47 protein-coding genes are annotated in these 54,633 nt (G+C 69.4%); 28 read left to right on the top strand and 19 right to left on the bottom strand.

Translation table 11 applies throughout. From position 1 onward, the window contains the following. Positions 1-1,138: hypothetical protein (locus VGS97_RS13065; protein ID WP_326853676.1), on the top strand; the 1,138-nt coding region annotated here is incomplete at its 5' end. 116 nt (positions 1,139-1,254) lie between these two features. Here the strand turns inward: VGS97_RS13065 and VGS97_RS13060 are convergent. Continuing rightward, entirely contained in the window at positions 1,255-1,893 is a 639-nt protein-coding gene (locus tag VGS97_RS13060; RefSeq protein WP_326853675.1) for a TetR family transcriptional regulator, read from the bottom strand. A gap of 169 nt (positions 1,894-2,062) precedes the next feature. On the opposite strand from VGS97_RS13060, the gene VGS97_RS13055 reads away from it, so the two are divergent. Further along, positions 2,063-2,977: an oxidoreductase gene (locus VGS97_RS13055; protein ID WP_326853673.1), complete on the top strand. Its 915-nt coding sequence runs from the start codon at positions 2,063-2,065 to the stop codon at positions 2,975-2,977. 233 nt (positions 2,978-3,210) lie between these two features. On the opposite strand, the gene VGS97_RS13050 is transcribed toward VGS97_RS13055, so the two are convergent. The 3 genes from VGS97_RS13050 to VGS97_RS13040 form a co-directional block, all read right to left on the bottom strand. Next, on the bottom strand, positions 3,211-4,182 hold the full coding sequence (locus VGS97_RS13050; RefSeq protein ID WP_326853671.1) for an amidohydrolase family protein: 972 nt from the start codon (positions 4,180-4,182) through the stop codon (positions 3,211-3,213). Positions 4,183-4,322: 140 nt separating this feature from the next. After that, positions 4,323-6,752, bottom strand: coding sequence for a glycoside hydrolase family 3 N-terminal domain-containing protein (locus tag VGS97_RS13045; protein WP_326853670.1), 2,430 nt, complete (start codon positions 6,750-6,752; stop codon positions 4,323-4,325). A gap of 149 nt (positions 6,753-6,901) precedes the next feature. Then, positions 6,902-7,888, bottom strand: coding sequence for a LacI family DNA-binding transcriptional regulator (locus VGS97_RS13040; RefSeq protein ID WP_349262113.1), 987 nt, complete (start codon positions 7,886-7,888; stop codon positions 6,902-6,904). A gap of 152 nt (positions 7,889-8,040) precedes the next feature. Between VGS97_RS13040 and VGS97_RS13035 the strand changes: the two genes are divergently transcribed. The 4 genes from VGS97_RS13035 to VGS97_RS13020 all read left to right on the top strand — a co-directional run bounded on the left by VGS97_RS13035 (position 8,041) and on the right by VGS97_RS13020 (position 12,792). After that, positions 8,041-9,339 (top strand): extracellular solute-binding protein, encoded by a 1,299-nt coding sequence (locus tag VGS97_RS13035; protein WP_326853668.1) that lies wholly within the window; start codon positions 8,041-8,043, stop codon positions 9,337-9,339. 244 nt (positions 9,340-9,583) lie between these two features. Beyond that, positions 9,584-10,591: a sugar ABC transporter permease gene (locus VGS97_RS13030; RefSeq protein WP_326853667.1), complete on the top strand. Its 1,008-nt coding sequence runs from the start codon at positions 9,584-9,586 to the stop codon at positions 10,589-10,591. 7 nt (positions 10,592-10,598) lie between these two features. Further along, complete coding sequence (locus tag VGS97_RS13025) at positions 10,599-11,486, top strand: carbohydrate ABC transporter permease (RefSeq protein WP_326853666.1); 888 nt, start codon at positions 10,599-10,601, stop codon at positions 11,484-11,486. 97 nt (positions 11,487-11,583) lie between these two features. Beyond that, on the top strand, positions 11,584-12,792 hold the full coding sequence (locus tag VGS97_RS13020; RefSeq protein ID WP_326853665.1) for an acyl-CoA dehydrogenase family protein: 1,209 nt from the start codon (positions 11,584-11,586) through the stop codon (positions 12,790-12,792). A 238-nt stretch (positions 12,793-13,030) separates the two neighbouring features. Here the strand turns inward: VGS97_RS13020 and VGS97_RS13015 are convergent, their stop codons facing one another. Together VGS97_RS13015 and aroQ are read right to left on the bottom strand one after the other, a co-directional pair. Then, the gene (locus VGS97_RS13015; protein WP_326853677.1) at positions 13,031-14,278 is read right to left on the bottom strand and encodes an RNA polymerase sigma factor; all 1,248 of its coding nucleotides are present in this window, start codon (positions 14,276-14,278) and stop codon (positions 13,031-13,033) included. Continuing rightward, entirely contained in the window at positions 14,278-14,787 is a 510-nt protein-coding gene (gene aroQ, locus VGS97_RS13010; RefSeq protein ID WP_326853664.1) for a type II 3-dehydroquinate dehydratase, read from the bottom strand. The genes VGS97_RS13015 and aroQ overlap by 1 nt, the downstream gene beginning before the upstream one ends. A 163-nt stretch (positions 14,788-14,950) precedes the next feature. Here aroQ and VGS97_RS13005 point away from each other — a divergent pair, with 163 nt between their 5' ends. From VGS97_RS13005 to VGS97_RS12995, 3 genes are all read left to right on the top strand, one after another. Continuing rightward, positions 14,951-15,418, top strand: coding sequence for an SRPBCC domain-containing protein (locus VGS97_RS13005; RefSeq protein ID WP_326853663.1), 468 nt, complete (start codon positions 14,951-14,953; stop codon positions 15,416-15,418). 7 nt (positions 15,419-15,425) lie between these two features. Next, positions 15,426-15,830, top strand: a complete 405-nt coding sequence (locus VGS97_RS13000; RefSeq protein ID WP_326853662.1) for a metalloregulator ArsR/SmtB family transcription factor — start codon at positions 15,426-15,428, stop codon at positions 15,828-15,830. 119 nt (positions 15,831-15,949) lie between these two features. After that, positions 15,950-17,317 carry an amidase gene (locus tag VGS97_RS12995; RefSeq protein ID WP_326853661.1) on the top strand — a complete coding sequence of 456 codons (1,368 nt, stop codon included), beginning with the start codon at positions 15,950-15,952 and terminating at the stop codon, positions 17,315-17,317. Positions 17,318-17,335: 18 nt separating this feature from the next. On the opposite strand, the gene VGS97_RS12990 is transcribed toward VGS97_RS12995, so the two are convergent. Next, on the bottom strand, positions 17,336-18,043 hold the full coding sequence (locus tag VGS97_RS12990) for a PaeR7I family type II restriction endonuclease (protein ID WP_326853660.1): 708 nt from the start codon (positions 18,041-18,043) through the stop codon (positions 17,336-17,338). A 100-nt stretch (positions 18,044-18,143) separates the two neighbouring features. Continuing rightward, the gene (locus VGS97_RS12985; RefSeq protein WP_326853659.1) at positions 18,144-19,817 is read right to left on the bottom strand and encodes an Eco57I restriction-modification methylase domain-containing protein; all 1,674 of its coding nucleotides are present in this window, start codon (positions 19,815-19,817) and stop codon (positions 18,144-18,146) included. 319 nt (positions 19,818-20,136) lie between these two features. Between VGS97_RS12985 and VGS97_RS12980 the strand changes: the two genes are divergently transcribed. Next, complete coding sequence (locus tag VGS97_RS12980; RefSeq protein WP_349262110.1) at positions 20,137-21,054, top strand: DMT family transporter; 918 nt, start codon at positions 20,137-20,139, stop codon at positions 21,052-21,054. Between the two features lie 133 nt (positions 21,055-21,187). Here the strand turns inward: VGS97_RS12980 and ggt are convergent, their stop codons facing one another. After that, a complete protein-coding gene (gene ggt, locus VGS97_RS12975; RefSeq protein WP_326853657.1) occupies positions 21,188-23,059 on the bottom strand; it encodes a gamma-glutamyltransferase in 1,872 nt (623 codons plus the stop codon). Positions 23,060-23,154: 95 nt separating this feature from the next. Continuing rightward, a complete protein-coding gene (locus VGS97_RS12970; RefSeq protein WP_326853656.1) occupies positions 23,155-24,189 on the bottom strand; it encodes a threonine/serine dehydratase in 1,035 nt (344 codons plus the stop codon). A 412-nt stretch (positions 24,190-24,601) separates the two neighbouring features. Between VGS97_RS12970 and VGS97_RS12965 the strand changes: the two genes are divergently transcribed. The 3 genes from VGS97_RS12965 to VGS97_RS12955 are packed head-to-tail and all read left to right on the top strand — an operon-like array spanning position 24,602 to position 28,613. Next, a complete protein-coding gene (locus tag VGS97_RS12965) occupies positions 24,602-25,891 on the top strand; it encodes a hypothetical protein (protein ID WP_326853655.1) in 1,290 nt (429 codons plus the stop codon). Next, on the top strand, positions 25,888-27,141 hold the full coding sequence (locus VGS97_RS12960) for a glycosyltransferase (RefSeq protein ID WP_326853654.1): 1,254 nt from the start codon (positions 25,888-25,890) through the stop codon (positions 27,139-27,141). Before VGS97_RS12965 ends, VGS97_RS12960 begins: the two co-directional genes overlap by 4 nt. Beyond that, positions 27,138-28,613 (top strand): glycosyltransferase family 4 protein, encoded by a 1,476-nt coding sequence (locus VGS97_RS12955; protein WP_326853653.1) that lies wholly within the window; start codon positions 27,138-27,140, stop codon positions 28,611-28,613. The genes VGS97_RS12960 and VGS97_RS12955 overlap by 4 nt, the downstream gene beginning before the upstream one ends. A 47-nt stretch (positions 28,614-28,660) precedes the next feature. On the opposite strand, the gene wecB is transcribed toward VGS97_RS12955, so the two are convergent. Further along, positions 28,661-29,752, bottom strand: a complete 1,092-nt coding sequence (gene wecB / locus VGS97_RS12950; protein WP_326853652.1) for a non-hydrolyzing UDP-N-acetylglucosamine 2-epimerase — start codon at positions 29,750-29,752, stop codon at positions 28,661-28,663. Between the two features lie 135 nt (positions 29,753-29,887). Between wecB and VGS97_RS12945 the strand changes: the two genes are divergently transcribed. From VGS97_RS12945 to VGS97_RS12890, 12 genes are all read left to right on the top strand, one after another. Further along, the gene (locus tag VGS97_RS12945; RefSeq protein ID WP_326853651.1) at positions 29,888-31,324 is read left to right on the top strand and encodes a glycosyltransferase; all 1,437 of its coding nucleotides are present in this window, start codon (positions 29,888-29,890) and stop codon (positions 31,322-31,324) included. After that, positions 31,317-32,834, top strand: a complete 1,518-nt coding sequence (locus tag VGS97_RS12940) for a glycosyltransferase (protein ID WP_326853650.1) — start codon at positions 31,317-31,319, stop codon at positions 32,832-32,834. Before VGS97_RS12945 ends, VGS97_RS12940 begins: the two co-directional genes overlap by 8 nt. Beyond that, positions 32,831-33,298 (top strand): hypothetical protein, encoded by a 468-nt coding sequence (locus VGS97_RS12935; RefSeq protein WP_326853649.1) that lies wholly within the window; start codon positions 32,831-32,833, stop codon positions 33,296-33,298. The genes VGS97_RS12940 and VGS97_RS12935 overlap by 4 nt, the downstream gene beginning before the upstream one ends. 30 nt (positions 33,299-33,328) lie before the next feature. Continuing rightward, entirely contained in the window at positions 33,329-34,204 is an 876-nt protein-coding gene (locus VGS97_RS12930; RefSeq protein ID WP_326853648.1) for an ABC transporter permease, read from the top strand. Beyond that, a complete protein-coding gene (locus VGS97_RS12925) occupies positions 34,182-35,186 on the top strand; it encodes an ABC transporter ATP-binding protein (RefSeq protein ID WP_326853647.1) in 1,005 nt (334 codons plus the stop codon). Before VGS97_RS12930 ends, VGS97_RS12925 begins: the two co-directional genes overlap by 23 nt. Position 35,187: 1 nt before the next feature. After that, positions 35,188-36,375: a glycosyltransferase gene (locus tag VGS97_RS12920; protein ID WP_326853646.1), complete on the top strand. Its 1,188-nt coding sequence runs from the start codon at positions 35,188-35,190 to the stop codon at positions 36,373-36,375. A gap of 99 nt (positions 36,376-36,474) precedes the next feature. After that, positions 36,475-37,074: an acyltransferase gene (locus VGS97_RS12915; RefSeq protein ID WP_326853645.1), complete on the top strand. Its 600-nt coding sequence runs from the start codon at positions 36,475-36,477 to the stop codon at positions 37,072-37,074. Then, the gene (locus VGS97_RS12910) at positions 37,071-38,183 is read left to right on the top strand and encodes a DegT/DnrJ/EryC1/StrS family aminotransferase (RefSeq protein WP_326853644.1); all 1,113 of its coding nucleotides are present in this window, start codon (positions 37,071-37,073) and stop codon (positions 38,181-38,183) included. The genes VGS97_RS12915 and VGS97_RS12910 overlap by 4 nt, the downstream gene beginning before the upstream one ends. 13 nt (positions 38,184-38,196) lie before the next feature. Next, positions 38,197-39,207, top strand: a complete 1,011-nt coding sequence (locus VGS97_RS12905; RefSeq protein WP_326853643.1) for a Gfo/Idh/MocA family oxidoreductase — start codon at positions 38,197-38,199, stop codon at positions 39,205-39,207. A 52-nt stretch (positions 39,208-39,259) separates the two neighbouring features. Beyond that, positions 39,260-40,567: a nucleotide sugar dehydrogenase gene (locus tag VGS97_RS12900; protein ID WP_326853642.1), complete on the top strand. Its 1,308-nt coding sequence runs from the start codon at positions 39,260-39,262 to the stop codon at positions 40,565-40,567. Positions 40,568-40,597: 30 nt separating this feature from the next. After that, positions 40,598-40,804: a hypothetical protein gene (locus VGS97_RS12895; RefSeq protein ID WP_326853641.1), complete on the top strand. Its 207-nt coding sequence runs from the start codon at positions 40,598-40,600 to the stop codon at positions 40,802-40,804. Further along, positions 40,801-41,232, top strand: a complete 432-nt coding sequence (locus VGS97_RS12890) for a PIN domain-containing protein (protein ID WP_326853640.1) — start codon at positions 40,801-40,803, stop codon at positions 41,230-41,232. Before VGS97_RS12895 ends, VGS97_RS12890 begins: the two co-directional genes overlap by 4 nt. A gap of 21 nt (positions 41,233-41,253) precedes the next feature. Here VGS97_RS12890 and VGS97_RS12885 read toward each other — a convergent pair whose 3' ends face one another. From VGS97_RS12885 to VGS97_RS12865, 5 genes are all read right to left on the bottom strand, one after another. Further along, positions 41,254-42,489, bottom strand: a complete 1,236-nt coding sequence (locus VGS97_RS12885) for a mannosyltransferase family protein (RefSeq protein WP_326853639.1) — start codon at positions 42,487-42,489, stop codon at positions 41,254-41,256. A gap of 242 nt (positions 42,490-42,731) precedes the next feature. Further along, entirely contained in the window at positions 42,732-43,103 is a 372-nt protein-coding gene (locus VGS97_RS12880) for a VOC family protein (protein ID WP_326853638.1), read from the bottom strand. Positions 43,104-43,183: 80 nt separating this feature from the next. Continuing rightward, positions 43,184-44,398, bottom strand: a complete 1,215-nt coding sequence (locus VGS97_RS12875) for a glycosyltransferase (protein ID WP_326853637.1) — start codon at positions 44,396-44,398, stop codon at positions 43,184-43,186. A 32-nt stretch (positions 44,399-44,430) separates the two neighbouring features. After that, entirely contained in the window at positions 44,431-45,060 is a 630-nt protein-coding gene (locus VGS97_RS12870) for an acyltransferase (RefSeq protein ID WP_326853636.1), read from the bottom strand. Next, the gene (locus tag VGS97_RS12865) at positions 45,057-45,743 is read right to left on the bottom strand and encodes a hypothetical protein (protein ID WP_326853635.1); all 687 of its coding nucleotides are present in this window, start codon (positions 45,741-45,743) and stop codon (positions 45,057-45,059) included. Before VGS97_RS12865 ends, VGS97_RS12870 begins: the two co-directional genes overlap by 4 nt. Positions 45,744-45,956: 213 nt before the next feature. On the opposite strand from VGS97_RS12865, the gene VGS97_RS12860 reads away from it, so the two are divergent. Genes VGS97_RS12860 through VGS97_RS12850 form a run of 3 tightly spaced genes read left to right on the top strand, consistent with a single transcriptional unit; the run spans position 45,957 to position 50,823 of the window. Continuing rightward, positions 45,957-46,835: a hypothetical protein gene (locus VGS97_RS12860; protein WP_326853634.1), complete on the top strand. Its 879-nt coding sequence runs from the start codon at positions 45,957-45,959 to the stop codon at positions 46,833-46,835. Beyond that, a complete protein-coding gene (locus tag VGS97_RS12855) occupies positions 46,835-49,999 on the top strand; it encodes an oligosaccharide flippase family protein (protein WP_326853633.1) in 3,165 nt (1,054 codons plus the stop codon). Before VGS97_RS12860 ends, VGS97_RS12855 begins: the two co-directional genes overlap by 1 nt. Beyond that, positions 49,996-50,823, top strand: a complete 828-nt coding sequence (locus tag VGS97_RS12850) for a glycosyltransferase family 2 protein (RefSeq protein ID WP_326853632.1) — start codon at positions 49,996-49,998, stop codon at positions 50,821-50,823. The genes VGS97_RS12855 and VGS97_RS12850 overlap by 4 nt, the downstream gene beginning before the upstream one ends. Positions 50,824-51,392: 569 nt before the next feature. Here the strand turns inward: VGS97_RS12850 and VGS97_RS12845 are convergent. From VGS97_RS12845 to VGS97_RS12835, 3 genes are all read right to left on the bottom strand, one after another. Next, on the bottom strand, positions 51,393-51,941 hold the full coding sequence (locus VGS97_RS12845) for a GNAT family N-acetyltransferase (RefSeq protein ID WP_326853631.1): 549 nt from the start codon (positions 51,939-51,941) through the stop codon (positions 51,393-51,395). 17 nt (positions 51,942-51,958) lie between these two features. Then, a complete protein-coding gene (locus VGS97_RS12840) occupies positions 51,959-53,011 on the bottom strand; it encodes a glycosyltransferase family 2 protein (protein WP_326853630.1) in 1,053 nt (350 codons plus the stop codon). A gap of 128 nt (positions 53,012-53,139) precedes the next feature. Continuing rightward, positions 53,140-54,633 (bottom strand): DUF4082 domain-containing protein (locus VGS97_RS12835; RefSeq protein WP_326853629.1); only part of this gene is annotated, 1,494 nt, incomplete at its 5' end.

Raw genomic sequence — 54,633 nt, 5'->3', positions numbered from 1 at the left:
TTCGCTGAGGTCACCGGCCATATATACGTCAGCTTGGGCTTGGATCAGGGCGCATGCTCCCGAGATCCTGCTCTACCTCGTGGTGCGCCTCCTCGGCGTGTGCGTGCTCGCCGTCATGGCGCATCGCGTGAACGTGACCGGGTTGCTCGGCAAGTGGGACGGCGCCTGGTACATAGGCATCGCACAGCACGGTTACAACACCTCGCTGAGTTACCGCGCCGACGGCAGTCTGGTGAACACGAACGTTGTGTTCTTCCCGCTCTACCCGCTGCTCATCCGCGTGCTCGGCTGGCCGCTCGGCCTGCTGCACGCGGCGCTGGCCGTCAGTTGGTTGGCCGGTATCGGCGCAGCCGTGGCGATCCGTGCGGTCGGCGAGTACTTGTACGACCGGCGGACCGGCATCGTGCTCGCCGTGCTCTGGGGCATTCTGCCGACTGCGCTCGTCGAGTCGATGGCCTACACCGAGTCCCTTCTCACGCTGCTCATGGCGCTCGCATTGTTGTTTCTGCTGCGCCACCAATGGATCGCGGCCGGTGTCGCGAGCTTCTTCGCCGGATTGACGCATCCGACCGGACTGACGATTGCCGCCGCGATCGACGTGTGCGCGGCCGTGGCGATCGTGCGACGAACTGGCAGTTGGCGTGTATGGATCGGCGGGCTGCTCGCGCCGCTCGGTGCGGTGGGCTATCTGGCGTGGGTCGGTGCGGAACTCGGCCGCTGGGACGGCTGGTCGTTCATGCAGCGCCAGGGTTGGCACAACTCGCCGAGCGCGAGCGGGACCTGGCACGAGGTGCACCTCATCCTCACCAAACCCGTGCAGCTTGGATACTACGTCGCCCTCGCCGTCGTCTTGCTGGCGATCCTCTCCGCAGCCTTCCTGACGTGGGGGCGCACGCGTGGACCCCTCGCGGTGCTCGTCTTCACGTGGCTGTCGATCGCGGCGGCGTTGTCGTCCGGCTCGACCTATTTCCACTCGAAGGCGCGGTTCCTGCTGCCGGTGTTCACGCTCCTACTGCCGCTGGCGGCCCCGCTGGCGCGCCAACGGCTGCGTACCATCGCCACCTTGCTCGGCAGCGGCGCGCTGGCCTCCGCCTGGTACGGGGGCTACCTGCTCACCGTCTGGACCAGGTCACCCTGACGATGAACCCGGAACCCTGGAGCCGGATGCCGGATGCCGGATGCCGGATGCCGGATGCCTAAAGCCGGAGCCCTGAGGCCGGATGCCGGAACCCGGAAGCCCAAAGCCGGAATCCGTCAGCCGGGCTCGGTAGCGCGCCGACGTGCCGCCGCCCCGGGGTTGGTGCGCGAGAAGGCCTCGTCTATCAGCAAGTTGAGGTCGCCGTCACCGTTGTGCCGGGTCCACGCCTCGACGGCAACCTGAAACGCCGTCAGCGCGACGCCCGCGACCAGTGCCGGACCCAGGTCCTCGTCCACGTCGAGCCCCTCGCGCCGGGCCAGTTCGGCGGCCAATTCCTCCTGTAGCACGGACTGGTGTTCCAGGAAGCGCCGGTGCAGCGCCGGCGTGTCGAACATCAGCCGGGTCAGCGGCAGCGCCTTCTCGGGCTCCAGCGTCAACTGCTCGGCCGCCACCGCGAATGCGGCGCGCACCGCCGCCTCCGGCCCTTCGCCGGTCGGCCGGGCGGCCAGTTCCGCGCGGATCGCGGCGCCCAGGTCGCTGACCGACTCGACAACGATGTCCTCCTTCGACTTGAAGTACCGGAAGAAGGTACGCCGGGACACTCCCGCCGCGGCCACGATCTGGTCGACCGTCGTCTCTTCGTAGCCCTGACGGGCCACCAGGTGCAGCGCGACCTCGCCGAGTTGGTCGCGGACCAGCCGCCGCTTGCGTTCCGCCATGCTCAGCGGCGCGAGAGCTTCGGAACTGGTGTGCATTCGATCACTGTAGCACTTTGTGCGCCACCGTGCCAGAGCAGGCACTTCACAGCATACTTGACACCGAGTGCCATGGAAGGCATCCTGTAGCAAGAGGGCGACGCCAGAAGTGCGGCGGGCCCGAAGTGAGTGATCCTGGAGACAAGCCACTACAGGAACGGGAGCGGACATGGAACGCTGGACTGCGGACCGGATCACCGATCAGACCGGCCGGACCTTCATCGTGACCGGGGCGAACAGCGGCCTGGGATTCGAGACGGCACGTCAACTCGCCGCGCACGGTGGCAGGGTCGTGCTCACCGCGCGCAGCGAATCGAAGGGCGCAGATGCGGTGGGGCGCATTAAGACTGCCAATCCCGGGGCGATCGTGGAGTACCGCCTACTCGACCTCGCCGACCTGGACTCCGTGCACAGGTTCGCCGGGAGCGTGCAGGACGACGGGATCGCCGTGGACGTACTGGTGAACAACGCGGGGGTGATGATGCCGCCGCGGCAACTCTCGCCACAGGGCTCCGAGTCCCAGTTCGCGACCAACCACCTCGGTCACTTCGCCCTCAGCGGCCTGCTGTTCGGCACGATCGCGCAAGGCCGGGACCCACGCATCGTGACGGTCAGCTCGACCCTGCACAGGAACGGCTCGATCCACTTCGACGACCTGACCGGAGAGCGTTCGTATTCGCCCACCCGGTACTACTCGCAGTCCAAGTTCGCGAACGTGCTGTTCGGCCTGGAGCTCGATCGGAGGCTGCGGGCGATACGCAGCCCGGTGCGCTCGGTTCTGGCGCATCCGGGGTATTCGGACACGAACCTACAGACCTCCGGCCCGACCGGAGCGATGCGTCAGCTGCTCAAGCTGGGCAACCGGCTGTTCGCGCAGCAGGTCGAGATGGGCGCACTCAACCAGCTGTACGCGGCGGTCGCCCCTGGCGCGGAGAGCGGGAAGTTCTACGGACCCGACGGCTTCGCGGAGAACCGCGGCTACCCGAAGGAGGTGCAGCCGACCGCGTCGGCGAAGAGCGAGGAGACCGCCAAGCGTCTGTGGACACTCTCGGAAGAGCTCACCGGAGTCATATGGAAGCTGTGACGCTCCCACGTGGACGCCTGTGCCAGGCCAGGCCAGGCCAGGCCAGGGCGGGGCGGGGCGGGGCGGGCTAAAGCAGGCGTGGCCAGGCTAGGCTAGGCCATTGCCATTGCCATTGCCATTGCCATTGCCATTGCCATTGCCATTGCCATTGCCATCGCCATCGCCATCGCCATCGCCATCGCCATCGCCATCGCCATCGCCATCGCCATCGCCAGATATTAATACGGAAATGGTCAGATCCGCAGGCGGTAGGCATTGACGGCAGTGCCGCCGAAGATCTGGTCCTGCTCACCCGACGAGAGTTCACTGATCAACTGCGCGGCCGTCTCGGCGACCCGCGCGTAGGGCGCCGCGAGCAGGCAGACCGGCCAGTCGGAGCCGAACATGACGCGCGAGGGTCCGAAGGCTTCGAGCGCTACCTCGGCATACGGACGCAACGAGGCGACTGTCCACGAGGTATGGTCCGCCTCGGTCACCATCCCGGACAGCTTGCAGAACACGTTCGGCTCGGCGGCCAGTGCGCGCAGGCCCGAGGACCACGGCTCCAGTTGGCCCGAGGCGATGGGTGGCTTGGACAGGTGGTCGAGCACGAAGGTGAGCTGCGGCAGCGCGCGGACGGTCTCGACGGCGGCGGGCAACTGGTGCGGGAGGGTCAGCAGGTCGTAGCAGAGCCCTGCTTCGGCGATCGCCTGTAGGCCGCGGCGAACGTCCGGTCGGCACAGCCAGCGTGGATCGGCCTCGCCCTGCACAAGATGGCGGATCCCGACGAGCAGGTCGCCGCCGGGGCCGGCACGCAGCGCGGCGAGCTCGTCCGCAGCGTCCGGCGCGGTGAGATCGATCCAGCCCACCACGCCGACCAAGCTGGGCACGCTGACCGCCGTGTCGGACGTACTGGCCGTGCTCCCAGACGTACCGGCTGTCGCGTCCGACTCGGCGACGATCGTGTCCACCTTGCTGACAGTCGTGTCCGCCGTGGTGACAGTCGCGTGCGACTCGGCGGCCAGTGCGAGGAAGTCTCTCGTCTCGTCCGCATCGGCCAGCACTTGGACCAGGATGCTGCGATCGAACCCCGCCGCGGCGGCCTCGGGAGCGTAGTCGGCGATGGTAAAGGTCCGACGGATATCCGCCAGTTCGGCGGCGTCGAGCCATGACTGTTCGCGACGCTTCAGGTCCCAGAGATGGTGGTGCGCATCGACTCTGGTCACGGGCCGACCACCAGGCGAGTGAGAACCATGCGCAGGACTGTACCTGGTGGCAGTACCTGATGCGTGCCCAGTGTGCCCGAGAGGTCCGACCAGTACTGGATGGTTTAGGCCGCTGCGTACCTTCAGGTGTGGCAGCGTCCTCAGACCACGGTGACGTCTTCGGACGCTGCGACGCCGTTAGGCGCGGTAGGCCCAGTCACACCCTCCGTCACCGTGACGACGGGTTGCATGACCCGCTCGAAGCCGACTTCGCGCCGGTCACCGGTCATGGTCAACCGGACCGTCTCACGGATGTCGGTGCTCGACGCGCCGATCCGCAGCTCGACCTCGCCGGGGTCGACCTGGCGCAGCCCGGCACGGCCCGTGTACGAGGTCAGGTCCGCGTGCAGCTCCAGGGTCACCGTCCGGGTCTGGCCCGGCGCCAGGTCGACTCGGGGTGCGGCGATCAGCTTCTGCACCGGCCGTGCTACCTCGGCCACCGGGTCGTGCAGGTAGACCTGCACCACTTCGGACGTCGGCAGCTGCGAGTCGTTGCGCAGCGCGACGGACAGCGTGCATGCACCATCGGTCGGCCACTGCGAGGGAGTACGGCGGGTGATTTCGAGCCAGGTCGCCGGGGCGTACGACAGGCCGTGGCCGAACGGGAAGAGCGCGGTCGGATCGACGGTGCTCACCTCGCTGGCATGGCCGAGTGGCGCCGCAAGGTACGTCGAGGGCTGGCTCGAACCTGCCGCCGGGAAGCCGACCGGCAGCCGTCCGGACGGGTTGATCCGGCCGCTGAGCACGTCCGCCAGCGCGTGCGCGCCCTCCTCGCCGGGGAAGAAACCGCAGAGCACGGCGGCGAGCCGGTCGACCTGCCGGGACAGTTCATACGGACGGCCGACGAGCAGGACCAGGACGATCGGCGTGCCGGTAGCCAGCAGCGCTTCGAGCAGTTCCTCCTGGCGGCCGGGCAGCCGCAGGTCGGTCGCATCACAGCCTTCGCCTGACGTCCCGCCGCCGAACAGCCCCGCTTTATCGCCGAGCACCACGACGCAGACTTCCGCGTCGCTTGCCAGGCGCACAGCCTCGTCGATGCCCGCGTCGTCGCCGCCCAGTACCGGCACACCCTGTGCGTACGAGATCTGGTAGCCCGCCGGATCCTCGCTCAGTGCGTCGAGGAGAGTCGGCACGTCGATGCTCATCGGCACGTCCGGGTGGTGCACTCCGACGTGCATCGGGAAGGAGTAGCAGCCGAGCATCGCGCTGGACTCGTGCGCGCGCGGTCCGATGAGCGCTATTCGGCGGCCGGGGGCGAGCGGCAGCGCGCTGCGCTCGTTGCGCAGCAGCACGATCGAACGCTGGGCCAGCTCGCGGGCAAGTGCTCGCGACTCGGCGTCGTCGAGGCGCGCGTCCGCGTCCGCCTTTGTGTCCGCCTCTGTGCCTGTGCCTGTGCCTGCGTTCGCGTCCGCGTCGTCGAGGATCGGCGGCTCCGGCGACCAATCGGCGTCAAGCAGGCCCAGTTCGCACTTCTGAAGCAGCACTCGCTCCAGCGCGCGATCTACCGTCGCCAGGCTCATCTGGCCGGACTCGATCATGTCCAGCAGCGGCTGGCCGAAGTACTTCACCGTCGGCAGTTCGACGTCGATGCCCGCGTTCAGCGCCAACGTGGCCGCCTCGCCCGGCGATCCGGCCACGTTGTGCAGGATCTCCAGGAACGTCACCGCGAAGTAGTCCGAGACCACGGTTCCGGTGAAGCCGTATGTGCCGCGCAACAGGTCGGTGAAGAGGCCCGGGTCGGCGGCGGCCGGGACGCCGTCCAGATCGGCGTAGGAGTTCATCACCGAGCGCGCGCCGGCGCGCAGCGCCATCTCGAACGGCGGCAGCAGCACGTCGGCCAGTTCGCGCCGTCCGATCGACACCGGCGCGAGATTGCGTCCGCCCTTCGAGGCGGAGTAGCCGACGAAGTGCTTGAGCGTCGCGACCGCGCCCGTCGACTCGACGCCGCGCACGTATGCGCTGCCGATCGTGCCGACCAGGTAGGGGTCCTCGCCGATGGTCTCCTCGACCCGGCCCCACCGCAGATCCCGCGCCACGTCCAGCACCGGCGCGAGGCCCTGGTGCACCCCGAGCCTGCGCATCGTGCGGCCGATCCGCGCGCCCACCCGCTCGATCAGCGCCGGATCGAAGCTCGCACCCCAGCACAGCGGCGACGGATATATCGTCGCCTGCCAGGCGGCGAGGCCGGTCAGGATCTCCTCGTGCACGAACGCCGGGATGCCGAAGCGGCCGGCCGCCATGATCTGGCGCTGGGTACGGGCGAGTACTCGCGCGCCTGCGGCCGGCTCGACCGGCCGGGTGCCGAACGGACGGGTCAGCTGGCCGATCCCGTTGCCGATCAGCGCTTCCCAGTCCTCCGGCGGCGCGGCCAGCTCGTGCTGGTGCGGCGCCATCTCGCCATCCGTGGTGTTGATGCCGACCCACACGCCGTAGAGCTGAGCCACCTTCTCCCGCAGCGACATGCGGGAGAGCAGATCGGCGACCCGTTCGCCGGCCGGGATCGCTGGATCGCGCCAGACCTCAGCGGTCACTTGATTCTCGATAGACACGTAAGGTCCGTCCGTCCTTCACCGGGCACATGGCACTAGGGGCACTGGTCGCTGGTTGGGTCGCTGATGAAACCGGGGTTCTGCTCGTGGTGGCGGAGCTGGTGGAGCTGCTGGCGGGGTGGTGCTGAGCATCAGATCGCGCGGGTCGACTGGCGGACGACCAGCTTCGTCGCGAGCGTGACGTGTGTCTCGTCCGGGGTCTCGCCCCGGATCAGCCGGACCAGGATCTCGATCGCCCGCTGACCCATGGTGCGGATGGGCTGGTCCACCGTGGTCAGCGGGGGAGTGCAGAGCACCGACTCGGGAATGTTGTCGAAGCCGACGATCGACAGGTCGTCCGGCACTCGCAGGCCCAGCTCGCGCGCCACGTCGATGGTCGCGATCGCCGACAGGTCGTTCGCGGCGAACACCGCGGTGGGTCTGTCGGGTGAGCTGAGCAGCTCGCGGGCCGGTTTGACCGAGACCTCCGGGTCGTACGCGCCGACCTGGATCAGCCGCTCGTCCACCGGGACCCCCGCCGCGACCAGCGCCTCCCGGTAGCCCTGCTCGCGCAGCTGCGCCGACTGGAGGTCGGGCCGCCCGGACAACATCGCGATCCGCCGGTGTCCGAGACCGAGCAGGTGTTCGGTGGCCAGGCGCGCGCCGTGCAGGTTGTCCGAGTCGACGGTCGGCAGGTCGGTCGGCCCGGTGTGCGGGTCGACGGCGACCACCGGCGCGCCGTACTGCACGTCCACCACGGTCGGTGTGACCAGCACCGCGCCGTCGACCAGCGTCCCGCTCAGCCGCGACAGGTACCGGCGCTCCCAGCCGAGGTGCTCGCTGGTGCGGCCGCCGGCCGAGTAGACGACCAGCTCGAAGCCGGTGCCGCGGATCGCGTCGCCCGCGCCCTTGAGCAGCTCGGTGCTGAACGGCTCAAGATCGGCCACCAGGATGCCGATGACGTTGGTGCGGTGATTGCGCAGGCTCTGCGCGACCAGGCTGGCCTCGTAGCCGAGTTCGTTGATCACGGCCTGGACCCGCGCGAACGTGTCCGCCGACACGCCATAGCGCTGGTTGATGACCTTGGAGACGGTCGCCACCGACACGCCGGCCTGAGCGGCGACATCGCGGATGGTCACACGGGAGCTTGGCTGCACCGGCCCAGAATAGCGTTGTAAAACGTTATCGACAACGATTGACACGATCACCCGCAACGCGCAGACTCTTCGGCATCCTGGGCTCAAACCGCCCGGTCCAGTTCGGCCGACGCTGTCAGGAATGGACCAGTCTCATGCGTAGAATCCGCACATCAGGCGCCCTCGTCCTCACGGCGGCGCTAGCGTTAACCGCCGCCGCGTGCAGCAGCAGCGGCGGGGGAACGGCAGGCTCAACGAACACGAACGGCCCGGTGAACCTGACCTGGTGGCACAACGGCACCACGGACCCGGTCAGGAGCCTCTGGGCGCAGGCCGCGAGCACTTACCACGGCTCTCACCCCAACGTCAGCTTCACCGTCGACCCGATCCAGAACGAGCAGTTCACCACGAAGGTGCCTGCCGCGCTGGAGGGTGACACCCCGCCGGACATCTACCAGCAGTGGGGTGGCGGCCAGCTCTCCAGCCAGATCACCTCCGGCAAGCTCATGGACCTCACCTCGCTGGTGTCCAGCTGGATCAGCGAGATCGGCGCCACCGCTCAGGGGTGGCAGGCCAACGGCAAGCAGTACGGCGTCCCCTACGACCTGCACGTCGTCGGGTTCTGGTACCGCAAGGACCTGTTCGCGCAGGCCGGGATCACCGCCCCGCCGGCCACGATGGACGAGTTCAACGCCGACGTGACCAAGCTCAAGGCGAAGAACATCGTCCCGGTCGCCATCGGCAGCAAGGACCGCTGGCCCGACGCCTTCTACTGGGACTACTTCGCGGTGCGCGAGTGCTCCACCGACGTGCTGAAGACGGCCTCGGCCTCGCTCAAGCTCGACGACCCGTGCTGGACGAAGGCGGGCAACGACCTCAAGGCGTTCCTGGCCACCAACCCGTTCCAGTCAGGTTTCCTCGGCACTCCGGCCCAGCAGGGCGCGGGCAGCTCCGCGGGCATGATCGCCAACGGCAAGGCGGCGATGGAGCTCCAGGGCGACTGGGAGCTGTCCACCATGACCGGCCTGGTGCCCAACGGCGACTTCAAGTCGCAGCTGGGCTGGTTCCCCTTCCCGGCCGTGACCGGCGCAGCGGGTGACCCGAGCGTGGCCCTCGGCGGCGGCGACGGCTTCTCCTGCACCACCAAGGCGACGGCCGCCTGCGCCGACTTCCTCAAGTACCTGGCCAGCCCGGAGATCCAGCAGAAGGTCGCCTCCCAGGGCGTCGGCCTGCCGGTGAACCCCGCGGCCTCCTCGTCGCTGACCGACCCGACCCTACAGACCGTCTCGTCGTATGCGGCGAAGGCGTCGTACATCCAGATGTACTTCGACATCGCCTTCCCGACGAACGTCGGGCAGTCGCTCGACACCGCCGTGGCCAACTACTTCGCCGGCCAGGGCACCCCGCAGTCGATCGTGCAGAGCATCACGAACGCCTCGGCGGGCGGCAAGTAACCCGGTAGCAGTAGCAGCAGTACCAAGTACCGCAGCAGCCGCGCGTCGCGCGAGTCACGCGGGTGCGCATGGTGTGAGCCGTGCGCACCCGCGGGGCTCCGTGCGGGCGACGAGGCCGCATACGACGAGTGAAGCGCGGTGAAAGTCGTGCAAGTCATGCAATCGGCGGTTGGCGCTCCGACCGCCGGGGACGAGCGATGAGCAGCGGGCTGCGCAACCCCCCTAAGGTCACGAAAGGCGAGTCATGAGCAGCGACGCACGGGTCACGGACCGGGCCGTCGGCCCCGTTTCCGCCGTGGCGGGCTCCAAGGCGCTCGGCGGCCGCATCCGCCGGGCGCGCCAGGCCGGGCGGCCGGGCGGGCTGCGCAAGTGGCTGGAACTCAGCCTCCTGCTGACCCCGGCGCTGGTGCTCTTCCTCGGCTTCGTGCTGGCCCCGATCGGCGTAGCCGCGTACTACAGCTTCTACAACTGGAACGGCTTCGGGCCGCTGAACGACTTCATCGGCCTACAGAACTACCATGACGCGATCACCGGCCAGGTCTTCCAGGGCGCGGTCGTGCACAACCTGATCATCGCGGGCCTGTCGATCGTGGTCCAGCTGCCGCTGAGCATCGGGCTGGCCCTGCTGCTCAACCGCAACCTGCGCGGCCGGGCGTTCCTGCGCCTCATCGTGTTCGCACCGTACGTGCTGTCCGAGGCGATCACCGCGGTCGTCTGGCTGCTGCTGCTCCAGCCGGGCGGCGCCGTCGACCAGGCGCTACAGTCGGTCGGCCTCGGCTCGCTGGTGCACCAGTGGCTGGCCAACACGAGCATCGTGCTCTACACGCTGTTCGTGGTGATCACCTGGAAGTACATCGGTTTCGGCATCATCCTGCTGCTCGCGGGATTGCAGGGGGTCCCGCCGGAGCTGCGCGAAGTGGCCGCGATCGACGGGGCGACCCCGTGGCAGACCACCAGGCACATCGTGCTGCCGCTGCTCGGCCCGACCATCCGGATCTGGATCTTCCTGTCGGTGATCGGCTCGCTCCAGCTGTTCGACCTGGTGTGGATCATGACGCTCGGCGGCCCGGCCAACGCGTCGAGCACGATGGCGACCTACCTGATCGACCACGGCTTCCGCCGCTACGAGTTCGGCTACGGCAGCGCGGTGGCCGTGATCCTGTTCATGATCTGCTTTGCCTTCGCGCTGATCTACCAGCGCTTCGTGCTGCGCCGCGACACCGAGGGCGCACTGACCCGGATCGTGGGGTGACAGGGCCATGTCAGCGGCCGTGAATCCGATCGCGGACTCCCGCGTTCCCGCCGCCCCGCGGCGCCGCGGGGCCCCGGTGGCCAAGGGCACCCCGTTCGCCTATCTCGTGGCGATCATCGTCATCGGGGTCACCGTCGTCCCGCTGTTGTTCGTGTTCGTCGGCGGGTTCCGCACTACCCCGGCGCTCAACGCGGACCCGACCGCCACCTCGGGTCCGTGGGTCTGGTCGAACTACAGCAGCATCCTCGGTTCGTCGGTCTTCTGGCAGTTCCTGGAGAACAGCCTCCTGATCGCGGTGATCGCCACCAGCGTCGCGGTGGGGTTCGGCTCGATGGCCTCCTTCGCACTCTCGCGCTACAACTTCCGCCTGCGCGAGGGGTTCTACACGCTGTTCACCATCGGTCTGCTCTTCCCGATCGGCGTCGCGAGCCTGCCGGTCTATCTGCTGCTGCGTCAGATCCCGCCGCTGATGGAGAACCCGCTCGGCGTGGCGCTGCCCGAGGCGGCGTTCTCGCTGCCGGCCACGGTCGTGATCCTGCGGCCGTTCATGCGCGCCATTCCGGGCGAACTGGAGGACGCCGCGGTGCTCGACGGCGCGAGCCGGCTCGGTTTCTTCTGGCGGATCCTGTTGCCGCTGTCCGGGCCGGCGCTGACCACGGTCGCCATCCTCGCGTTCGTCACCAGCTGGAACGCCTACCTGCTGCCGCTGCTGGTGTTCAACGACCAGAACCATTTCACCCTGCCGCTGGGCGTCGCCACGTTCCAGTCGCAGTATTCGCAGGACACCGCGCGCGTGCTGGCCTTCACGGCGCTGTCGATGTTGCCGGCCCTGGCATTCCTGGCGATCGCCGAGCGGCGCATCGTCGGTGGCCTGACCGGAGCGGTCAAGGGATAGGCAAAGGCGGGACAGGCGGGAGGGAACGGCCGTGCCGTGGGGCTGGCTGGCTGAGGAGAACATCGCGAGGCGACCGGGGTGCGAAGATGAGGCCATGATGGACAAGGCCACCAAGGCCCCCGAGTCCACGGCGGACCCCGGCCCGCTGCGCGACCCCCTCGAACTGCTCGACACCTCCAGGCTGCTGAGCGGGGAGGAGCGCGACATCCAGGCCTCGGTGCGCGGCTTTCTGGCCGACCGGGTGCGCCCGCACCTCGGGCGCTGGTTCGAGGAGGCGCACTTCCCCCGGGACCTCGTGCCCGAACTGGGCAAACTCGGCCTGCTCGGGATGCACTTGGAGGGGTACGGCTGCGCCGGGACGAACGCCACGAGTTACGGCCTGGCCTGCCTCGAACTAGAGGCCGCCGACTCCGCGCTGCGCAGCTTCGTCTCCGTGCAGGGCTCGCTGTCGATGTACTCCATCCGGCGCTACGGCTCCGAGGAACAGCGGAGGCTGTGGCTGCCCCGACTGGCTTCCGGTACCGCGATCGGCTGCTTCGGTCTGACCGAGCCGGACTTCGGCTCCGATCCGGCGAACATGCGCACCCGGGCGGTGCGCGTCGGCAGCGACTGGATCCTCAACGGTTCGAAGCAGTGGATCACCAACGGCAGCATCGCGGACGTGGCCACCGTCTGGGCGGCCACCGAGGAGGGGATCCGCGGATTTCTCGTGCCGCGAGGCACGCCCGGTTTCACCGCCACCGACATCGGCCACAAGCAGTCGCTGCGTGCGTCGATCACCTCCGCGTTGTCGTTCGACGACGTTCGGCTGCCCGCCTCCGCGCAACTGCCCGAAGCGCGTGGCCTCGGTGCGCCGCTCTCCTGTCTGAACGAGGCCCGGTTCGGCATCCTGTTCGGCGCGGTCGGCGCTGCCCGCGACTGCCTCCAGACGGCGCTTTCGTACGCCGACGCGCGCGTCCAGTTCGGCAGGCCGATCAGCTCATTCCAGCTGACGCAGCGAAAGCTGGCCGACATGGCCGTCGCACTGAACACGTCGATGCTGCTCGCCCTGCATCTCGGCCGACTCAAGGACGCCGGACGGATCCGCCCGGAGCAGGTGAGCGTCGGCAAGCTGAACAACGTCCGGCAAGCGATCGCGATAGCCCGCGAGTGCCGAACCATCCTCGGCGCGAACGGGATCTCGCTCGACTACTCGCCGCTGCGGCACGCCAACAACCTTGAGTCCGTGCTCACCTACGAAGGCACCGAGGAGATCCACACCCTCGTCGTAGGCCAAGCCCTCACCGGCCAGTCGGCCTACCGCTAACCCAACACCCGATTATCCGACTACCCGATTATCTGAACCGATTATCTGACCGCGCGTCACTGGACCGTCCATCAGGTCAGTCGGCCCGTCATCCAGCCAGCCCTTGCCGACCGTGCAGCCGTGCAGCCGTGCAGCCGTCCAGCCGTGCAGCCGTGCAGCCGTCCAGCCGTCCAGCCGTCCAGCCGTCCAGCCGTCCAGCCGTCCAGCCGTCCAGCCGTCAGCTCGCTCTTCCCGTTCGTCAGCCAGCTAAGCGGGCTGCGCGTTCCGCCAGGTAACGCTGTTCCGGTTCGTTGTCGGCTAACCGTGCGGCCTCCCGATACGCGGCGACCGCGCCCTCGTCATCGCCCGCCATCTCCAGCAAGTGCGCGCGTACGGCGTGCAGGCGGTGGTGCCCGGCCATGCGTTCGTCGTCGTCTAGCGACTTGAGCAGGTCGAGTCCCGATAGCGGACCCTGCACCATCGCCACGGCGACAGCCCGGCTGAGCGTGACCATCGGCCCTGGTGCCATCTGACCGAGCAGCTGATACAGCGCCAGGATCTGCGGCCAGTCGGTGTCCTGTGCCCGTGCCGCCTCGTCGTGCACCGCCGCGATCGCGGCCTGTACCTGGTACGGGCCGAGCGGCGAACCACTCAGCGCCGCAGTGATCAGCTGCGTTCCCTCGTGGATTGCCGAGCCGTCCCACAGCGCACGGTCCTGCTCGGCCAGCGGTACCAGCGAACCGTCCGATCCGGTCCGCGCCGGCCTGCGGGCCTCGATCAGCAGCATCAGCGCCAGCAGCCCGGCCACCTCGCCGTCGTTCGGCAGCAGCCGGTGCAGTTCGCGGGTCAGCCGGATCGCCTCGTCGGTCAGCCCGATTCCGGGCTGTCGCGATTCATCGGCCAGCGGCTCGGTGTAGCCCTGGTTGAAGATCAGATAAAGCACGTGCAGGACGACCCTCAGCCGGCCTGGCCGCTCCGCATCAGGCGGCAGACGGAACGGGATGCCGGTGGCCTTGATCCGCTGTTTGGCGCGGCTGATGCGCTGAGCCATCGTCGCTTCGGGTGCCAGGAACGCGCGGGCCACGTGAGCTGTCGTCAGCCCGCCGACCGCGCGCAGCGTCAAGGCGAGCTGCGAGGCCTCGGACAGCGCCGGGTGGCAGCACAGGAACAGCAGCGTGAGCGTGTCGTCCTGCTCCGGCGGCTGCTCCTCGCCGGGGCCGGCGGTGAGCGCCGCGTCGGTGGGTGCCAGCGCGGCCACGTTGGCTTCGCGCTGGCGCCGCGCATGGTCGCTGCGCCACTGGTCGGTCAGCCGCCGCGTGGCCACAGTGGTCAGCCAGGCCTGCGGACTGTCCGGAACGCCCTGCTTGGGCCACTGGACCGCGGCGGCCAGCAGCGCCTCCTGGACCGCGTCCTCGCAGGAGTCGAACTGTCCGTATCGACGGGTGAGCGCACCGAGCACCCGCGGCGCGAGCAGCCGCAACAGATCCTCGACGGGCTCGTCCGCCATCACGGCCACGGCTGTGAACCGCCTGTGCCCGAGCCCGAGCCCGTACTCGTACTCGCGGCCTCGGCCGCCAATCGGTGCAGCCCCTGGATCGCCAGCGGATAGCCCTCGACGCCGAAGCCGACCACGATCCCCGCGGCGACGGCCGAGATATAGGAGTGGTGCCGGAACTGCTCGCGCGCGTGCACGTTCGAGATGTGCAGCTCGACGACTCGCAGCCCGGCGCCCTTGATCGCGTCGTGCAGGGCAATCGACGTGTGCGTATACGCCCCGGCGTTGAGCACCGCGCCGATCAACTGCCCGGCCTGCTGCGCGGCCCCTGCCTCCTGGAGCCAGTCGACGAGCACGCCTTCGTGGTTCGACTGGCGGAAGTCGACCTCAAGGCCGAGCGCGGCGCCGGCCTCCCGGCACAGCGCCTCGACGTCGCCGAGCGTCCGCGCGCCGTAGACCCCAGGCTCGCGCGTGCCGAGCAGGTTGAGGTTCGGGCCGTTGAGGATCAGCACGGAAGACATGGCTAGATCTTGCCCGTACTGCCCCCGTTTCGCATGCGTGCAGCCCGGGCGCGTCCATACGCATCAACATGCAACCTCGGGGTTGCACAATATGGCCAGAAGTGCAATCCTGGGGTTGCAGGTTGGGGAGTACAAGATAACCAGAGACGGAGGCGACCGCGCCGTGGACGACAACTACGACAGCGAAAGCTACGACCGCATCGAGCGGCAGATCATGATCAACGCCACCCTGGACCGCGTGTGGGACCTGGTCAGCACGCCGGGCTGGTGGGTGCCGACGAAGGCCGAGGAGCCGGTCGTGCGTACGCCCGGACATCAGGCGGTCCGGCACAACGAGACGTACGGCCGCTTCGTGGTCGAGGTGGTCAGCATCGAGCCGAAGACGTACGCCGCGTTCCGCTGGGCCAGCCAGTTCCCGAACGAGGAGCTCGCGCCGGGCCGGACCACGCTCGTCGAGTTCCGCGTCGAACCGGGTGACCAGGGCGTCAACGTGTCCGTCGTGGAGAGCGGGTTCGCCTCGCTCGACGCGCCCGAAGCCCAGCGCAAGGCCGGGTTCGAACACAACACCGAGGGCTGGAAGCTGGAGATGGACGTGCTCAAGGAGCAGGCCGAAGGAGCCGCCACGGCATGAGTGCCGCATGAGTGCCGCCGCCGCGGACGGGTCCCCGGACATCGACCGGATCTTCACGGCGCTCGCGGACCCGACCCGCAGGCTGGTGCTCGAAGTGCTCGGCGAACGGCGTGAATGCAGCGCCTCGGCGATCGCGCGGGAGACGCCCGTCACCCGTCAGGCCGTGGTCAAGCACCTCACGGTGCTCGACGAAGCCGGGCTGATCGAGGGCCGCAGGGTCGGCCGTGAGGTGCTGTTCCGAGTGCGTCCCGAAGGCCTGCGCGCTGCCGCGGCCTGGATGACGGACCAGGCCGCGGCATGGGACCGACGCCTGCGCCGACTCAAGGAACTGGCCGAGGCGCCGACAGCCGATCAGGGTCACAACCACACGTCCAGCCACGGCCCCGGCGAAAGCCGCCGCCGCACCTCCTGACCCGCTGACCATCTCACCCGCTGACTCCGCGACTCCATGACCCCGCGACTCCAATCCATCTCAGTGGTCTGGCATTGCGTCCTGTTGACGCGGCGGCGCACGTGGCCCAGCCTTCAAATATGGAGACGTGGATCGGCCGCAGCGCCGAGCAGATCGCCGCCGCCGTGCGCGCGGGAGAAGTCGAACCGCGGCTCGTCGTGCAGCAGCACCTCGATCGGATCGAACGGCTCAACCCGCAGCTGAACGCCTTTCGCCGGATCCGGCGCGAGGAGGCGCTGGCGGAGGTGGACGCGCTCGCGGTGCGCTCCGACCTCGCCGAGCTGCCGCTGGCCGGCGTCCCGCTCGCGGTCAAGGACAACGTCCCGGTGAGCGGCGAACAGAGTCGCATCGGCTCGGCCGCCACGTCGACGTCCGCCATGGATGCCGACCATCAGGCGATTGCGCGACTGCGGGCCGCCGGGGCGATCGTCGTCGGCCTGACCAACGTGCCCGAGTTGTGCCTGCTGGGGATGACGGACAGCGTGTACGGCATCACCCGCAACCCGTGGGATCGGGGCAGAACGGCCGGCGGCTCGTCCGGCGGCAGCGCCGCGGCGGTCGCGGCCGCGCTGGTCCCGATCGCGCACGGCAACGACGGGCTCGGTTCGATCCGCATCCCGGCGTCCGCCTGTGGCCTGGTCGGCATCAAGCCGGGCACCGGAGTCGTGCCAGCGGAAAAAGAAGAAGGCGGCGAGCCGCCATGGTTCGGCCTGGTCGAGAACGGAGTGCTCGCCACCACGGCCCGCGACGCCGCGATCGCAATGGCCGTGATGGCGAACGCCGACGACCTGGCCGAGCCCCAGGAACCCCGGTCCGTGCGGGTCGGGGTATCCACAAAGCCCCTCCAACTGGGTGTACCCATCGACCGAAGCGTCATCGCGGCGACCGTCGGCATCGGCGACCTGCTCGCAGAACAAGGACACACGGTCAGCCGACACACCGCGAACTACCCCGCCTGGCTCGGCGCGGGAATCGCGCTGACCTGGTTCGCGTGCGCCCGCGAAGACGCCCGCGAGCTGGAAAGGTCCCAGCTCGACAAATCCACCCGCGGCTTCGTGAACATCGGCCGAGCGCTCGAACCGACCCACCTGACCGGAGCACGCACCCGCACCCGCTGGCGTGCCGAGGCAGCGGGCAAGTTCTTCGGCGACATCGACGTCCTGGTTCTGCCCACCCTCACCGCGCCGCCCCCGTTCGCCCGCCGCTACGGCGAGCGCAGCGCCCTGCGCAACGTGACCACCAACACCAAGTTCGCGTCGCTGCTCGGCCCGTGGAACGTAGCAGGCTGGCCGGCCATGAACATCCCCGCAGGCGTCCACGACGTCGGCACGCCCATCGGCGTCCAACTCGTCGCCCGCCCCGGCGGCGAACACCTGCTGCTTGCACTGGCCGCGCAGCTCGAATCCGCGCACCCCTGGCCCCGCCACGCCCCCGAGTACCGGCCGTAGGCAGCTGTCGGATCCGGTTCAGTCTGTCGGGCGATGTGAGAAGGCTTGATGGATGTCCGAGGCGAGCCCGTCCCATCCGACTCGCGGATCGGGATCGTGCCATGAAAATGGGTCTTCCTGAACGCCGACTGCCCAGGTCATGTCGTAGAGCCCGGTTTCGCGCAGCCGTCGGCACATGATTGCAGTGCGCTGCAAGTAGGACGCGCCGCTGAACTCGGGATCGCCCTGGCCGATCAGGCGGCCGATCGCGACAGGCTTGGTGCTCTCCGGGGAAATGCCCATGATGAAGACGTAGGCGCGCCGCAGGCCCTTTGGCAGGAGCCCGTGCGCCTCGGCTTGCCGGGTGTCCTCGGCCACGCCGAATACCTCGTCGGCACGATTGTTGAGGTTCTTGCCTTCACTTCCGCTCATCGATTTGTATTCGACGACGAGCACCGGTTGGCCGTCCTTGAGAACGGCCAAGTCCCAGGCCTTGGACGACCGGTAGTAGCCAGCGAGTGTTGCCCGCCGGTTAGTCATGAACGTCAGGCCGTCGCTCATGCCTGCGCGCTTGATTTCTTCGACGACCAGGCTGTTGAGTCCGTCCAGACGGGCGCCGCCGGTCACCGCCGACCGGTTGCCTTCCTGGGCGCGTCCGCCGTTCTGGGCCGCTGCCTTCTGGAGTCGGCGCACATCGACCCAATGCTGCAACGCAATATCGACCCGTGCTTTTGCGTCGTCGTCCACCGACCCCCAGTGCCTTTCCCTCTGTGCCGGGCCTGACGAGTTTCCTCGGGCCTCGTAGATAGGAGGTCAAGATACCAGACGTCGGCGACACAAACTGCGGTTACCTGGGCAGTCGGTCCATTCCATAGGCCTCGAGGGCGGCGCGGGTCGCAGCGGCCCGGTTACGGGTGCGAAAGGCGGTTGTGAGTTCCTCGGAAACCCGATCCGTCAGCGTACCGATTTCGGGCACGCGCACTCTGCGCAGATATTGGGCCTGGAATCGGAGCGTTTTGCCACGCATCTTCACGCAGTATGCGGCGATCTGTCGTTCGACGACCTCGGAAAGTAACAAGCCGCCGAGCACTTCGAGATTCCAGTCGTCGGATACGACGTAGTACAAGTTGTGGTGTGGATAGTGGCCGCCGGTTTCCAACACTGGATTGGGCTGGCGTTTCATGTCTTCCAGTAAGAGTTTCGGATGATTGGTGAGGCCACAGGTGACTCTGTCGATTGTGCGATGCCAGCGTTGAGGATTGCGCCGTCCGATGCTGCGCCGCCGTAGCGATGCCTCATGCCGGCGCAAGTAAGTGGCGAACCGAGGCCAGTTGTCCATATCCACCAGGCCGTCAGGATCCCAAGGGTTGACCAGATAGGTGCCGGACCAGGTGAACGAGCCGGACTTGATGTCTGCCGGCATCGCCAGTTTCAGCAGACGCTCATCCTCTACCAGCAACTCGTCACGGGTCAGGTAAACGGCGTCAGCTCCGGTCGCGACACCGATGCTGATGCGCGTTCCACCGGCGTCCTCTAGAAGAGGCAGCGTGTCGTCCAGCTGCTCCAGCCAGGCGATCGTCTCTGGGCTCGCATCCGGCCAGGACTCGGGATTCTTGTGCCAGTGCGGGAGACGTGCGGCCTCCAGAGCGCCGGTGGAGAGCACCGGTGTAGTTGTCACGCTCCACATGGTGAACTGGCGCGCGGCCTCGGCATCGAAAGCAGCTGTTGTGTCGGCGATGACGGCCTCGGCTTGGACCCCGCGTCGTAGCACGGTCACTGCGGGATAGGCACTGACGTCGTCAGCGAATGCGTCAACATCGTGCATGACCACGCAAACGTCGACCGCGAATCCGCCGGAGAGGATTTTCTCGCGCAGGCGCTGGCCGTATTGGTTGCGCATCCACCGGTCCGCGCAGATGTACCCCAGTTTTCCGTCGGCTTTGAGGATGTCGAGGCCGCGTTCGAAGAATCCGACGAAGACGTCGGCTCGCCCGCCCATGGTCGGGCATGCCTGGCGGTATGCGGCCAGCAATGCAGGTTCGAGATCCTCGATCCTGATGTACGGAGGGTTGCCGATCACCAGGTCTGCGTGCACGTCGCCGAGGTCATCGAGCAGGAAGTCTCCGACGTTCAGCCACTGGTCGGCCAAAGCCCTTGCGGTCGGCAGCGCGCATCCCGCCTCTGTTAGGACACCGATGGCAAGGGATCGACAGGCCGCTACATGACCGGTTTGGAGATCGCGGCCGATCACGCACCCGGCCAACTCCTCCCACGGGAGGTCGGGAGCATGCTTGGCGCGCGATTGAACCAGCCGTTCGATCAGTGGCCCGAGGAACGCCCCGCTGCCGACGGCCGGTTCCACGACAGTCAGCGACGTCAGGTCCTGGCCGGAGTCATAACCGCACTGGTCCAAGATCATCTCGACAACCCAGCGCCGCGTGAAGACCTCCCCGTATGTCACGCGGTCATCCCCGATCAACTTGGGTGAGGGAGCCGGAAACAAGGCCAGCGCTGCGCTCATGGCGTCATCGTACGGGAGCCTTGAGACAGCGCCCGCTGCGCTGTGATGATCTCAACGCTCGCATGACGAACAACGGCCGAACACCGAATCGCCCCGAGTCATCAGCGGAAACGTGGAGTCATGTCGCACGAATGGCTGAGTCTGTTTAGCGAAGGGTACACCGGCGACACTGAGGCTGCCGCATCCTCTGGCTGGATCTTGGTGTTGCGGACGAGGACACGCCGAGAGAGGTGGGAACAATTCGCCTATGCCGGTCGTTCGTTGGCGGCATAGGGTAGGCGCTGGGTGTCGAGGGCGGCGGAGCGGGAAGCTGACTCTTGTGATCTGTGTCGTGTTCGCGGTGCTTACGGCGTTTAGTAACGCCATGGCGTCGGTGCTTCAGCGCCGGGCCGCGATCGAGGCGCCGGCGGACGGGTCGTTTCGGCTCTCGCTGTTCGCTTATCTGGTGCGGCGGCGGGTCTGGCTGGCGGGGATCGGCATGGTGGTCGCGGCGGCGGTGTTCCAGGCCGCGGCGTTGGCCACGGGGCCGGTCGCGCTGGTGCAGCCGATCTTCATCGTCGAGTTGCCGCTGGCGCTGCTGATCGCGGGGCTGTTCTGGCGCACGCGGCTGCCGCGGCGGATGTGGGGGGCGGTCGCGGCGGTCACTGCGGGGCTGGTGGTCGCGCTTGCCGCGGCGAATCCGTCCGGGGGCGTCGATCAGTCGTCCGACCAGCTGTGGGTGCTCGCGCTGATCGCTACCGGCGGCTTCGAGGCGGTGCTGCTGATCTCGGCGCTGCGCGTGCGCGGCGAACCGCGCGCGGCGCTGCTCGGGCTGGCCGCCGCGTGCGGGTACGCGCTGACCGCCGCGCTGATGAAGCAGTCGATGGCTGCGCTTTCGGTCGGGCCTGGCGCGTTCTTCAGCACGTGGCAGTTGTACGCGACCGCGGTCGCCGGGGTCGGATCGTTGTTTCTGCTACAGAACGCCTTGCAGGCCGGCACGCTGGTCGCCTCGCAGCCGATGCTGACCATTGGTGACGCGCTGATCAGCGCGTGCTACGGCGGCCTGTTGTTCGACGAGGACATCCGCTTCGGCTGGTGGCTCGTACCGCAGCTGGTGGGCTTGATCGTCATTGTGTTCGGCTATTTGGAGTTGTCCCGTTCGCCGCTTGCCTCGGGGCAGACGCTGCGGGGCGCGGGGTCGGATGACGATGACGCTGACGGAGCGCCGAGCGAGCTTCAGCATTCCACGACGTCGTAGGGCGTATGTCGTAGGGCGAACTTCGCGAAGTCAGAAATCATAGGGCGCAGTGCGTGTATATGTGATCGGCCGCAGCTTCCGATGGTCTGGAAGCTGCGGCCGATTGTTTGGGAGCGGTGTGTTCGGGGCTGCGTTACTCGGATGGGCTAGGGAAGACCACCATGGCGGAGCCGCCGAATCTGCGCTGCGGTTCGGCGGCGGCCTGGATGCGGCCGTCGCCGAGGAATTCGAGGCCGGTGGCGGCGCCGAGTTCCGGGGCCGGGGTGAACGCGGGCGGCGCGGGGACGAAGTTCTGGCCGATCGCGGTCAGGGCGGGGTCCAGCGGTGAGGAGAGGAACGCCGGTTCGGCTTCGGTCACCGAGCGGTCGCGCTGCGAAATGCGCGGCGCGGCGATCGCGTCCGGCAGGCTCATGCCGAAGTCCAGCCGGTTGAGCAGGACCTGGAGCACGGTCGTGATGATCGACGCGCCGCCGGGAGAGCCGACCACGAGGTACGGGCGGCCGTCGCGCAGGATGATCGTCGGGGCCATCGACGAGCGCGGGCGCTTGCCGGCGGCGGGCAGGTTCGGGTCCGGGGCCGGCGGGTGGATGGCGGTGAAGTCGAAGTCCGTCATCTCGTTGTTGAGCAGGAAGCCGCGGTGCGGCACGACCATCGCCGAGCCGCCGGTCTGCTCGATGGTCAGCGTGTAGGAGACCACGTTGCCCCACCGGTCGGCGGCGACCAGGTGCGTGGTGGACAGACCCTCGGTCGACGTGTTGGGCGTCTGCTGCGTCTGCGCCTGGCAGGTGGTGGACGGGTTGTTCGGGTCGCCGGGGGTGAGCGGGCTGGTCAGCGTCTTGGTCGGGCTGATCAGGCAGGCGCGCGAGGCGGCGAAGGCGGGGGAGAGCAGGCCGGCGGTCGGCACGTTCTCGAAGGCCGGGTCGGCGACCCACCGGTTGCGGTCGGCGAAGGCGACGCGGCTTGCCTCAAGGTAGGCCTGGAGCGAGGCGACCTGCTGGGCCTGAGTCGTGTAGTTCAGCTGCCAGCCGGAGTTCTTCAGCTGCGTCAGGACGTTGAGGGCCTCGCCGACGGTCGTGCCGCCGGAGGACGGCGGACCCATCGAATACACGTCGAGGCCGTCGTAGGAGACGTGAGTCGGCGCGGTGTACGGCGCGGTGTACCCGGCGATGTCGGCGGCGGTGATCACGCCGGGGCGGAAAACGCGGTCCGAAGTCGGCGTCATCGGCGGGTGCTGCGCGGTGTTCGCGATCTCGGAGGCCAGTTCGCCGCCGTAGAACACGCCGATGCCCTTCTGGGCGATCAGCTCGTACGTCGCGGCAAGGTCCGGATTGCGGAAGACCGAGCCGACCGCGGGCACTTGGCCGCCGGGTAGATAGAGCTGCGCGGTGGGTGTGATGTCGCTGAACCGCTGCTGGTTCATCGCGACGCCGCCGTTGAAGTCGCCGGTCACGGTGAATCCGCGCTCGGCGAGCTTGGCGGCGGGCTGCAACTCTTCGCCGAGGGGGCGGGTGCCCCATGCGTCGAGGGCTTCCTGCCAGGTCATCAGCGTGCCCGGGACGCCGACGGACAGACCCGAGTTGACCGCGTCGTTGAAGGCCAGCGGCTGGCCGGTGCCCGGGTCGATGAACACCGTCGAGGTGAACGCGGCCGGGCCGCTCTCGCGGCCGTCGATGGTGGTGACCTTGTGCGTGCGGGCGTCGTAGTACACGAAGAAGCCGCCGCCGCCGATGCCGGAGGAGAAGGGTTCGACGACGCCGAGTGCGGCGGCGGTGGCCACCGCGGCGTCCACGGCGTTGCCGCCGTGCGCGAGCACGTCGATGCCGATCTGCGTGGCGTAGGGGCTGACGCTGGCCACCGCGCCGCCGTAGCCGGTCGCGACCGCCGTCTTCGGGGGCAGCGGAATCGGTGGCGGCCCGCCGTGCGCCGCGGCGGGGGCGGCCCCAGTGGCTATCAGTGTGCTACAGAAAAGAGCGGATACTGCCAGGTAAGACGCCTGATGTCGCATTGTGCCGTGCCTCCCGTGTCGGCGGACTGCCTGCTGACTAGGCCTGCCCGGCGGGTCGGGAGATCATGCGGAATCCGCGTCGCCCGGTCGGGTGGTCACGCTTCCGCCGGCGGGCCGGAGAGAATCGCGGCGTATGCGTCCAGGTCCACGTTGCCGCCGCTGACGACGGCCACGTAGTTGCGGCCAGGTGGGAGTTGGTGGAGGTTCGAGAGGTACGCGGCGACCGCGACGGCGCCGCCCGGCTCGACCACCAACTGCGCCGAGGCCGCCAGTTCGCGGACGGCGTTCCGGATGGCCGGCTCGGAGACGGTGAGCACGTCGTCCACCAAGGCGCGCAGATGCTCCCAGGTCAGCGCGCCGACGCTGGAGGCGCGCAGTGCGTCGGCGATCGTGCGCCAGGTGTCCTCCACCGGCCAGGCTGTGCGCTCGCCCGAACGCAGGGAAGCCTGCGCGTCGGCGGCGAGCTCCGGTTCGACGCCGAAGACCGAGGCGCCGGGTATGAGCTCCTTGACGGCGACGGCGAGCCCCGACACGAGTCCGCCCCCGCTGACCGGCGCGAGCACCGCGTCCGCCGAGAAGCCCTGCTGCGCCGCTTGTTCGGCGATCTCCAGGCCGATCGTGCCCTGGCCCGCGATGACGCGCGGGTCGTCGAAAGGATGAATCAGGATCCTGCCGGTTTCTTCGGCGAGCCGGCGCGTCTCCTGCTCGCGAAGTTCCGGGGGCACGCGCACCACAGTCGCGCCGAGCGCCTGCGTCGCGGCGACCTTGTTCACCGCGGCGCCGTGCGGAATGACGATCAGCGCGTCGATACCGAACCGCTTGGCCGCGTAGGCGACCGCCTGCGCGTGATTGCCGCTGGAGACGGCGATCACTCCGGCTTCGCGGGCACTCGGGTCGAGCGACGCCACCGCGTTGACCGCGCCGCGGATCTTGAACGCACCGATCGGCTGAAGGCTCTCCGCCTTGATCCACAGCGGACGGTCGGGATCGGCCCACGAGCAGGGGAGCAGCGGCGTACGCGTGGCGATACCGGCGATCCGTTTCGCCGCGTCTTGAATCTCGGCGAACCCGACGAGCCGTGTGCCGGTGGGGTCGCTTCGGTCGGCTACGGCGTCGGCCGGGTGACTCATGGGTCCGTCCCCTTTTCCTCGGGCGGGAAGCTGGGAATCGATCATAGAGCGGTCCGTTCGGCGGCAGGCGGGCAGGCGGGCAGGCGGGCGCGCGTGGTCTCAACGTTCGAGGTTTGGCCGTGATCTGGCCGTGCCTACTGGTCGGGGCTGGTGAAGTTCCTTTATGGGAGTGGGGATGAGGCGGGTCACCTACCTGCAAGGCCTTCGGCAGGGCCGATCGTCCTGGCTCGTTCGCGGGAGCGGTATGTCGGCTCGGCGGCAGGGAACCGGCTCGATGGGGAAGCCGTCTGGGGAGTCGTACGGAGACGCTGGGGTGCGAGCGCTGCGGGTATACGCGGACGCTGTGGGTACTATTGTCGCCTCCGGCGAGGCGAGAAATGTGCGGACGCCCAGGCGAGAAGGCGATGTGACGTTGGACGCACGGAGGGTCGCGCGCGGCGGGTCGCCGCGCAGGTGGGGCGAGTCCGTCGCGCGGTGGAGCCCGCTGCGCCGGCTGATCGCGGGGGCGCTGCTGATCGCGGCGGTGTTCACCGTGTTCCAGGCGATTGACTACCACCAGAACGTGCCGTCCAACGACACCTATCAATATGCGCGGCAGACGTTGGTGTTCCTCGGCCGCTCGCACGACCAGGCCGTGCACGAGGCGACGCAGATGTTCTGCGAGGACGTCGGGTCGTCCAACGCGCGCAGCGCCAGCCTCGAACAGGGCGGCGTAACCGGCAGCACGTCCGGTCTTGCCTCCTGCATGTACACATATCGCAATGGCTTGACGCCAACCACGCCTCGTTATCTCGCCATCTTCACCTCTCGGCCCGGATACCCGCTGCTGTCGGCGGCCTTCGCCGGCGTCCTCGGCGTGCGCGCGGGGCTGTGGCTCGCCGCGATGCTGTGCACGCTGGCCGCGAGCCTGCTGGTCATCGTGCTGCTGCGCTCGACCGGCGCCGGGGTGCTCACCGCGCTGGGCGGGCAGGCGCTCTTCCTCGCCGCGCCCACCGGTTACTGGGGCAGCCGCATGCTCACCGACGGGCCGTCGCTCGCCGCCACGATGCTCACGCTGCTCGGCGCCTGGTGGCTCACCCGGGGGCGGATCGGTGCGGGCTCGATCGCGCTGGTCGGCGGGCTCGTCGCCGGGTTCCTGGTCCGGTACTCCTCCGAGACGATGGTCGCCGCCGCGCTCGCGGTCGGCGCGGGGATCTGCTTGTGGCTCGCGCCGTTGAGCCGGACCCGTGGAACGGTGTGGCTCGCCGGGCTGGCGGCCGGCGGCGCGGTCGTCTCGCAGGTCGCGACCACGCTGCTGGGCTGGCCGGGGATCACCGAGTCGATGCAGGACACGTTCACCCACCACTTCATCCGCCCGGACGTGGCGCATCCGCTGAGCCAACTGCTCTCGCTGAACTTGAAGTACTGGTCGTACTTCCCGGTCCTGGAGCCGACTTCGCTGCTGGTGGCGCTCGGGCTGGTCGTCGTCGGCGTGGCGCTGTGGCGGCGGGAGACGGTGTTCGCGGCACTCGTCACGGTGACCGCCGCGACCGGTGTCGGGACGGTGATCGCGCACCCGGTCGCCTCGCAGGCCGACCGGCTGATGGTCGCCGTCTGGCTGCTGATCGTGCTGGGCGCGCCGCTGCTGCTGGCGGACCTCGGCCGCCGCCGTCCCGCGCCCGAACCCGAGGCCACGGTGCTCAAGGAACGGCAGCTCACATGAATGTCCTGATGCTGGTCATGTCCGACGTGGCGCACGACTCGCGTGTCATGCGCGAGGCGATTGCGCTTGCCGACCACGGGCATGCGATCCACATCGTCGGCAAGGACGTGCCGCAGGGCTGGAATCCTCCGCATGGAGGGATCACCGTCGAGTCGGTCTCGGGCGGTTCGGGGTTCAACCGGCCGGGCGGTGGGGCGTCGGGTGGCGGTTCGCCGAGCTCTGGTGTGCCGAGTGCTGCGCCATCGGGCGGGGCGTTGTCGTCGGTGAAACGTGTCGCGCGTTGGGTGCTGCTGCCGCAGCACCGGCAGAAGGTCTGGCGTACCTGGTGCTCGCGGGCCGAGACCGCGGTCGCGGGCCGCGAGTTCGACGTCGTCCACGCGCACGATTTCAACGTGCTGCGACTCGCGGCGCGGATCGCCGACCGCGAAGGCGCCCGGCTCGTGTACGACTCGCACGAGTTGTGGTCGGGCCGTGAACGGCACGGCCGCCCGACACCGCTGGAGCGGGCGCGTGAACGGCGTGCCGAGCAGCGGATCGTGCGCCGCGCGGACGCTGTGCTGACCGTCAGCGACGGCATCGCCGAACGGCTGGGCGGGTGGCGCGGCGGTGAGGTCAAGGTCGTGCGCAACACGTTCCCGGGCCAGCGCAATGCCTCCGGGATGGCCGACAGCGAGATCACGCACATAGCGGTCCGGCAGCGGCCGGCAGGGGTCGTATACGCCGGGCGGATCGGTCCGGCGCGGGACCTTGAGACGCTGCTGCCCGCCGCTGCCGCCGCGGGGCTCGACGCCGTCCTGATGGGACCGGTCGACCACGAGTACCTGCCCCGGATCCAGGCCGCCGCCGGTACCGTGAGGATCGAACCGGCACGGCCGGTGGACGAAGTCGACGACGTGTTGCGCGGCGCCGGGATCTCGGTCGTCACGCTCACCGACAGTTGCGAGAACCATCGCCTGGCCCTGCCGAACAAGCTGTTCCACGCGGTGCGCGCGGGTGTTCCGGTCGTCGCGGCCGACCTGCCGGAGCTGCGTCGCATCGTCACGCAGTACGGCCTCGGCGCGCTCTACCGGCCGGGCGACGTCGCGTCGTTGCGTGCGGCGTTCAAGCAGGTCGCGGCCGACTACCCGCGTTTGTGCGAGCAGGTCGCGCGGGCGAAGGCTGATCTGTCCTGGGAGCGGGACGCCGCGGTTCTCGTCGGCGTGTACGAGTCGCTGGCGGGTCGTGGCGCGGTGTCGGTGGGCTCCCGGTGACCGATGCGGTGACCGGTCAGGAGCCGCCCGCGCGGCACGTCGTGATGCTGGTCGCGAACGGCGTCGTGGGCGACTCGCGGGTGCAGAAGATCGCATGGTCGATGGCTGACGCCGGATGGCGCGTCACCCTGGTGGGACGGGCTGCCGGCGCGGAGCTCGAACGGTTCCGGTTGCAGGGCGCCGACGTCGTGCTAGTGCCGGTGCCGAAGGTCGTTTCAGGGTACGAAAAGTCTCGGCTGCGCGGTGCGCGCGCGACCGCCGCCGCCCGGCGCGCCGAATACCGCGAGGCGCGCGCCGCGCTGGCCGACCGCGACGCGCGGACCGCCGACCGTCTGCGTTCGACCGCGGCCGCGCGCACCCGCGGCTGGCTCGATGAGCATCAGAAGGCCGATGAACTCGTCGGCCGGATGAGCCGCGGGCCGGTCGGCGGCGCGGCGAGGCTGGCGCTGTCCGGAGCGCTCGGACTCGCGGACACGCACGGCGGCTGGCGGCAGTTCAATCCGTGGTTCGCAGATCTCGAACTCGCGATGGCGCCGGTCGTGGCCGGACTGGAGCCGGACCTGATCCACGCGCACGACTTCCACATGGTCGGCATCGGCGCCCGGCTCGCCGCGACGCTCAGCACGCCGCGGCACCAGGTGCGCTGGGTCTACGACGCGCACGAATACCTCGCCGGTATCGACATTCCGCAGCGCTGGGACGCGCGTCGCAGGCTACGTAGACGCATGCTGGTCGGGGTCGAGCGGGAGTACATCCGGCGCGCCGACGCGGTGGTGACCGTCTCGGACGGCATCGCGGACCTGCTGGCGGCCGATCATCAGCTGTCGGCGAAGCCGCTCGTCGTGCTCAACGCCCCGGTGATCAGCACCAAGGCGACCGGTCGCAGGCTGCGTGACGAGGTCGGCGTGGGGGAGGGCACGCCGCTGCTGCTGTACAGCGGCGGGATGGCGCCTCGGCGCGGGGTCGCGACGGTGATCGACGCTCTCGTGCCGCTGTCGGACGTGAACGCGCACCTGGCGTTGATCGCCCGCGAGGACGATCCCGATGTCGGCGCGTTGCGCAGGCGCGCCGAGGAGCGTGGCGTTGCCGACCGGGTGCACGTCGTGCCATACGTCCCGGTGGACGAGGTCGTGCCGTACATCGAGTCGGCGACGATCGGCGTGGTGCCGATCCTGCACCACCCGAACCACGAGCTCTCGCTGATCACCAAGTACTTCGAGTACTTACACGCCTGCCTGCCGATCCTCACCAGCGACGTGCGCGAGATGGCCGAGACGACGCGTCGGCTCGGCGTCGGCGAGGTCTTCATCGCCGGTGACGCGGCCTCGCTGGCGGAGGCTGCGCGCCGGATGCTCGCCGAACTCGACGCATATAAGAAGGTTTACGCAGGCCCCGATGATCCGCGCGGCGCGTCGCTGTGGGAGGAGCAGGCGGCGAAGCTGGACGCGCTGTACCGGAAGTTGCTGGTCTGAGGGTGGTTCGGTGGTTCAGGCGGTTCGGCGTCCACTGCGCGGGCGCTTCAGCTTCGGCGTCGGGCGCGTTCGAGTTCGGTGACGACGCGCAACGCGGCTTTGCCGTCGCCGTATTCGAGGCCTGGCCGGGTGCCGGGGAGCTCGCGCGTGACGCGCTGCGCGAGCAGTTCCTTGTCCCGGATCGGCTGTGGCATCAGCACGTTCCAGCCTTCGACCAGTGTCTCAGGCCACTCGGTCTCGGCGCGCAGCGTCGTGCACAGCCGACCGAGCAGGTATGCCTCCTTCTGTAGGCCGCCCGAGTCGGTGACCACGCCGACCGAGCCGAGGACCGCGCCGACCATCGCCTGGTACGGAAGCGGTGTACCCACGCGGATCGCGCCACGCCGCAGCTGCATGCCGAACGACGCCGCGCGCGCGACGAGGCGCGGATGCGCGAGCAGGGCCACCTGATACGGCAGCGCCGCGAGAGCGTCGAGGATTGCTTCGAGTAGCTCCGGATCGTCGGTGTTCTCCGCACGGTGCACGGTGGCGACCAGGTACGGCGCGGCCGGATCGATGCCCTCGGCGGGCGCGGTCGGCGCGGTGGTGCCGGACAGCGCCCGATCGCGGGCCTGGAAGCACACGTCGACCATCACGTCGCCGACGAGCGACGTCCGCGCGCCGAGACCTTCCACCTCCAGGTTTCGCTTCGCGCGGCGGGTCGGGGCGAGCAGCAGGTCGGCGGCGTGATCGGTCAGGACCCTGTTGTGCTCCTCGGGCATCCGGCGGTTGAACGACCGCAGCCCCGCTTCGAGATGCGCGACCGGCAGCAACTGCTTGACCGCGCTCAGTGCGCCGGCCAGCGTCGAATTCGTGTCGCCGTAGACGAGCACCCAATCCGGAGCGTGCCGTCGCAACACCGGGTCGAGCCCGGCGAGCATGGCGCCGGTCTGCTCGCCGTGCCCGCCGGAGCCGACGCCGAGTTGCACGTCGGGCGCCGGAATGCCGAGTTCGGCGAAGAAGACGTCGGAGAGCGCGGGGTCGTAGTGCTGGCCCGTGTGCACGATCACGTGCTCGTGGCCGCCCTCGGCGATCGCGGCGCAAACCGGGGCGAGCTTCACGAACTGCGGGCGCGCGCCGACCACGCTGAGGATTTTCATGGCTGCGAGCATATGTGCTCGCCAGAGTTGTCGGCGCTCGTGCTAGCCATCGGCCGACGCCGCTGTAGACTGCCTGGGCTGCGCTTACAGCGCGGCTTTCCCTCCACAGTTACCGGCCGACAGACGTCAGGGACGATGAAGCGCGGATCAACGCCGAAGAGGTCGCCCAGGGTGCTCTATCTGGCCTTCTTCTTCCCGCCGAGCCGATCCAGCGGGGTGTACCGGGCACGCGCCACGGCCAACGTGCTCGCCCGCCGCGGCTGGGACGTGACTGTGTTCACCGCGCCGCGGCGCTTCTTCACCGAGTACATCGGCTCGACCGACCCCTCGCTTGAGCAGAGCATCGACCCGGCGGTCCGGGTCGAGCGGCCGGACATGGGCTACTTCCGCTGGGAGCGCGACATCCGGAAGTTCGGCCGGTGGCGCGCGAACAATCCGGTGCTCTCGAACGTGGTCTACAACTACTTCCAGCAGCACTTCTTCCCCGAGCACTACGGCTCGTGGATTCCGCGCGTCATGGCAAAGGCGCTGCGCATGCACGCGCGCCGCCGCTTCGATCTGGTGGTGGCCACCGGCAATCCCTTCGCCGCCTTCGCCGCCGCCTACTGGTTCAAGAAGCTGACCGGCGTGCCGTACGTGCTCGACTACCGGGACTCCTGGACGTTCAACCAGTTCACCGAGGAGCACAAGTACCCGCAGGGCCATCCGGCCTGGGACTGGGAGCGGCGCACGGTCGAGAGCGCGGCGCTGACCGTGTTCGTCAACGAGGGCCTGCGCGCCTGGCACGCCGAGCGGTACCCGGCCGCCGCCGGCCGGATGACGGTCGCCACCAACGGCTGGGAGCCCGAGCTGCTGGGCCGCGCGACGTATCCGGGCCCTGCGACCGGGCGCCCGCTGCGGTTCGGCTACGTCGGCACGATCACCGAGCCGATGCCGCTGGCCGAGCTGTTCGAGGGCTGGCGGATCGCCCGGCGCCACCCGGAACTGGCCGACGCGACGCTGGAGCTTTACGGCCACCTCGGCTTCTTCAAGCAGACGACCGAAGCGCTGCTGGACCGGATACCGCTGAACGGCGACGTCGGCGTCACGTACCGCGGGGCGCTGGCCAAGACGCAGGTCGGCGAGGTGTACCGCGAGCTGGACGTCTTGGTGTTCTGCGTGCCGGGCGCGAAGTTCGTCACCTCGGGCAAGGTCTTCGAGTACATGGCCGCAGGCAAGCCGATCGTGTCGGTGCACGCACCGGACATCGCGGCGGTGGACGTGCTGACCGGGCACCCGCTGTGGTTCGGCATCGACCGGCTCGACCCGAACGCGGTGGCGAACGCGATGGTCGCGGCGGCGAAGGCCGCACGCGACCTGACCGAGGCCGACTTCGAGGCGGCGCTCGCCCACGCCCAGCGGTACACGCGAGATGCGACGCTCGCGCCGCTGGAGCGGCAGCTGCGCCGCATCGCCGGATGGCCGGTGTCGCCGGAGATAGCGGAGACTGGGGCTGCGGCGACAGAGGCAGCAGTGTTGGAGACGGCGTCGGCGCAGGACGTGCCGGCGGGGACGGTGACGTCAGATGGCTGAGATCGCAGGCGGTTCGGGGCGGCTGACGGTGACCACGCCGTGGCACCCCTCGCTCCAGCGGCCGTTCGCAGGGTCCTTCGTGCAGGCGGCGACGGCGGCGGTGGCGCGGCGGTTCGAGCGCGTCGACCTCTATCACACCGAGGACTGGACCGGACCCGCGCACCCTTCGCAGGCCGCTCTGGTCCGCAAGGCCTACGACCGACTTACTGCCGGCCCCGGCCCGCGCATTGTGTCGCGGGCGCGGATGACGCCGGACGGCTACTGGGCCACCGACATCCCGACCCCGGTCACCCCGAAGCGCGATTACGCGGACTGGGCCGCGAGCCACGAGAACGCGTTGCGGCACGTACTTCGGCAACACAGCCTTCAGCAACACGGCCTTCAAGAGCACAGCCTTCAGCAACACAGCTTGCCGGGGGAGCGGTTCGACGCCGACGTCGTGCACGGCCACGTCGGGATCTACGGTGGCTGGCTCGCGCTGCGCTTCGCCCGGCCGGACGCACGGGTCGTCGTCACCGAGCACGCGTCCTTCCTCGGCAAGATCCTCGGCCAACCGCGCTCCCGCGCCATGTATGCCGAGGTGATGCAGCGCGCCGACGCCGTCCTGTGCGTCAGCGGCGGGCTGCGCCGACAGCTGGCCGAGGCGTTCCCGGAGCACGCCGCCAAGATCGAGATCCTGCCGAACGCCGTCGACATCGAGTCGATGCCCCGGCGCGCGGCCCCGGTGCGCGAATTGCATCGATGGATCTACGTCGGCAAGGTCATCGCGCTCAAGGGCGTTGCCGAGCTGCTGGAGGCCTTCGCCATTGCGGCGAAGGACGAGGCGCGGCTGCGGCTGACGATCCTCGGCGACGGCGTGCTGGCCGGGCAGCTCAAGGCGCGTGCGGCGCAGCTCGGTGTCGCCGAGCGGGTGACTTTTCACGACGCGGTGCCCCCGGAGCGGGTCTTCGAGTTCATGCACGGCCACGACCTGCTGGTGCACGCCAGCAAGTCGGAGACGTTCGGCATGACCACGGTCGAGGCGGTGGCGGCCGGGATGCCGGTACTGGTGACCAAGTGCGGCGGCCCGCAGGAGACGCTGGCCGGGCTCGACGGGGTCGCCGGGCTGCTGGTCGACGTCAGCGACGATCCCGCGGTGATCGTGGACGGATACCGGCGGCTCGCCGAGGCGCACTCCCGTGGCGAGATCGATCCCGGGCGGGCCCGGGAGGTGCTGATCGGCCGATTCGGTTCTGCGGCGGTGGCCGAGCGGCTGATGGACGTGTACAGCGGGCGGGGATCGGGCGGGGAGAGGGCGACGGATTCAGCGCCGCGCGGCTTACCAGCGGACACGGATTCAGCGTCACACGGTTTGCCAGCGGACACGGGTTCAGTGCCGCGCGGTGTACCGGCGGACACGGCTGGAACCGATAGGGCGGCGGACGCGTCGCCCGGAACAGGAGCCGGGACGGGCACGACCGCGTCTGCTGGTGAGCTGCGCGGCACTGAGTCGACGAGAGGGCGGGTATGAGCATCGTCTTCCTGGCATTGGGTACCACGCGGGCACGCGCCGTCTGCGCCTCCGCGCGGTTCCTCGTCGAGCGCGGCGTGCAGGTCGACCTGATCACGGTCGAGGAGAAGCCGTGGCGCGCCGAGGGCCTCGACGAGCGCGTCCGGGTGCTCCCGCTGCGCACGCGCGCGGACCGGATGCTGGCGAACAAGCTGGCGGCCAAGTTCTACAAGCTGTTCCGCCCCTACGTGATGTGGCGCGCCGCGCGGCGGCAGGCGCTGCGTCTGGTGGACTGGAACGCGGTGGAGCAGGCTGTGATCAGCGACTCGCACGCGATCCCGATCGGCTGGCATCTGGCCCGCCGGCACCCGAAGCTGACCGTGGCCTTCGAGCTGGACCGCACCCCGTACCTCGGCAGTGACCCGGCGTCCGTGCCCGCAGGGTCTGACTCCGCCCCGCTCGTCACCGGCACCGTCGCCGACTAGCTGGAAAAGAGCACATTGACCACCGAGACCATGACGAAGCCCGCGCCGCGTCCACCGTCCCCGGCCACGGCGTACGAGCACCATGTCTTCCGCTCGCGCCGCAACGGCATCCCCCGGCTGCGCGAGTACCTGCCCGAACTGTGGGCGCGCCGCGAGTTCGTGTACGAGTTCGCCCGCAGCACCCTGCGCGCGCAGAACTACCTCAACGCCTTCGGGCAGCTGTGGCTGGTCCTCAACCCGCTGCTGCTCGGCGCGGTCTACTACGTGCTGGTGGACATCCTCAGCAACGGCAAGCACGCGCCCAACTTCTTCACGATGCTGCTGGGCGGGCTGTTCCTGTTCACCTTCTTCTCCAGCATCCTGAGCCAGTCCGCGGGCTCGATCATCGGCAGCAGCCGACTGATCCTGAACAGCCGGCTGCCTCGGCTGGTGATGCCGATCGTCCAGATCGTCATCGCGTTCATGAGGTTCCTGCCGACGCTGCTGGTCTTCCTCGCGGTGCACACGATCCAGGGCATCCCGTGGGGGTGGAACGCGTTCTACGCGATCCCCGCCTTCATCGAGATCACCGTCTTCGGCGCCGGGCTCGGCTTCCTGTGCGCGACCGCGCAGGTCTACTTCCGCGACTTCTCCAACTTCCTGCCGTACGTGACCCGCATCTGGCTGTTCCTGTCGCCGGTGCTGTGGGAGCTTCAGACGCAGCTGGCGAGGCACGACCTGAAGGCGCACGTCATCGCGCTCAACCCGCTCTCGCCGATGATCGGCTCCTGGGGCGACGCGCTGGTCTACAACGTAGCCCCGCCCGCCACCTGGATGCTGGAGGGCCTCGGCTGGGCCGCGGGCGCGTTCCTCCTCGGCACCCTCGTCTTCATCAGGAGGGAACGTGAGTTCTCTGTCCGCCTCTGAGAGCAAGCCGGCGCAGGACGAAGCGGTGAAAACCGACGATGCCGTGAAAGCTGACGACGCGGTGAAAACCGACACGGCGCCGGCGCAGACGAAGCCCGCGGCGGTCGCGAAGGTCACCGAGCGGGTCCCCGAGCCCGAGGTCGAGCTCGACCGTGACCACAAGTACGCGATCAGCGTGCAGGACGTGCACATCACGTACCGGACCATCGTCGATCCGCGTGCGAACACGATCCGGCACACGCTGACCCAGTTCGGCCGCAAGGGCGGCGGCGGCCGCAAGGTGCGCGAGATCAAGGCGGTGCGCGGCATCTCCCTCGACGTGCCGCACGGTTCGATCCTCGGCATCATCGGCGCCAACGGCGCGGGCAAGTCCACGCTGATGCGCGCGATCGCCGGGATCCTGCCGCCGACCTCGGGGCAGATCGTGGTCAACGGCCGCATCAGCACTCTGCTCGCGCTCGGCGTCGGGTTCAACGGGCAGCTCTCGGGCCGGGAGAACGTGATCCTCGGCGGGCTGGCCGCGGGCCTGACCCGCCGGCAGGTCTACGAGCGCTTCCAGGAGATCGCCGACTGGGCCGAGCTCGACGAGGCCATCGACATGCCGATGAAGGCCTACTCCTCCGGCATGTACGGCCGGCTGGCCTTCGCCGTCTCCACCCACATGGAGCCCGACGTGCTGCTGGTGGACGAGGCGCTGTCCACCGGTGACGCGCACTTCCGGCGCAAGTCGTACGACAAGATGCAGCAGCTGGTCGCCGAGGCCCGCACCATCGTGATCGTCAGCCACGGTATAGGCGCCATCCGGGAGATGTGCGACGACTGCGTCTGGATCCACAAGGGCGAGATCGTGCGGCACGGAGACCCGGACGAGGTGACCACCGAGTATCTGGAGTTCCAGGGCGTCCCGCCGGAGCCCAAGAAGGAGGACGCGGCCGAGTCCGCCGCCGACTTCGACGACGCCTTCGTGATGGAGGACGTCTGAGATGGCGCGGGCGGACAGTGGGCGGGAAGGCAGCGGGCGGGAAGAGCGGAGCGACCCGGACGTCACGATCCTCGGCACCGCCCACAACGCCGCCGACGCGCGTCTGCACCGGCTCTGCGCCGCGTTGCTGCGCGCCGGACTGCGCGTCGAGGTGATCGCCCGCGGCAGCGCGGACGACGCGCCCAAGCCGACGTTGTTCGTGGGCACCCCGAAGCGCGGCATCATCGGACGCGGCGTCCAGGCCATGGTGTTTCCGGTGCGCGCCCGCGGCCCGGTGGTGCTGACGATGGATCCGGACCTGGTCCCGGCGGCCCGTCTGCGCCGTGCCCTTGCCCGCGGTACGCGGCTCGTCGTGGACGTGCAGGAGGACTACGTCACGCTGCTCGCCGACCGGGCCTGGGCACGCGGCGTGGTCGGCGTGATCGCGAAGGCGTGGGCGCACGCCGCCGTCGCGCTCGCCCGCGGCGCCGACATGACGGTCGTCGCCGACGACCACGTGCCCCCGCTCACGGCGGTGAACCGGCTGGTCGTGCGGAACATGCCGGATCTGGGCATGCTGCCGAAGGCCGGCGTGCAACTGGACGGGGTGCCGCGCGCGCTGTACATCGGCGACGTGCGCGAAAGCCGCGGCCTGTTCACCATGCTGCGCATGATCGAGCTGGCCCCGGACTGGCACCTCGACATCGTCGGCCCGGTCGCCGCCCGGGACGAGGCCCGGCTGTCCGAATGGCAGGCGACCAGCGGGGCCGCGTCACGGGTCAGGCTGCACGGCCGGATGCCGCCGAAGGAGGCCTGGAAGCTCGCCCCCGGGGCCTGGGCCGGGATCTCGCTGCTGCACAGCACCCCGGCCTTCGAGGACGCGATGCCCTCGAAGATCTACGAGTACTTCACCTGCGGCCTGCCGGTGCTCACCACGCCGATCCGGCGCGCGGCCCAACTGGTCGAGCAGGCCGCCGCGGGCGCGGTCGTCGCGGATCCGGAGGCCGCCGCCGCGACGCTGAACGGCTGGTCCTCGACCGACCGCGGAGGCTTCGAACTGTGCCGCAAGGCCGCGGTCGGGTGGTCCGAGCGCACCCTGGCCGAGCCGAGCCCGTACGATCGGTTCGCCGCCGCCGTCGTGGACCTGGTCGCCCAGACCCGGCCCGACCGCGCCGCGCCAGTCCCGACCGCAACGAACGAAGCACGATAACTGATGACAGACACGGCACCATCGACGGACACGGCACCGCTCGCTGCCCGACCAACCTCTGCCCGACCATCCTCTGTCCGCATCGCGCTCAACGCCGACGTGGACGACCGCGCCAAGCTCGGCGACGGCACCAGCGTGTGGCACCTGGCCCAGATCCGCGAGGACGCGATCCTCGGCCGCGACTGCGTCATCGGCCGCGGCGCGTACATCGGCACCGGCGTGCTGATCGGCGACAACGTCAAGATCCAGAACTACGCCCTCGTGTACGAGCCCGCGACGCTCGGTGACGGCGCCTTCGTCGGGCCGGCGGCCGTGCTGACCAACGACCTGCGCCCCCGCTCGGTCGCCCCGGACGGCACGCAGAAGCGGGGCGGGGACTGGCACGCGGTCGGCGTCGAGGTCGGCGAGGGCGCGTCGATCGGCGCCCGCGCGGTCTGCGTCGCGCCGGTGAGTGTCGGTCGGTGGGCGATGGTCGGTGCTGGCAGCGTCGTGACCCGCGACGTGCCGGACTTCGCGCTCGTCGTCGGGGTGCCCGCACGGCGGATCGGCTGGGTCGGCAAGTCCGGCGAACGGCTGGTGCAGGAACAGGAAGAGGACAGTGCCGGATCCCGGTGGCGTGACCCGGTGACCGGCGAGACGTATCGCGAGACAGCAGAGGGCCGGCTCGTCATGCAGAGCGCGGCGGAGGAGACCCCGTGAGCCAGCAGACCGAATTCATCGCGCCCGCCAAGCCGGTCATCGGCGAGGAGGAGATCGAGGCAGCCGTCAGGGTGCTGCGCAGCGGCATGGTGGTGCAGGGACCTGAGGTGGCCGCCTTCGAGGCCGAGTTCGGCGAGCTGATCGGCGGCGGGCGGCACTGTGTCGCGGTCAACTCCGGCACCTCCGCCCTGCTGCTCGCGCTGCACGCCCTGGAGATCGGCCCCGGTGACGAGGTCATCGTCCCCTCGTTCACCTTCGCCGCCACCGCCAACGCGGTGAGCCTGGTCGGGGCGACTCCGGTCTTCGCGGACGTCGAACCGGACACCTTCAACCTCGACCCGGACTCGGTGGCCGCCGCGATCGGTCCGGACACCGCCGCGATCATGCCCGTGCACCTCTACGGACACCCCGCCGCGATGACGCGCATCAACGAACTGGCCGAGCGGCACAGTCTCGCCGTGCTCGAAGACGCCGCGCAGGCGCACGGCGCGACGCTGGGCGGCGTGCAGGTCGGCGCGCTCGGCGACATGGCCTGCTTCAGCTTCTACCCGACCAAGAACATGCACTCGCTCGAAGGCGGCATGGTGGTCACTCCGGACGAGCAGGCCGCCCGGCGTATCCGGCTGTTGCGCAACCAGGGCATGGAGAAGCGCTACGCGAACGAGATCGCGGGCTACAACGTGCGGCTGACCGACGTCGCCGCCGCGATCGGGCGGGTCCAGCTGCGAAAGCTGGCCGGCTGGAACGAGAGCCGTCAGGCCAACGCCGCGAAGCTCAACGCGGGCCTGTCCGGCGGCACCTTCGGCCTGCGCACGCCGCACGTCGCCGACGGCGCGACGCACGTCTACCACCAGTACACGGTCCGCGTTCCCGGCGGGAACCGCGACGCGTTGCAGGCGCACCTGACCGAGAACAAGGTCGGCAGCGCCGTCTACTACCCGACGCCGGTGCACCGGCTCGCGCCGTTCGCGAGCACGCCGGACGACGGGCTCGACGTGACCATGCGGCTCGCAGAGGAAGTCCTATCGCTGCCGGTGCACCCTTCCCTCACCGACGCCGACCTCGACCGGGTCATCGGCGCCGTCCAGTCCTTCGAGCCGGAGAACTGAGGGGGCTGAACACATGGCTGACACTGCGAAGACTCCCGGCCTGCGCGTCGGACTCATCGGTCTCGGCGCGATGGGCCGCCACCACGCGCGTGTGCTGCGCGCGCTCGACGGCGTCGAACTGGTCGCCGCGGCCGACCCGGTCGGCGACGTGCACGACGCGCTCGGTGGCATCCCGCTGGTGCCCGACGTCGAGCAGCTGCTCGAACACCGGCTCGACTACGCCGTGGTCGTCTGCCCGACCGCGCACCACGAGCCGGTCGGGCTGGCCCTGGCCGAGGCAGGCGTCCCGGCGCTGATCGAGAAGCCGCTCGCGCACGACGTCGCCGCCGCCACCCGGCTGCTTGAGGCCTTCGAGAGCCGCGGCCTGGTCGCCGCGGTCGGCCACATCGAGCGGTACAATCCCGCGCTGCAAAGCATGCGCGCCCGGCTGGAGGCGGGCGAGCTCGGCGACGTCTTCCAGGTCGCCACCCGCCGCCAGGGCCCGTTCCCGCACCGGATCGCGGACGTCGGCGTGGTCAAGGACCTGGCGACGCACGACCTGGACCTGACCGCCTTCGTCACCGGCTCGGACTACCGCACGGTCAGCGCGCGCACGACCAACAAGAGCGGCCGCCCGCACGAGGACCTGGTCACCATCCTCGGCGACCTGGACTCCGGCGTCATCGCCAACCACCTGGTCAACTGGCTCTCGCCGCTCAAGGAGCGGGTCTCGATCGTCACCGGGGACCTCGGTTGCTTCGTCGCCGACACCCTCACGGCCGATCTGACTTTCTTCGCCAACGGCTCGACCCGCACGCAGTGGGACGCGGTCTCGGCCTTCCGCGGCGTGTCCGAGGGCGACATGACCCGCTACGCCATCGCCAAGCGCGAGCCGCTGACCGTCGAGCACGAGGCCTTCCGCGACGCGGTCGAGGGCAAGCCGAACGCGAGCATCGTCACGCTGCGCCAAGGCCTGCGCGCCGTGGTCGTGGCCGAAGCGGTGCTCGAATCCGCGCGCACCGGCCAGACGGTCCCGGCCGTCTAGGCTTGAGCAGCACCACGTACTAGAACGCACCGAGCAGAGGAGACCAGCGACCGTGCGGATCTGCGTAGTCGCCCTGGGGAAGATCGGCCTCCCGCTGGCCGTCCAGTACGCGAGCAAGGGCCACGAGGTCGTCGGCTACGACATCTCGCAGCGCGTCGTCGAGCTCGTCAACGACGGGGTCGCGCCCTTTCCGGGCGAGGCGGGGCTCGACGCCCTGCTGAAGGAGGTCGTCGCCGACGGCCGGCTGACCGCCACCACCGACGGCACCGCCGCGGCCCGCGGCGCTGAGGCGATCGTCGTGGTCGTGCCGCTGATCGTGGACGCCCAGGACGTGCCGGACTTCGGCCCGCTCGACGCCGCCACCGAAACGATCGCCGCCGGGCTGGCCCGCGGCGCCGTGGTGAGCTACGAGACCACGCTGCCGGTCGGCACCACCCGCGAGCGGTTCGCTCCGCTGCTGGAGGCGGGCTCCGGCCTGATCGCGGGCACCGACTTCGGGGTCGTGTTCAGCCCCGAGCGGGTGCTGACCGGTCGGGTCTTCGCCGACCTGCGCAAGTACCCCAAGCTGGTCGGCGGGATCGACGCGTACTCGACCGAGCTCGGCATCGCGTTCTACCGGGCGGTGCTCGACTTCGACGCGCGCACGGACCTGGCCCGCCCGAACGGCGTGTGGGACCTGGGCACCGCCGAGGCCGCGGAGCTGGCCAAGCTCGCCGAGACCACCTACCGGGACGTGAACATCGGTCTGGCCAACACGTTCGCGCGCTTCGCGGACAAGGCCGGGCTGGACATCGCCAAGGTCATCGAGGCCTGCAACAGCCAGCCGTACAGCCACATCCACCAGCCAGGCATCGCCGTCGGCGGCCACTGCATCCCGGTCTACCCGCGGATGTACCTGTGGAACGACCCGGAAGCCCAGGTCGTGCGCTCCGCCCGCGAAACCAACGCCGCGATGCCCGCATACGCGGTCGGTCTGCTGGCCGGCGCGCACGGCGAGCTGGCCGGCCAGCGCGTCGCGGTCCTCGGTGTCGCCTACCGTGGCGCGGTGAAGGAGACGGCGTTCTCCGGCGTCTTCGGCGTCGTCGAGGCACTGCGCTCGCGCGGAGCGCTCCCGCTGGTCTGCGACCCGATGTACACCGAGGACGAGATCCGCGCCCTGGGCTTCGAGCCCTACCTCGCGGGCACCAGGGTGGACGCCGCAGTCATCCAGACCGACCACCAGGAGTACCGCCAGCTCACCCCGGCCGACCTGCCCGGAGTCAAGACCCTGGTCGACGGCCGCCGGATCACCGACCCGGCCGCCTGGACCGGCGTGACCCGCCGCCTGATCGGCGACGGGACCGGCTCCGCCTCAGCCTAGCGCTATGCGGGTATACTCAGTGGTATGACTATGACGACGATCAAGGTGTCGAAGTCACTGCGTGATCGGCTTCACCGCTTGGCTGCCGAGGACGGGCTGACCATGGCGCAGGAGATCGACAAGCTCATGGGTGACCGCGTGCCGCGCCCGGAGCCTGTTGTCGGCGGCTTCCGCAGCGGGTCCTCGTTGAGTGCCGAGGAGATCGACGCCGAATTGATGCGAGGCTTCGGCGCGTGACGATCATCGTTGACACGAGCGCTGTCCTGGCGGCTCTCGATGAGGACCAGGATGGGCACCGCGCTGTTGTCGCTGCGCTCAAGGCCGCTCATGGAGAGCCCCTTGTCGTCTCGCCGATGATCGTCGCAGAAGCCGACTATATGCTCTACACACGTTTGGGAGCCGACGCAGCGCGCGCCTTCGCTCGTGATGTGGCCGCAGAAGCATATGAGCTGGCAAGCTGGGACGCCGAAGACCATGCAGTCGCCGTAGACCTGACGACCGGTTACCGTGATGCGTACATCGGCGTCGCCGATGCGTCCAATGTGGTGCTGGCCGACCGTTATCGCACCACGCGGCTGCTCACGCTCGATCAGAGGCATTTCCGCGTGCTGCGGCCGCTTTGGGGTGCGAATGCCTTCACGCTGCTGCCGTTCGACGAAGACTGATCGCTGATGAGCAAGGCGGGCTCAGCCCGCCCACTCGCCCATCAGGAACAGGTACGCGACCGTGAACAGCAGTGGTGTGGAGACGCACAGGTAGACCGTGCGGATCCACGGCCTGCGCACCGTCCATACGCCGAGGATCGCCCACAGCGGCCACCACAGCAGCATCTCGCGGGGCACGGACAGGTAGTTGTGCGACGTGCCGAGGGACACCACCGACAGGCCGACGAACGTCGCCTCGGCCCAGCGGCGCTTGCGCAGCAGCCAGACCAGCAGCGCCACGCCGACCGCCATCGCGATCATTTCGAGTTGGTACTCCCACGCGGCGTTGGCCGGCAGGACCCGCCCGCCGAAGGCGTACTTCCAGGTGTTCACCAGCGAGTGGACCGGGTCGGTCAGATGCCGGTTCCAGCCCTGGACCTCGGCGTCGTGCCAGGCGTTCCAGTGGCCGGTCAGCCAGTACAGGAAGCCGAAGAAGGCCACGACCGGCGCCAGCGAGATCAGCAGCGGCGTGCCGCGCAGCCACTCGCGCAGGGTGCGCGGCCTGGTCTGCACGAGGAACAGCACCGCGATCGCCAGGAATTCGAACACGCCGTTGATCCGGATCGCGCTCGCCCCGGCCAGCAGCAGTCCGGAGGCCAGCCAGCGGCCACGGCGCGCGTAAAGCCAGGCCGGCAGCGCGAGAGCGAGGAACGGTGCCTCGGTGTAGCCGGCGGCCAGGAAGAAGGCTGCCGGGGCGAACAGCCACAGCAGCGTGCCCTCGCGTACCGCCGTGCGAGTCTTCTCCAGCCCCTCGGCGTCCCTGCCGAAAGCGGATTCCGCTTCGAGCACGATGATCCGGGTGAGCGCCACCGTCGCGATCGCCCCGGCGACGAACGAGATCGCCAGACCGCTGACCGTGTACGAGCGCAGCACGGTCTGCACCGCGCGCAGCAAGATCGGATAACCGGGGAAGAACGCGATCGACGAGCCGTGGCGCGCGCTGCCGGTGTAGCCGTGCGCGGCGATGCCCTGGTAACGCAGCCAGTCCCAGCGTTCCCACAGCATGGTGAAGCTGTGCGGGCCGTATTTGCTCTTCGGCTGCGTCATCCAGGCGACGTCGTATGCGAATACGAAAATAGTGACGCGGGTGAGCACCCATATGCGCAGCGCGGTGCCCTCCAGGGCACCGATGCCGAGCCGGTCCGCGACGCGGTACACCACGTCCGGGACGCGACTGCTCGTCCGTTCGGTTTTCTGCGTGCCATCGTCTTCTTGCACGCTGTGATCTGCCTCGACGTCAAGCTCATCTACACCGGATGCCACCCGCGGAGGCTAAGCGGAAAAGGTGTCCTGCCGCAAACAGCAACGTAACGGCCGTGTCCGGGAAATGCCTCCGTGCTGTCACAATCACAGGTCGCGGCGCTGCGGCAAATCTGGAGCTTCGCTCAAGTCCTGATCGAGTGTGTCGTCCGTTCGGTCGGCTTCGCCGGCTCGCCGCCCTGCTGTCTGCCGCCTACTGCCTACTGCGTTAGAACCTTGAGGACGCAGAACTCGTTGCCCTCGGGATCGGCCATCACGACCCACGTCGTGTCCGGCCCCTGACCGATGTCCACCTTCTTGGCGCCGAGCGAGATCAGCCGGTCGACCTCTGCCTGCTGGTCGTCCGGCCGCAGGTCCAGGTGCATCCGGATCTTGCCGGCCGTCGGATCCGGCACGCGCTGGAAGAGCAGGTCGGGCGCGACGCCGTCCTGCGGGCTGCCGGCAGGTGGCTCAAGGATGATCTCGTCCGGTTCCTCCTGGGTGCGCCGCCAACCCAACGCCGACTGCCAGAATGCCGCCACGGCGTACGGATCGTGGCAGTCGATGGTCAGGTTCTGAATCCGCAAGGTCACCGATTCATGGTGGAAGGCGGAAGGAGCCCGGGTCAAACGGTTTCCGGCTGTTTTGCGGCTGTGGTGTCTGTGAGCGGCTGCTACTGGTGCACCCGCCGGGCCGGTGACGCCGCCTCCAGGTAGCGTGGCGCGGAGCTGTGCCACGCCAGTTCGGCCTCGAATATCTCGTGCAGCTTCCTGCCGATGGCTTCGCGGGTCTCGGAGGGCACGGTGAGCAAGGTCTCCAGCGCGTCGGCGAACGCGGACGGGCTCATGTCCTCGGCGATCACGGCCGCCCCGGCGACCAGCCGGGAATTCTCGCGCAACGGACGCAGCACGACCGGGATGCCGCGCGCCATCGCGTGCGTCACCTTGTTCATCGCGCAATAGTGGTTGAACTCGATGTCCGGATCGGGCACCACCATCGCGTCGATCCCGTCGAGGAACGCGGCGATCTGCCGCGGGCCGAGCCAGCCGTGCAGCCGCACCAACTCGCCCAGCCCCTGCCGGGCCGCCTGCTCGCGGACCGCGGGCAGTGCGGGGCCGTCGCCGGCGATCTCGACCCGGAACCCGGTCAGCCCGCGGGCGCGCAACGCGACGACCGCGTCGAGCAGGTCGCCGACTCCGTCCTGCTCGCCGATCACGCCGAGATAGCCGAGGACGAGTTCGTGAGGCTTCGCGGTCTCATCGTTCTGCGGATGGCGGGTGCCGCCTGCCGACTCGACGATGGACGCCGTGCGCACGACGACCGCTTGGCGGTTGTACAGCAGGCGCAGGCGCTCCACCTGCTCCTGGCTCGGCGTCAGCACCACGTCAGCCGCCGCGACCGTGCGCCGCTCGCAGGCCAGGAAGAACCGTTCGAGCCTGCGGAAGGCCGGACGCGATCCGGCCAGCGCCGGAACCACGTCGTGCTGGTCGTACACCGTCCGGCAGCCGCGCCGTCGCGCCCAGCGCAGCAGCCCGAAGAGCATGTCCGGCGGATTGCACACCTGGAGCATCCGCGCGCTCGCCGGCCCGCGCAGCGCTCGCTTGGCCGCGCGGCTCGACACGAAGGTCGTCCACGCGCCCTCGACGATCGTGCCGAGCCGCCCGGCGCCCTCGAACGAGCGGAAGTAGACGACGTCGATACCGTCGATCGTCTCCGAACCCGGGGTCTTGCCGCGGATCGCCGGACAGACCACCGTCACTGCCGCACCGTCGTCGCGCAGTGCTTCCGCCTGTGCCCACACCCGGTGGTCGTCGGGCACCGGCAGGTTGAGCACGACGATCACGGCGCGAGCGACGGCCTGATCGTTCAGCGGGTTTCGAGCTATCACTGTGCTTTGATCATTCACTGTGTCTTGATCATTCACCGGGTCTCGATCTCCGTGAGCGAGCCGTCCTTCTCCACGTGGACCGCGCCGGTCTGCGGGCAGGAGTACCGGCCGTCGCCCTCGTCCACCAAGCGCGTCCCAGCCCGCCCGACCCAGCCGATCCGCCTGGCCGGGACCCCGGCGACCAGCGCGAAGTCCGGCACGTCGCGGGTCACCACCGCGCCCGCGGCGACCATCGCCCAGCGGCCGATCGTCACCGGCGCGACGCACACCGCGCGCGCCCCGACCGAGCCGCCTTCCAGCACCGTCACGCCCACCGCTTCCCAGTCGTCGGCGGTCTTGAGCCGGCCGTCCGGCGTCACCGAGCGCGGGTTCAAGTCGTTGGTGAACACCACGCCCGGCCCGACGAATGCCCCGTCGCCGAGCGTCGCGGGCTCGTAGACGAGCGCGTAGTTCTGGATCTTGACATTGTCGCCGACACGTACCCCCGGCCCGAGGTACGCGCCCCGCCCGACGATGCACGAATGGCCGAGCACGACATGCTCGCGCACCGCCGCGTGATGCCACACCGAAGTGCCGTCGCCGAGCACGGCGCTGGCGTGGACGTCCGCCTCGGGGGCGATGCGGACGGCATTCGTGCCGCCCGCATCGTTCATGCTGCTCATGCTGCGAGCCTCTCCTTGGGCGGTTCCGCGCCGGACTTGCCCGGTGATCGCGTGCGCTTGGCGGCCAAGCGGCGGGACCGGCGGCGTGCGTACCGGTCGAACGCGGCCGGAAGCAGTACCACCGCGATGCCGCCGATCGCCGCGACCCCCGCCAGGCCGCGCGACTTCGAACCCTTGACCGGCGCGACCGCCGGAGGCACGAGCACCTGCGTCGTGATTCGATCCGCCGCCGTCACTCCGGCGCGTGTCTGAAGGTCGTCGAGCTCCCGGGCGTACGCCGAGGACAGCGCGGTGACGCTGGCGAGCGACGCGTCCGGATCGGAGCCGCTGACGATCAGTTGTTCGGCCGGGACCGTGTATCGGGGAGTTTGGATCGTGCCGTTGTTGCGCGGCACGAGCGAGAAATTGCCGGTCACCCCGGCCTTGCGCAGCTGTTCGGCCGAGGACGAGTCGCTGAGGATCGAGTCGACCAGCACACCGGTCTGCGCGATCGACGGAGTGGCCGCGGTCAACGCATTCGGTGCGCTCGGGTCCGTCGGCGGAATCAGCAGCAGCACCGTGTCCGCCTGGTAGTACCGCGGCGGACGGTCCACCTTGTACGCCGCGGCGAGCGTGACCAGCACGATCACCGCCGTGACATACCACCGCGCCCTGATCGTGCCGAGCAGTTCCCGGAACGTCACCGCAGCCCCTCCCCTGGTCCGCGTCCCACCCGCCCACACCGTATAGAAGAATCGGTCCGCGCGCCCCCCAATGTCGGGATCTGGAACCGAAGTTGTTGATGTGGTGGATGTCCGGGCAGGACGGGTCCTATTCTCTACCCGTGGACGGTGCGCCACTCCGACCCGGCTGGGTGACCGGGCAGAGGTGTCTGCGCACTCATAAGGGGAGGGTTCATGGACCTGGCCGAGGTCATCCGGGTTATTCGCGCTCGTTGGTACGTGATGGCGCCGTTACTCGTGTTGACCATCGCGTTGACCATCGGCGTGGACCGGGCCATCCCGACCAAATACCAGTCGACCAGCTCGCTCTCGCTGCTGGCTTCGCAGTCGGCCACCGCCGGCACGTCGACCATCCCGGGGACGCGTAATCCGTTCCTTAACTACAACTCCTCACTCAACGACACCGCGGACTTCCTGGTTCGCCGGATGGGCTCCGCCGACGCGGGCAACGACCTGCGCGCGCGCGGCGTCACCGAGTCCTTCTCCGTCGTGCTCGCCGCCGCGGCCCAGGGCCCGTTCATCACGCTGACCGTCACCGGCCCCGACCGGGAGCACGTGCTCACCTCGATGAACACGCTGACGCAGTACACCGTGGACCAGCTCCAGGCGGTGCAGGTGCAGGCCTCGGTGCGCCCTGAGGACATGATCAGGTCCATGGTCATCGTGCCGCCCGGCCCGCCGGCCAAGCAGACCAAGACCAAGACGCAGGACGTGCTGCTCACCGCGTTCGGCGGCCTGGTGATCGCCTTCCTGGCCACCTTCATGGTCGAGAGCATCCTGGTCTCCCGGCGCCGGCGCCGACGTCGGGTGCCGTTCGGTGCGGAGCCGGACGAGTTCTACGACTACGACACCGGCACGCAGACCGTCGAGCCGGCCAGCACCCACAGCATCGAGCGGGACGCCGAGTCCGCTCACGGCGAGCGCCCGAACACGGGCACGCCGTCCGTCGCGTCGCGCTGGTACGGCATGGACGGCGCGGTCGACCTGGAGCGTGACCCCTTCGAACCCGCGCGCTCCGAGCTGAGCGGCCGCGCCCCGGGGTCGCGCGACTAGTGTCCGCGCCGACCCTCGGCCTGCGCGGACTCGGTCCCGAGGCCGATCCCGCCGTCCGCAACGCCCGGTTGGGGATGAGCCTGCGGCCCCGTGCCCGGGACGACGACCCGCCGCCGAAACCGCGCAAGCGCCGCCACGGACTCGACGCGGTCGCGGTGCTCTCCGTCTATGTGGCGCTGCTGGAGCTGATCCCGTCCACCTGGACCGTGCCCGCGCTCGGTGCCGCGGGTACTCCTGCCAACATCTACGCGTTGCTCGCGCTGCTCTGGTACCTGGCCTCGTGGCTCGCCGGAAGGCTCCTGCCGGCCCGGCGGACGCGGGCGGTGCGGCTGGCGTTCTGTGCGTTCTCGGCCTGCATACTGCTCGCGTACGTCTCGCTTGGGCAGGGCAGCCGTGCGCCGGTGGCGCTGGAGACCTCCGCCGCCGACCGCGGGCTGATCGGACTGCTCGCGTGGACCGGCGTGATCGTGGTCGCCTCCGCGGCGATCACCGATCTGGACCGGCTCAAGCTGCTGCTGCGCCGGATGGTGGTGTTCGGCGCCGCGATCGCCGCGCTCGACATCATCGAGTTCCAGCTGCGCAGGGACCTGCTGGCCAACGTGCATCTGCCCGGCCTGAAGTCCAGCGCCGACATCAGCGGCATCATCGTGCGCGGCGCCTTCACCCGGCCCTCGTCCACCGCCGCGCACCCGCTGGAGCTGGCCGGGGTGCTGGCGATGCTGCTGCCGTTCGCGATCCAGCAGGCGCTCGACCCGGCGCGGCGCGAGAGCGGCGTGCTGCGGCGCTGGCTGCCGGTGGCGCTGATCGGCGGGGCGCTGCCGATGACCGTGTCGCGCACCTCCATCATCGGCCTGGCCGTGGTGCTGGTCGTGCTGCTGCCGACCTGGCGGCCGAGCCGCCGCTGGCCCGCGCTCGGCTTCGTCGCGCTCGGCGTCGGCGCGATGAAGATCGCCGTGCCGGGCCTGGTCAGCACGACCGTCAATCTGTTCAGCGCCTTCCTCGGCGGCGGTGACAACAGCACGCAGGCGCGCACGATGGACTACGCGGGCGTCGCTCAGTACGTCGCGCAGCGGCCGCTGTTCGGGCGGGGATTTCGCACCTTCATCCCGTCGCTGTACCGGTACACGGACAACCAGTACCTGCTCGCGGTGGTCGAGATCGGCATCGTCGGCGCGCTGTCCATCGCCGTGCTCTACTTCACCGGGATGCGCTGCGCCTGGCTGGCCCGGCGGCTGTGGAAGGACGAGGCGAACCGCGAACTCGGACAGAGCTTCGTCGCCGCGTTCGCCGTGGCTTTGGTGGTCAGCGCGACCTTCGACTCGCTCGGTTTCCCGATGTTCGCCGGGATCGTCTTCCTGCTGCTCGGCTGCGCCGGGGCGTTCCTCGGGATCTCCCGCCGCGAGGGCGAGCTGGCCAGGCGTCCGGCGAGGAACTCGCCGGCGCTCGCCGCGGCGCAGCGGGCCCGCGACTTCTTCACCCTCTCCCTGCCGCGGCAGGCGTCCCAGAGCCCCGGCACGTCGTCGCACCGCGACCTCGGCCGGCTGACCCGCACGCCGCAGGCCATCGTCTCAAGCCTGCGGCCGTGGATTCCGCCGCCTGCGGAGGACGACACGGTGATCATGCCGATCACCCGGACCGTCGCGGTGCAGTCCCGGCTGTCCTCGTCGGAGACCGGCGAGATCCCGGTGGTCACCGCGGGCACCCGGGTCGGCGGGGAGATCCGCCGCGGCGTGCGCTGGAGCTTCATCAACACGGTCGTCATGCGGCTGGGCAACTTCCTGACCGGCGTGATCCTCGCCCGCGGGCTGCTCGGCCCGCGCGACTGGGGCCTGTACGCGGTCGGGCTGGTCGCCCTCGCAGTGCTGCTGTCGGCCAACGAACTCGGGGTGAGCCTGGCGATCGTGCGCTGGGACCGCGACCCGAAGAAGTTCGCGCCGACGGTGCTGACCCTCTCGTTCGCCTCCAGCGCGCTGCTCTACCTGGTGCTGTTCGCCGCGGCGCCGCAGTTCGCCCGGCTGCTCGGCGCGTCCGACGCGACGTCGATGCTGCGCGTCCTCGGCATCGCCGTGGTCATCGACGGCATCGCCTGCGTCCCGGCCGGGATGCTGACCCGCAACTTCGAGCAGCGCCGCCGCATGTTCATCGACATGGCCAACTTCACGATCAGCAGCGGCCTGACGATCGGGCTCGCGGTGGCCGGGTTCGGCGCGATGAGCTTCGCCTGGGGCTCGATCGCGGGCAACATGGTCGCCCTGATCGGCTGCTCGCTCGCGGCCCCCGGCTTCCTGCGCCCTGGCTGGGACCGCGCCGAGGCGCGAAAGCTGCTCGCCTTCGGCGTGCCGCTGGCCGGGGCCAGCCTGCTGGTCCTGGCGATGCTGAACGTGGACTCGATCGTGGTCGGCGCGACGCTCGGGCCGGTGCAACTCGGCCTGTACCAAATCGCGTTCAACGTTTCGAGCTGGCCGGTGCGCAGCGTCTCGGAGATAGCGCGCCGCGTCTCGTTCGCCGGCTTCTCGCGCGTCGCCAACTCGCGCGCCGCGCTGTCGGACAGCTTCGGCCGGGGCCTGGCCCTGCTGATGGCGGCCGCCGTGCCCGCGTGCGTTCTGCTCGCCGTGATGCCCAAGCCGGTGATCTACACGATCTACGGCCACCAGTGGGTCAACGCCTCGGGCGCGCTGCGCTTCCTGGCGCTGCTCGGCCTGCTGCGGGTGGCATTCGAGCTCGCCTACGACTGCCTGGTCGCCTCCGGCCGCCGCAGGGCGCTGATCACCGTGCAGGGCTGGTGGCTGGTGGCGCTGATCCCGGTGCTGCTGCTCGCCGCCCGCAGCCGTGGCATCTCAGGGGTCGGAGTCGGTCACATCCTGGTGGCCGGACCGCTGGTGGCGCCGCTGTTCGTCTGGGCGCTGGCCCGCGGCGGGATCTCCCCGATGGTCATCGTGCGGGCCTGTGTACGCCCGTTCGCCGGCGGTGCCCTGATGGCAGCCGTCGCGCTCGGCCTCGGCCGGCTGCACATGGGGGAGACCGTGTATCTCTTCACGGCCAGCGCGGTGGCGTTCGCGGTGTACGTGCCCGTCGTGTGGCCGCTGCGGAACCTGGCCCGTCCCCAGGCCGGACCGAAGCCCGAGCCCGTCCCGGAACCCGCAGGAGCAGGAGCCCGCTCGTGATCCGTCGCGCCGTCAAGCGCTTTCTGCGCCGCCGCTACGGCTGGCTGCCGCTGTACGAGCTGCGCAACAAGCTGCTGCTCTGGCACACCGTCCCCCGGGTCTGGCTCTTCGAGAGCGCCGAGGTCAGACGGCTGCGACGGCTGCTGCCGGACGGCGGGCCGGCGCTGGTGACCACGGTCGTCCCGACGTACAAGCGCGCCGACACCCTCGTCGCGGCCGTGGAGTCCGCCCTCGCCCAGACGGTGACCGAGCACCGGATTATCGTCGTCGACGACGGTGGCGGCCAGGTCCCGCCGCTGCCCGACGACCCGCGCGTCGTCGTGGTGAGTCTGCGGCGCAACACCGCGGTCCTCGGCGTCGTGCGCAACGTCGGCATCCGCCTGGCGCGCTCGCCGTTCGTGGCCTTCCTCGACGACGACAACACGTGGGAGCCCGACCATCTCGCCGTGACTCTCGGCGCGCTCGAAGCCAGGCCGAACGAGCGTGCGTATCGCCTGCACGGCGTGTACACCGCGCTGCGCCGCGTCACCCCCGACGGCCGCGAGATGGACATCCTCTCCGTGCCCTACGATCGCCGCGTTGCCCGTGAGCGCGCATTCCTCGACGCCAACGCCTTCGTCGCGCGACGGTCCCGCGCCCTGCGCTTCAGCCGCCTGCGGCGTGACAAGGGCGTGCTCCCACGCGAGGACTGGGCCTCGCTCTATCGGTACGCGCGCAGGCACCGCATCGCCCACCTGCCCGTGCCGACCGTGCGCTACCTGGTGAATCCCAACACGTACTACACGGTGTGGAACTCGGACGCGAGTGCGAGCTCAAAGGTCTGACGTGCCTCAGGACGCCGAGGCGCCAAGGGCTCCACTTCGTTACGCCCACGTGCTTCGCGCTGATCTTTTCCCGCCCGCCCCCGCTCCGCGCCCTCGCCGAAGGCTCGTCCGCTCCACGGACCAGAGCGCTGCCGCGTACGCGCTGGACGCCGCGCTTGCTGCGCCGCCTCGCGTCGGCGTGCGTCTAGTGCAGACCCACCGTGGGCTCCGCTTCGCTGCACTTCGCGGTGCAACCAGCTACTATTTTGGTAGCTACTAGTAGCTAACTGGTAGGCCCTCCTGGTGCGTGCGCTACCCATCGCGACGGCCGCAGACCTACTAGATTGGGAGCTAGTAGTACCTCGCTGGTACTCATGCGCTCGCTGGCGCGCGGACAGGGTGATCTTATGGGCAGGCCGATGCCACCGCCTGACTTCAACGCTCTGGTCAACTGCACGCCAGGACTTGCTTGGTCTGGAGCGGCAGGGGCTCTTAGTGCGTAGTGCCCGAGGTCAGCAGCACCTGTGGACGTCCGCTCAGGACTTGGAGCGGTATCTCCAGCGTTCAAATTAAGCAACACAACCGTTGGATCACAGCTGGATGACGTACTGGATGAAGCCACGGTTCTCTGCGACCTGGTCGTAGAGCCGTCGGGCGGTGGCGTTGGCCGCTTGAGTGTGCCAGTAGACGCGGGCGCAGCCGCCGTCACGGGCTGACGCCTCGACGGCTGCGATCAATGCTCGGGCTACGCCCCGGCCCCGGGCGTCCGGGGCGGTGAAGAGGTCTTGCAGGTAGCAGACGTCAGCCGAGGAAGTGCTCGGATGGACGAGGTAGTGGGCGATCCCGACCAGGCGCTCGTCGAGCCGTGCGCCGAGTGCATGCATTCGGGGCTCTTCGAACTTGACCGTGGCCTTATAGGCGGCTGTAGGCTCGCCCGCCGCTGCGCGTCGGCCGACCCTGCGCCGCCGGCCACGGTCAAGTTCGAAGAGGGGCATTCGGTCGGCCGCCTGGAATTCCTGCCAGGCTCGGTCGTAGTTCTCCTGCGGCCAGTTCGGGCGTCCGTAGAACTCGTGGTAGCCCGCGAACAGGGACTCCCAGGCCGCGCGGTCGTCCGGCTTCAGCGTGTTGACAGTGATCACATTCGCAGCGTAGAGCGTCAGATGCCGGTGCGGCGCCAGTTGCGCCACCACAACCACTCGCGGCCCTTGTGGGCGTACGCCGAGAGTACGAGCGGCTGGAGGTACGGCATTGCGGCGGGGCCGAGGCGGCGGCGTAGCGAGAGGCCGCGGAACTCGGGCAGGGCGCGGTAGGCGGGCCAGCAGTCCTGTGCGAAGGCGACGAGTTCTTCGACCGGGACCTGGCGGGTGCGGCCGCGGTCGTACGCGCGGGCGGCGCGCCAGAGGGCTTGGCGGGCGAGCTTGCGGTGGACTGTGTCCGCCAGTTTGTTGCGTTCGTTGGCGTTGAGGGTGTCCTCGGACTTTTCCAGGGCTACGGTATACGCCGCCTTGCGCTGGCGGAGGTCGTCGAGCTGGCCGGAGAAGTCGGTCTTGGACATGCTCGCGCTGTGGACGCGGTAGTAGGCCTGGTCCACACCCCTGAGGTAGCCGACGTCGGCGTGTGCTGCGAAACGCATCCACATCTCGATGTCGCCGGAGTGGGGGAGACGGGGGTCGTAGCCGCCCAGTTTGCGCTGTAGGTCGGTGCGCACGACCACCTCGGGGGAGGTGATGCAGCCGTGGCCCGCTTTGAAGCGGCGTTCCAGCCACCACTTGCCCGGCCAGACCGACCAGCCCCTGCTCTCCGTGCGTGCCGGGGGGAGCGGGGCCTCGGTGGTGAAGCGGAGGGGGTGGCCGTAGCAGAACCCTACTTCGGGGTGCGCGTCGAGCAGGGCCGCCGCGCGGACGAGCGCGCCGGGGACCAGCTGGTCGTCGGCGGACAGCAGCACCGTGTAGTCGCCGTCCGCCCAGTCGAGCAGGCCCTCGTTGTACGTCCTGAGGTGGCCCCGGTTCTGTTCGTGCACGAGCACCTCGACCCGCGAGTCCGCCTCGGCGATGCGCCTCGCCGCTTCGGCGGAGTCGTCGGGCGAGGCGTCGTCGACGATCAGGACCCGGACGTCGACGCCGTCCTGCCCGTTCAGCGCGCTGCCCACCGACTGCTCCAGGAAGTGGCCGTAGCGGTAGCAGGGGATCACGACGCTGACCGAACTCATGGGCGGTGCCTGCCTTCTGTCGAGCCGTTGTCTTGTCGCTGGGACTGCCGGGGTTGTTGGTGCGACCGTGCCTGAGACCACGGCGGCCTCAGGCTGGTGTGCCTGAGGCCGCCGTGCCGTTCAGCCGATCAGAGATCCGTCGGCGGCAGCGGGTCGGTACGCCGCCAGCTGTCGTTCTCGCTGGCGAGCGCGACGACCATCGGCACGTTGCCGCCCGGCGCCTGCCCTGGCAGCCGCTCCGGAGTCGCGCTGCCCGGCACGAGTTCGCGGAAGGTCCAGGAGACGGGCTGGGCCGCCTTCCCGTGCATGTCGTCCGCCGTGGCCACCGCGCGGTAGATCGCGCCAGGACGCAACGGCTCGCTCGGGCGGAACGAGGCCGTCAGCGTCGCAGGGTTGTACATCAGGGTACCGGCCACGGCCGTGCCCGCGGGCGATTCGGTGCCCTGCGTGCCGACCGTCGTGGTGACCGTGATGTGCACGCTCTGCGGCTCGACCGGCTGGGCGAAGGTCACCGACGGGGGGTGTACGGCGTCGGAGACGCCGGTCGTCGTCGTGACGATGTCGTCCTTGTCGGCCAGGTTGTCGGTGGCCGGGACCATGGATCCGTTGGAGGTCGCGGCGGCCGGCGCGCTGCCGGTGGTCGTGCCGCTGGTGGTGGTCGTGAAGTTCACGTCCACCCAGTAGTTCGTGGCGTTGTACGTGTTGCTCGGCGCCAGCGTCGAGTCCGCCTCGTACAGGTACAGGCCGTTGCCCGCGCCGGTGACGCTCTGCAACGCGGTGAGCGGGTACGAGGTGATCGCCGAGGTGAAGTACGCCGAGTTCGAGGCGTAGTAGCCGACCGGCGCGTGGTACGAGGCGATGTACGGGGTGTTCGCCGAGATCGCCACCGGAGAGGCGAACGTCAGCGTCTGCCAGCCGGAGGCGGACTCAGCGGTGAACGTGCCGGTCGCCAGCAGCGTCCCGCTCGCGGTCCACAAGCTGCCGGTGTGCGTGCCGGTGTTCTTCGCGCCCTTGTAGAAGCTGACTCCGGTCACGTAACCGGCCACGGCCGACTGGAACCGCGTGCCCACCTCGACCGACTTGGTGTCCGCCACGTTCGGGTTGGACGGCGTGGCCGTCCCGTTCCACAGCGAGCACGGGCAGGTGTACGTCGGCGGCGCGTTCGACGTGGTGAACGTCCACGAGTACGGACTCGTCATCGCGTTGCCCCACAGGTCGGTCGCGCTGACCGTGGCCGTGTACGTCGTGTTCAGCGCCAGCTGGCCGTTGGGGACGAACGTCGCGACGTGGCCGACCGGGTCGTAGCTCACTGATCCGGACTGCGCCGCGCCGCCCTGGGCGGTGAGGGTGAACTTGATGGTGCTGGCGGTGACGCCCTCGCTCAGCGACGCGGTGATTGGCGTGTTCACCGGCACCGCCGTGGCGCCGGAGATCGGCTGGGTCGAGGTCACCGTCGGGGGAGTGGTGCTGGAGACGTTCGTCTGGAACACCGCGTCGACGTAGTAGTTCGTGTTGTTGAAGCCGGTGCTCGGGAACGTCGTGGCGGTGCCGTACTTGTACACGCCGTTCGCCGAGGTGCTGGTGGACTGGAGCGCCGTGATCGGCGCCAGTCCCGCGCCCTG

The organism is Actinocrinis sp. (genome assembly GCF_035946395.1).
GTDB lineage: Bacteria > Actinomycetota > Actinomycetes > Streptomycetales > Catenulisporaceae > Actinocrinis.
The sequence above is the reverse complement of the archived record's forward strand: the minus strand, read 5'-3'. Positions and strand labels throughout refer to the sequence as shown.

Excerpts from the sequence above, each read along its gene's own strand:
- VGS97_RS12930 (WP_326853648.1), top strand. The coding sequence starts at position 33,329 with ATGACGAAGCCCGCGCCGCGTCCACCGTCCCCGGCCACGGCGTACGAG.
- VGS97_RS12970 (WP_326853656.1), bottom strand. The coding sequence starts at position 24,189 with ATGAGTCACCCGGCCGACGCCGTAGCCGACCGAAGCGACCCCACCGGC.
- VGS97_RS12895 (WP_326853641.1), top strand. The coding sequence starts at position 40,598 with ATGACGACGATCAAGGTGTCGAAGTCACTGCGTGATCGGCTTCACCGC.
- aroQ (WP_326853664.1), bottom strand. The coding sequence starts at position 14,787 with ATGTCTTCCGTGCTGATCCTCAACGGCCCGAACCTCAACCTGCTCGGC.
- VGS97_RS12860 (WP_326853634.1), top strand. The coding sequence starts at position 45,957 with ATGGACCTGGCCGAGGTCATCCGGGTTATTCGCGCTCGTTGGTACGTG.
- VGS97_RS13030 (WP_326853667.1), top strand. The coding sequence starts at position 9,584 with ATGAGCAGCGACGCACGGGTCACGGACCGGGCCGTCGGCCCCGTTTCC.
- VGS97_RS12905 (WP_326853643.1), top strand. The coding sequence starts at position 38,197 with ATGGCTGACACTGCGAAGACTCCCGGCCTGCGCGTCGGACTCATCGGT.
- VGS97_RS12840 (WP_326853630.1), bottom strand. The coding sequence starts at position 53,011 with ATGAGTTCGGTCAGCGTCGTGATCCCCTGCTACCGCTACGGCCACTTC.
- VGS97_RS12995 (WP_326853661.1), top strand. The coding sequence starts at position 15,950 with ATGGAGACGTGGATCGGCCGCAGCGCCGAGCAGATCGCCGCCGCCGTG.
- VGS97_RS13000 (WP_326853662.1), top strand. The coding sequence starts at position 15,426 with ATGAGTGCCGCCGCCGCGGACGGGTCCCCGGACATCGACCGGATCTTC.
- VGS97_RS13060 (WP_326853675.1), bottom strand. The coding sequence starts at position 1,893 with ATGCACACCAGTTCCGAAGCTCTCGCGCCGCTGAGCATGGCGGAACGC.
- VGS97_RS12940 (WP_326853650.1), top strand. The coding sequence starts at position 31,317 with ATGGCTGAGATCGCAGGCGGTTCGGGGCGGCTGACGGTGACCACGCCG.
- VGS97_RS12945 (WP_326853651.1), top strand. The coding sequence starts at position 29,888 with ATGAAGCGCGGATCAACGCCGAAGAGGTCGCCCAGGGTGCTCTATCTG.
- wecB (WP_326853652.1), bottom strand. The coding sequence starts at position 29,752 with ATGAAAATCCTCAGCGTGGTCGGCGCGCGCCCGCAGTTCGTGAAGCTC.
- VGS97_RS12985 (WP_326853659.1), bottom strand. The coding sequence starts at position 19,817 with ATGAGCGCAGCGCTGGCCTTGTTTCCGGCTCCCTCACCCAAGTTGATC.
- VGS97_RS13055 (WP_326853673.1), top strand. The coding sequence starts at position 2,063 with ATGGAACGCTGGACTGCGGACCGGATCACCGATCAGACCGGCCGGACC.
- VGS97_RS12935 (WP_326853649.1), top strand. The coding sequence starts at position 32,831 with ATGAGCATCGTCTTCCTGGCATTGGGTACCACGCGGGCACGCGCCGTC.
- VGS97_RS12960 (WP_326853654.1), top strand. The coding sequence starts at position 25,888 with ATGAATGTCCTGATGCTGGTCATGTCCGACGTGGCGCACGACTCGCGT.
- VGS97_RS12920 (WP_326853646.1), top strand. The coding sequence starts at position 35,188 with ATGGCGCGGGCGGACAGTGGGCGGGAAGGCAGCGGGCGGGAAGAGCGG.
- VGS97_RS13015 (WP_326853677.1), bottom strand. The coding sequence starts at position 14,278 with ATGGCGGACGAGCCCGTCGAGGATCTGTTGCGGCTGCTCGCGCCGCGG.
- VGS97_RS13020 (WP_326853665.1), top strand. The coding sequence starts at position 11,584 with ATGGACAAGGCCACCAAGGCCCCCGAGTCCACGGCGGACCCCGGCCCG.
- ggt (WP_326853657.1), bottom strand. The coding sequence starts at position 23,059 with ATGCGACATCAGGCGTCTTACCTGGCAGTATCCGCTCTTTTCTGTAGC.
- VGS97_RS12870 (WP_326853636.1), bottom strand. The coding sequence starts at position 45,060 with ATGAGCAGCATGAACGATGCGGGCGGCACGAATGCCGTCCGCATCGCC.
- VGS97_RS13035 (WP_326853668.1), top strand. The coding sequence starts at position 8,041 with ATGCGTAGAATCCGCACATCAGGCGCCCTCGTCCTCACGGCGGCGCTA.
- VGS97_RS13025 (WP_326853666.1), top strand. The coding sequence starts at position 10,599 with ATGTCAGCGGCCGTGAATCCGATCGCGGACTCCCGCGTTCCCGCCGCC.